The sequence below is a fragment of the Chryseobacterium sp. 27AL genome, from assembly GCF_057815395.1.
Genome location: NZ_JBYRIW010000012.1, coordinates 57,672 through 101,719, shown reverse-complemented (window position 1 = coordinate 101,719; position 44,048 = coordinate 57,672). Strand labels below are relative to the sequence as shown.

The following is a 44,048-nucleotide window of genomic DNA, read 5'->3' as shown; positions in this document are numbered from 1 at the left end:
CCTAGCCCGGATAGAAGCGGTTACCCCACAGCGGGGCTGGAGTGTTGGAGCGTACAGGATTGGGTGTTGGAGAGCATCGGTGAAGGTCGGCGCGAGGAGTATGAGCGGAGAGCCGGAAAAAGCTCCCATAAAAAATAGGTGAGTTGGAGAGTACGAGGGTAAAAGGGGTGGAGAGTTTGAGAGTGGATGAATGTGGGAGTGGGTGAGTTTTAGAAAGAGAATTCAAGTGTGCATTATATGAAAAAAGCAAAGTTTTCACTCTGCTTTTTGTTTGTTATAGATGGCACTAAGAAATTCGGCGTAGGATTTTTCGAGGCCGATGATATCGCCGCTTTTTAAATTTAGTCCGCCCACTCCTGTTTCATCGGGCTTTATTTTTGTTGCTGAAATCTGAAAATACTGATTGGAGCTGTTTTCTTTCGGTTGAACTTTAATGGCAGAACCTAAAAGTTTTTTTGTAGAGATCGTGTAAATTTCGCCGGGCGTTGTTTTTATCACCAAATAAGATCTTGGAGAAATAACATAATCTCTTTTATTAATGCCTATTTTCTGATCTTTGTCTGAGGATGCGAATAAATACATATTTCCTGATTGGTTAACCAATTTTTCTTTTGGCAGGTAATATAAAGCAAGTCTGTAGTTTGAGGGATTGAAGTTTTGTAGAGAGCCATCCACCGTTTCGAAAGGTTTCAGAGTGAAAGTATTGGCTCCAATTTCTTTTGCTTTCTTGTATACAGCCGAAAAAACTTCAGCATCATTTTTTGAAAAGCCCTGTACTTCGACCTCGCCAAGGTATTCAGCATTTTTTATTTCCTGATCTATTTTATATAAAAAACGATCTGTATTGTCGTGTGTTTTCTCAACTTTTGTTAAAAGTACATTTTGTGCACAGAACAAGTGTGCGAGAAAAATAAAGATGATTATTATTGAGTTTTTCATTCTATACTTTATTGTTGTGTGAGAATACTGATGCATTCTTCCAGACTATTTTCCCAATATTTGGGTTCTATCTTATAGGTTTCTTCAATTTTATCGAGACACATTGTGCTGCGTCCGGGTCTTCTGGCCGGAGTCGGATATTGCTCAGTTGTTAATTGGTTTAATTTAATTTTTGATTTTGAAAATTCAGCTATTTTTTCTGCAAATTCAAACCAGGTTGTTTCAGGATAATTTGAAAAATGAAAAATACCGTATGTTTTTTGAGGAGCTTCGATGATTTTCATGATTGCTTCTGCCAAGTCGTTTGCATTGGTAGGCTGACCAAATTGATCGGCTACGATTCCCAGCTCTTCTTTTTGGGAAAATAGATTAAGCATGGTTTTCACAAAATTTTTGTTGAATTCGGAATACAACCATGATGTCCTGAGAATGATTGTTTGGGGATTTATATCCAAAGCAAGCTCTTCTCCTTTTAATTTTGATTCACCGTAAACTCCTATCGGATTGGTGAAATCATCTTCTGAATAACAGAGATTGGTTTCACCATCAAAAACATAGTCTGTGGAAACATGAATTAATACCGTATTATATTCTTTGCTGGCTTCTGCAAGGTGAGCAACCCCCTGTGCATTTACGGCAAAAGCTTTTTCTTTTTCGCTTTCTGCAAGGTCTACCGCTGTAAAAGCTGATGCATTAATACAAAAGTCAGGTTTATTGTCATAAAAAAAAGATTGTACCTGATCTTCATTTGTAACATCAAGCGTTTGTGAATCTGTAAAAATAAACTCATAATCTAATTCAAAATCGGGGGCAATTTTTCTGATACAATTTCCCAGTTGTCCGTTTCCTCCTATTACCAATACTTTTCTCATTATGAATTTTTTGCGTTCTGTGATCTTAAAAATTTAACTCTTGACTGAAAATCTTTCTGTTCTAAATCTACATAAAATTTATTGAACGTTTCTTTAATATCTTCAGGATGTACTTCTGAACGTCTCGTTTTAACATTAAAGTAAATAACCGTTACCCACAAAACTGCATGAATGGTTTTTTCGTCTAAACTTTTCATAAGAATTTCAACCTTTGCTGTTCTATCTTGAACTTCTATGGTTTTGCTGCTGATCACCACCGAAGTATTATATCTCACTTCTTTTAGATAGGCAATTTCGTTCTGAATGGCAATCCATGTGCATCCGGTCTGTTTTGTATATTCTTCGTAGGTAAAACCGTAAAATGTTTCCACATGATCTTCTCTGGCATTGAACATATAATCCAGATATTTCACATTATTTAAATGACCAATCGGATCACAATCACTAAACCGCACCTTTACCGTGGTTGATACTTCTTTCTTCATGGTGCAAAAATAAAAAAACCACCCCGATGAGAGATGGTTATTTTATAAATGTTTATTAATTTCTAAAAATTATTGCACACCTAGTTCTTTTTTCACAGCCGGAGTAGCATCCGGACCTCCTTTGAACACGAAAGCGGAAGAGTTTGCATCCATGATGTAATCATAACCGTTTGCTTTCGCCACTTTTGAAACAGCATCGTTCAGCTTTTTCTCGATTGGTTCGTAAGCAGCATCTTGTCTTGCTACGAAATCTTTCTGAGCTTTATCGTTCATGTCCTGAATTTCCTGCTGCATTTTTGACAATTCAGCTTCTCTTGCTTTGTTTTCTTCAGCTGTTTTCTTAGGAGCCTCTTCGGTATATTGCTTTAATTTAGCCTGTCCCGCATCTGCTTTTTTCTTGATTTCAGCTTGTTTAGTATCTAAGAAAGCTTTAAGATCAGTATCTGCTTTTTTCTTTTCAGGCATTGCATTAAGAACACCTATAACGTCTAAAGTTGCAATTTTTTGAGCTTTTGCCATACCTACCGATACAACCATCATTACCGCTGCAAATAATACACTTAATTTTTTCATAATTGGTAAATAAATAATTTAATTTTGTTTTTAGATCTGTAAATTTAATAAAAGTTAAACTTTTATTTCTTGGTTTTAGTTTTTTCTTTCTTATCGGTATCTTTCAATAAAATATCCAATACTTTATCTGAATAATCGAATCGTTTCTGAAGGAAGAGTACGTTATTGCTTGTTTTATCAAGCACAATGCCTATCCCGTTTTTCTCAGCCATCGTCTTGATTGCTTCCCAGATCTGGTCTTGGAAAGGCTGTACAAGGTTTGTTCTCAGTTTTTTTATCTCACCGGTAGCTCCAAAACGTAGACTTGTCGTGGTTTTGATATTTTTCTCCAAATCCATTACCTCTTTTTCCCGGAGTTTTAGCTGATCGCCTATTAAAAGTACTTTTTCACTTTCAAAGGCAGATCTTTTGCGCTCGTACTCCGACTGCAGATTCTGAAGTTCCGACTGCCAGGTATCAATCTGTGCATTCAGCCTGGCTTCGGCTTCTTTATACTGTGGCATTTTATTTAAGATATACTCTGTATCAACAACGCCTACTTTCTGTGCATTGCTTAAACCGAAAAGCAAAAATAAAATGAACGAGAAAACGATTCTAAATTTTTTCATATGATGAATTATAAAGATTGGTTCATCAAGAAGTGTGTCTTCCATCCTGAAGGTTCTGAAGAGCCAATAGGTTTATCAAATCCATAAGCAAAGTCAAATCCGATCAATCCAAAGGCACCCATGTAAACTCTAACCCCAACACCTACTGATCTTTTCAGCTGGAATGGATTATAATTTCCCCATGAATTCCAAACGTTACCTCCTTCCGCGAACGTCAATGCATAAATCTTTGCAGTTTGGTTCAGTGAGATCGGATATCTTAATTCTAACGTAAATCTGTTGTAAATAGTACCTCCACCTGTCGGGGTAATATCTTCAGAAGTTCCTCCATACGTGGATGCATTTTCATAACCTCTCAATGGGATTAATTCTCTACCGTCATATCGTCCTCCGAAAAGACCTGTACCTCCTACATAAAATCTTTCAAACGGCGGAGCACCAAGGTTTTTGTTATATCCGTCCATGAATCCCATTTCAGCAGAAGATCTCAAGACCAGCTTTCCAACAATTTCGTTATAAACGTCAGCTTTGAACTTCACTTTATAAAATTCCATCCATTTATATTTTTCCGTTGGGCTCATTGTTGAGTAATCTTTGTTGCCAAACAGTGAATAAGGCGGAGTAAATTTTACAGAAAGATCAATATTCGAACCTACCGTTGGGAAAATAGGGTCAATACCGGCAGAGTTTCTGCTTAATCCTAAGTTGATGCTGAAGTTGTTTGCCGTACCATAATTTTCTGTAACCCCTCCAAAGTCAAACGGATAATTTTTAAAGTCGTATTTCTGGAACTGAAGCCCGGTATACAATGAGAAATAATCATCCGGCCATCTCAGTAATCTGTTTAATCCTGCTGAAGCAGAGAAAATATTCAATTTCTGAGAAGCACCATAAATATCAGAATATTTTACCCTTGAATTATTTAAACTTACCGAAAGCGAGGTTTGTCTGGTTCCGAATAACCATGGCTCCGTAAATGAAATCCCGTAATTCTGGAAGTACTGTCCTGCCTGAGCCTGAAGGGATAATGTTTGTCCATCTCCCTGAGGAACAGGTTTAAAGTCTTTAAATCTAAGGAAGTTCTTTAACGAGAAGTTATTGAATGTCAACCCTAATGTTCCGATAAAGCTGTTACCTCCGTAACCTGCCTGCAACTGTACCTGAGACGAACCTTTCTCTACCAATTTCCAGTTGATATCCACTGTATTATCCTGTTGGTTCGGCTGAATATCCTGACCAACCTGTTGTGGATCAAAAAACTGCATCCCGGCTAAATCGAAATACGTTCTCTTAATATCACTTTTAGCGAAGAGATTTCCCGGTTTTGTTCTTAAGGCTCGTAGGATTACATGATCGTGGGTTGTGGTATTTCCTTCCCATGTCACCCGGTTCCAGGTTGCTTTTTCACCTTCGTTGATACGGATTTCAAGATTAATCTTATCTCCGTTTACCGATTTTTCTACAGGAGTTACATTTGAGAAAAGGTAACCATTGTTCATGTAAACAGATTTGATGTCGGAATCATCTTCTTTTCCTCCGTCTTCACCTACTTTTTTGTTGAAACCAACGGCATCGTAAATATCTCCTTTTTTGTATCCTAAAAGTCTCTGTAAATAATCTGTAGAATAGACTGTATTGCCGGTAAATGTAATATCTCCGATATAATACTGCTTACCTTCATTAAGTTTTACATTGATCTCGTAGTTATTTCTTTTATTTCTCCAGACAGAATCTGAGACAATCTTTGCATCTCTGTACCCTAATGAGTTGTAGTAGTTTACAAGATTCTGTTTGTCTTCCTGATATTTTTCTTCGATGAATTTTGAAGATTTTAGGATTCCCCCGATACCAAATCTTTTCTGCTTGGTTTCTTTGAATCCCTTTTTTCTTAGCTTTCTGTCTGAAACTGCAGTATTTCCTTCAAATTCGATATGATCGATTTTGATTCTTTTTCCTTTATCTACATTGATCGTCCAGTCTATCAGATTTGGATCTCCCGCGTTTACTTTATCCTGGATGGTAATTTTGGCATCAGCAAATCCTTTTTTAACAAAATCTTTGGGAATATTAGTTTTAAGACTTGAAACCAAATTTTGAGTAATTTTAGTTCCCGGCTTCAGATTGTTGTCTTTTGCCATTTTCTCGTTCTTGGATTTCCCGATTCCTTTTCCTGTGAATTTTACTTCACCAAGATCTTTAAGATCCTGCAAATAGAATCTTAAAACAATCGTTTCGCCTTCAATGCTTTGCACATATACTTCCACCTCAGAAAAAGATTGGGTATCCCAAAGTTTCTTTACAGCGTTACTGATTTTCTGTCCGGGAATATCTACAGTTTCACCTTTAGATAAACCTGTAAATCTCAGAATCTGATCCGGCGTATATTTTTTAACCCCATCTACAACGATGTCTTTCAGTGTGTATGTTCCAGCCTGGTTTTCTGCTTGTACAGATTTGCTCACCTGTGTGCTGTCCTGTGGAGTTACCTGTCCATAAAAATGTGCAGAAGCAACAAACATAATGATGGGTAATAGTCTAAACTTCATTTTTTATCGTAGTCTTTCTTTTCTTAAATTTTACTGGATTTTTATTTGTTCTCCGGTCTTTCCGAATCTTCTTTCTTTGTTTTGATAATCAACAATACACTGAAAGAAAATATCTTTTGTAAAGTCCGGCCACAGAACATCTAAAAACTGCAGTTCTGCATAGGCGATCTGCCAAAGGAGGAAATTACTGATTCTGATCTCACCGCTGGTTCTTATCAGAAGATCAACAGGGGGGAAATCTTTAGTATAAAGATAGTTTTCGAATAATTTTTCATCAATCTCTTCTGCATCTATCTTGCCTTCCTTTACATCTTTACTTATGTTTTTTACGGCATTCAGTATCTCATTTTGAGAGCCATAGCTTATGGCCAATACCAAATTCCCCTTTGTGTTTTCTTTGGTAAGTTCCACCACCCGGTTAAGCTGATCTTTAACGAGCGGGGGAAGTTTATCCAGATTGCCTATAACATGCATCCTTAGCCCTTTACTGAAAATCTCCTCTGCTTCAAGCAATAATGTTTCTACAAGTAAATTCATTAAAGTATTTACTTCTTCAGCAGGGCGGTTCCAGTTTTCCGAAGAAAAGGTATAAAGTGTTAAATACGGAATATGTATTTCATTACATGCATTTATGGCATTTCTTACCGCATTTATGGCATTTCGGTGACCGAAAGTTCTTTCTTCGCCACGCGATTTTGCCCATCTTCCATTACCATCCATGATAACAGCAACATGCTTTGGTAAATTATCAGGATCTATTTTATCTTTTATCAACGACATATTAATCACAATAACACGGAGGTCTTCCGAACGAATAAGTCAAACCGAGACTTACCGTATTCATCCAGTCTTTAGACTTTGAATCTCCAATATTTCTTTCTCCTATCAAGGCAGCTTCTCTTTCTTTAGACACCACATAGTAGGCGTCAGTCTGAAGGAGAGACCCTCCGGTAACAGGGCTTAAGATATCTCCGTTGTACGTAGAGATAACATCTTTACTAAGAATTCTGCTATAATCCAGCTGGTCTGTAAGCGTATATCTGAATGTAGCTTCTGCAAAGATTGCCCAGTTATAATTAAATTTATATTTCAACCCTACTCCAAAAGGAATATGCATGGTAGTCTTTGATCCTGTAGAGTACACCGGCGTTGTTGTAAAATCCAGCTCATTGATAGGAGCCTGCGCAACACCGTCTGCATCTCTTCTGAAATCATTGATAAGAGTAGCTTTCGGGGCATCAAACATCAAAGCACCAACCCCACCGAAAATATATGGGCTTACCATACTTCTCTGTTCGTTGTTTACCGGAAAAAAGTTATATTCAAAAACCAAACTTGCTTCGTAAACATTGTTTTTTCCGAATGAGTTTCTATTTTTTCTGTATTCTTCTTTCGCAACTTTATCATTAAATTGAATCTGATTATATCCAAGATCCAATCTTACAGTCTGATGAGGATTAAAATTAAATCTATATAAAATACCACCATAAAACGGAACTCCCCAATTCGATACCTTATGTAAATCCAATGGCTTTTGTAAAATATAATTCGTTCTCCCTATATCCCCTACTAGGTTACTCATACCTAGACGAACCCCCAGTTCGTTTCTTTGAGCTTTAACACTTACCACAGTTCCTAGTGCGGCAAGGAAGCTAAACAATAATTTTCTATTCATAAAAGAATATGGATTTATGGTTATTTTAAAATTTAATTTTTGCAAATATAAAACATTTTTATATTAATGATAATCTTAATGTTTAGTTAAAAATAAACAAAAAAACATAATTTGTTATAAAGTAAACGATAAAGTCGCTAAATTATTCTTTTTTTAATAGATTCACAATGATCATCATATTATAAAGTGCCATTAAATGAGGGCTTAAAAGTATTATTTTTTATTGAATATATCGCGTACTTTATTTCTAATTCTTATTAACAATGGTTCTTTATAATTTTTGTCCTCATCAAAATAACCGTAGCCGTAGCCATATCCGTAGCCATAACCATAGCCATAACCCTGTGTAGAAGTATAATCATTATATACCAATCCCAAATTTTCCACTTCTTTATTATGATATTTTTCAGTAATCAACTTCAGCATGTACTTCTCGGTATATTCATGACGAACTACATATATGTTGGCATCAGAATATTTCATCAGTTCATAAGAATCTGCCACCAGGCCTACCGGAGGAGAGTCTATGATAATAAAATCGTACATTGATTTTAAATCCTGAATAAATTTTATATTTCTCTCGCTCATAAGAAGTTCAGAAGGATTGGGAGGAATTGGTCCTGAAGTAGCCACATCAAGATTAGGAATTTTTGTTTTATTGATGATCTGGTTCATTTCTACCTCTCCGGTAAGATAGTTTGAAATTCCGTATTTATTATCGATTTTAAAATCACCAAAAATTTTTGGCTTCCGAAGATCCATCCCAAGAAGAATTGTTTTCTTATCGCTTAAGCCCAAGACAGAGGCGAGATTTATGGAAACATACGTCTTCCCTTCTCCCCCGATTGAGGAGGTTACCAAAACTACTTTGCTTTTCTCATTTTCACCTGATAAAAACCTTACATTGGCCCTTATTCCTCGGAATGCCTCTGAAACAAAAGATTTCGGCTGCTCCAAAACAGTAAGCATGGTTTCATTATTATTTTTCCCGATCACACCCAGAAGAGGTATTCTGGTAGCATTCAACAACTCCTTAATATTTCTGATTTTGGTATCAAGCACTTCACCAATTAAAATAAATAATATTGGAAGAATTAGCAATCCGCCTATAATTCCTGCTTTTACAGCTCTTACATTTGGACCGATTGCAGATTGTCCTACATTTTTGGCAGGATCGATCACAGTGATATCGGATTGATTTCCTGCTATTTTCAACTGGGTTTCGTTTTGTCTGCTGAGCAAACTATTGTAAGTAGCCTCAATCATATTATATCCCCTCTCTGCATCCAGATATTTTCTTTCTTTCTCCGGATAAGCATGAAGATCTAAATCCGCAGTAGAAACTTTCTTATTAATTTTTTCTATTTCCTTAAGATATTCAGAGTAGTAGTTTCTTAAAACATTATTGGAATTCATTCGGGCATCATTGATGAGCTTATTGATCTCAATCATTGGTTCTGAATTGGGCTTATAAATAAAAGCCATTTCCCTTCTTTTCAGATACAAATCTTTGAGTTCTGTAATGGATGCCGTGAACATTCCGTCCTGAAAGCCGGCCGCCGTGGTGCTGATCATCTTATCAAAGTTCTGAGAAGCAAGCATTCGCTTTATCTGATTCAATGAAGTAATTTTACTTTCAAAATCTGCTTTTTTAGTCTCGAGTTCTTTGATTTCATTCAGAGACTTTTCATCTCTGTCTTTAATGTCATAGAGCTTCTCGGTGGTTTTCATATAATTCAGCACATTGGCACTTGAGTCCAGTTTTTTCCTTATTTTATCAAGATTTTCTTGTAAATAAGCATCTGTATTCTTATCAACTATCAGTTTGTCTGCCTGTCTTTTTTTCTGCAGCTCGCTTACAGATTTATTGAGAAAATTAACAGTCCCATTTAGATTATATCCTTTTTTAGTAATAATCATGATGGTATTAATTTCTTTATCAAAATCCACTGAAATGGTCGAAGTAATATCATTTACCGCTTTGTTTATCGTATTAAGCCTGAAAATAATATTATCCAGTTCGATTTTGGGTATGATAGGATTTTTCATCAGTCTGAACCGAAGATTAGGAGCAGTGTACCACTCTCCTATTTCAATGATCTTGTCGGCAGATTTATTATAAGGATCAATTGTAAAAAATCCCTCGTTTTCATAGCTGTACAACGTTGAAGACTGTCCATCTTCCGGCAAAACCACTTCGTATTTACTATTTCCTTTAGGAATTAATGTTACCGGATAATCCGTCTGTTGGAGATGATTTTTATCTACTTCTACCAGTACAGGGATATCATCTTTATCCAAATAAGTTGATTTGATAGCTCCTTTCGTAGAATAGTTTACATAGAGTCCCAGCTCTTTAACCAAAAACTCATTATGAGTTCTGGATAAAAGCATTTTCTTGAGATAAATTCCATCCTGATTTCCTCCGCTATTCCAAATGAGATTCACAGATTGGTTCGGTGTAAAATAGCTCGCTGTATTACTGGAGACACTTAAAGATAAACTTGAGGCATAAATACTTTGCGCATAATACTTGGTGTACACCCAAGAAATGGAATAGCCGATGATCAGCATTATAACGAACCAGTACCAGTTTTTTAAAATCCTTCTTAAAAAATGTTCAATATCAAATAGCGAGAAAGAACCATGTTTTTCTTTCTGAGAATTAACCTTCTCCGCCTGAGTTTCTTTTCCAGGGATCATAAATTAAAGATTTTTAAGAAGTAAATAAATGGACAGAGCAGTAGTAAAGACCGACACTCCCGTTGTTAAAGTCTGGATAGGATCTTTTCCTAAACCATTAAGACTTTTTGCTCGTGTATTAAGATAAATTTCATCGCCGTTCTGTACATAATAGTAGGGCGAATTCATGATATCCTCTCTGGTAAGATCGATCTTCGCCACTTTTATTCCTTCCGGGAGTTTTCTGTGGATCACAATATTCTTTTTGTCAACGGTTCTGTTGAGCCCCCCGTTAATTGCCAGTGCTTCGGTAATATTAAGTGTATTCTTGTGGGCTACTTTTTCTCCTGTAAGTCCGGTTGTTTCGATATCTCCTAATATATAATAGGTAATTCCGTCGGTATTCAGTCTTACTTCCGATTTCCCTTCCTGAAAGTTTTCATTTACTTTGGCCTGTATTTCCTGAGAAACATCCTCAATTGTTCTTCCTTCCGCCTTAATATACCCTATTCCAAACACATTAATATCTCCTTTAGAATCCACTTTTAATCCGTTGAAGTAGAATACCGCATTGCCTCCCGTCGTCGTTCCTCCAATACTTCCTGTGCCATTTCCACGGACAGCCGCAGAAGCTGCCGTTGAGGCACCCGGCGCTACGGCTGATCCCGATGTATTCAGTGAAGAGTAAAACTGAGCGGCATCCCCTTTCGGAGTGGTGACAATATTCAGATTCAGGATGTCATTTCTGGTGATTCTGTATACCGGAATATTGTACGGAATAAGACCTTCTTCATTGATTACAAGACTTTCACTGGGCTGCATATAGCGGACATCTTTGGTAGTGATACACGACATCATCAAAAAGGGCAGCATTAAAAAAAATAAATAATTATAATGTTTCATCATATTTGAAATTATTACAAATAGTAAATTAATTGTTAGTGTTTTTAAGATGCTTTAAGGCATAAAAGATGTGAGGTATATATGCCCCCAGAAAACCAAAAAGAACGATAATAAGAAGTAAGAGGTTTACGTTGATATGCCTTAGATAATATGCCAGACTTACCACAAAAAGATAATATAAAATAATGTAGAATGCTGATCTCCTGTGAGAAAGATTAAGCTTTAAAAGCTTGTGATGAATATGATTTTTATCGGCGTCGAAAGGCGATTTTCCATTGATCAGTCTGATAATAATAACATTCAGTGTATCTACTATTGGCAAAATGAGTATGGCAACCGCCACAACCGGTGCCGACTGGAGATAATATCTTGGCACATAAGGAAGCTTCTTATCAATAAAAATATCAATGAAAGATATCGAAGTAAAGGCTAATAAAAAACCCAGCAGCATTGATCCTGTATCTCCCATGAAAATTTTACTGGTCCTGTAGTTTGACAGATTATAATACAGAAAAGCTAAGACTGAACCAATAATGATCACTGATAAAATTACTAACGGATAATTGTATTCTCCCAACCGGTAGTAGCTTATTCCAAAAAGCCCGCTACAGATCAAAGAATATCCTCCTGCAAGGCCATCAATTCCGTCAATAAGGTTAAAGGCATTAATAAGAATAATAAAAGTAATAATGCTGAAAATCACACTAACGAAGTAATTGATCTCATAAATCCCGAAAATCCCGAAAAGATTCCTGATTCTGATATCCGATCCAATTACGACCAGTGATGAAACAACAATCTGTGCCACAAGCTTTTTATATGCTCTCATGACGACAATATCATCCATCACGCCTACATAAAGAAGGATAACCAGTGAAGCGAAGAGAAATTTATAAAGATCAAAAAGTTCATACGCAAAAATAGGAGCACAAATACCTATGGAGTAAAAAATAGCGATCCCGCCAAGGTTGGCAACTTTCCGGAGATGAGAACTCCTTACCCCAGGCTCATCCATAAGATTTTTCTTTCTCGAAATCTTGAGAATGGTAGGAATTGAAAAAAAAGTGATTAAAAAAGAAAATAAAAAACCAAGTCCAACTTTGATATAAAATATGGGCAGACCCGATTGAGCTAAGAACAATTCAAAATTTTTCATCTTTTTTTCATTTAAAAGCACTGCCGATTCCTGTTGAAGAAATGCACCGGAAAAAAGTTGTGTTGCCTTGTCTCCGAACAGCACTTACATTTGTGTTACATTAATTTTCTTATCAGTTTTTTTTGCTCAGCAAAAAACAAAAGATAAAATATGCGTTTTTTCAGTGACAAAGATAATAGATAATTCTTACCAAAACGACTATAATTCAATAAATTTTTAAGTTTTATATCTCTTTTCTTTATGAATTGTTCTAATATTTCACACATTTTGTAAAAAACATCATCATCTTTTACAAAAGCGAGGTAAGCAATAAAAGAATACACCCCTTCAAAAATCTGGAAATTTTTAAGTTCAAGCAGTCTGTCAGAATATGCTGTTTTTTCAAAAAAAACTTCTACATCTTCTACCGCTTTCAGAATATCAAGGCCTTTTTCCGTGTGGGTTTTGGTGATCGAATCTGCTCTTTCGAGATAGTTATAGTGAAAACTTTGAGTCTGAGCAATTGTTTTACATTCCAGTAAAAGCTGCGGAATAAGCTGAATATCTTCAAAATGAACATGTCTTTTAAACCGTTTCTCTTTAAAAAGTTCTTTCTTAAACAATTTATTACAGGCAAAATAACTGATGTCAGAAAACACGGAAAAGTTCTTTTCAAGGTCGATCTTTTCGGGCATATCCGGAATCTGCGTAAGCTTCTGAATGACTTTTCCACGATCATTTACCTTCTGTATATTGCAGATCACCATTTCCGCATGGTATTTTTCCGCAAGCCCTACCATTTCTTCAAACATAAAAGGGCTTACATAATCATCGCTGTCTACAAAACCAATAAAATCTCCGGTTGCTTTGTCGATACCAAAATTCCTGGCATCACTCAGTCCGCCATTTTCTTTGGTGAAGGATTTTATCTTTTCAGGATATTTTCTGGTATATTCCCTGATAATCTGCTCAGAATTATCTTTACTTCCATCATTCACCACCAGGATCTCAATATTCTGATGGGTTTGATTCACTAATGATTCGAGACATTGAGTGAGATAATTTTCAACATTATAAACGGGAACAATAACAGAAACTTTTGAGGGAACATGTTTCATATATTAAATTTTCGTCAGTCGTGTGTTTAGCCAGCCTTTTTTAGCTTCATCAAAATCTTTCCTGGAACAGGGAACGCAGTTTTCTACATTTTCATCATCCCCGAAATACCAAAGATTACTAAAGGTATCCCGCCTAAAGGTGTACTGCCGGTCATCAATCAGGACATAAAATACTTCATAATGCCTTTCTTTCGGATGAGACCTCTGGATATTGATTCCTTCGATCAGATACCATATCATTTGTGCGAGAAGCTGGTGATTGAGCTGATTTTCAGAATAAATATTATAATTAAATATCCCTACAGATTTCAGGTTTTCGCTCAGTCCGATTTCCTTCATGTAAGCACAGATTTCTCTTCGGTTCAGTCCGTTGACCTGCGGATTCATTGAAAAAGGCTCACTGAAGCTTTCAATGGCATCACAATTAACTGTTACAAGATCTGTCTTTCTGAAAAACGGTTCTGTTTTTTCTGTAGAATTCATCATTTCTGCAAGACGGATGATATCAAATTCCACTTCCTTGATCAGCCTTACGGAATCAATCTCGTTCAAATGTTTCTGATATCCTAAATGATGGTAATTTTTAATGGAGAAATTCTTCGCTCCGAAAATTTTACTTAAAAAAGTATATTCATTGATCATCTCTCCCTGTTGAAGAGAAATAATATTGCTGATCTGCGTATAGCTGATATTTTTAGTATGAAAATTAAGCGCAGAAAAAAGAGAGAATGCAAAATCATTAGACCCTCCGACAATGACCGGAATGGCTCTTTTGTAATGACATGCCGACAGAACTTCCTGAAGGATATAATGAGAATCCTGAACCGACTTTCCGGAAACCAGATCCCCGAGATCGACCACCGGAATTTCAAAATCCAGCTGTGACAGCTTGTAAAATTCTCTTCTGATTCCGGTAAAATCCTGTACTTCGGCATCACCGTTTGCGCCTCTGTAATCGGAAACAAACAGCAAAACGATACTGTCTTCTTTGATATCTTTTGTTATTCTGTTTCCGATCTGCCAGCTTTCCGTTTTAAAATTTCTGGGTGATATGATAAAATCTTCAAAATCCATTTGTAGTCCGCATTATTTTCACAAACTTACAAAAAGTTAACGGCTTAATAACTTTGTCAAAGTTTAAAACTTTGACAAAGTTTTGCAGGATTTCCATGGGATAATTTCCGGGATAAATTATGCGCCCCTTCATTTAACATAATACTATTCAAAGGTTTAAAAATTATCCTTTCTGATATTAAGTTTATTTATGGTATTAAAAAAATTATTACTTTTGGCCGTTAACAATTTAAAATTCACAAACGATGAGTAAGCAAAATCAGATCAGTGTAGAAATCCCTCAAGCTGTAATCGAACAGGTTAATCAAAAATTACAAGAATGCAAAACACTTCTAGCGCCTTATTTGCAGGCCTTAACCTCAGCCGAAAAAGAGTCTATCTTTAAAATGGGAGACAAAACGGTAGCTACCGTACAAAAGGTAAAAAGCTATATGCAAACCAATCCCGAATTCGTTCCTAATTACATGGACAAAACAGAGTTTTTAAAAGATGAGGCTTTGGTGACAGCACTTGACCCGCTCGGGAATCTGGCAACACAGCTGGCATCAGACATCAGGGATACGGTAATCCTGGCGGGAAGTGAAGCGCTCACTGCTGCTATGTTTTATTATGGCTCTGCAAAAGAAGCTTGTGACAAAGGCATCCCCACTGCAAAACCGATCTACGAAGATCTGAGCCAGAGGTTTGTAAGGAAAAGATATAAGAAACTTCCTAATAAAGAATAATAATTAAGTCCGGGATTCAAAAACGACCCTTTTAGGCTCAACAACCAGCCAAAAAGGGTCATTTTTCATGCAAAAAGGGTGAAAATTCATCCTAAAAGGCTGGTTTTTCATGCTAAAAGGTTCAACGGTGAGGCAAAAAGGGTGGAAAATCAACCTTTTTGGTCGGATTTTGAAGGTAAAAGGCTGGTTGGTGAATGCAAGAGCTTGATTGATGAATTTTTTTGGGTCGATTTATTACCATTTTCAAAAACTTACAAAGTTAACGACTGATAACTTTGACAAGGTTTGCATGATTTTTCCACATTTTGGTTAAAACAAAAAGCACAGACCAAAATCTGTGCTCGTATTTAAAATTATTTTACTTTTTCGCAGCAGGCTTTTTTGCTGCCGGCTTTTTCGCTGTTGTTGTTTTCTTCGCTGCAGCTGTTTTCTTGGCGGCAGGCTTTTTCTTTTCTGCGAAAGCATTCTTATCCTGATCGGTGATCCATTTTTTAACTTCATCTAAAGAAACTTCTTTCAATTCTTCGGCATCGTATTTAGAATCATCCTTTTTCTTTGGAATCTTGAACATTGCTTTCCCGAATTTGATGAACGGTCCCCATCTTCCGTTTTCAATAGAGATCTTTTCTTTTTCCCATTGCTGGATGTACCGGTTGGCTTCTTTTTCAAGCTTGGCATCAATCAGTTCGTTAATATCACTTTGAGAAAGATTTTCAAAATCATATCTCTTCGGGACATTGACGAAAATATCTTTATACTTAATGAACGGCCCGAATCTTCCGGAACCTTTCGTTACAGGTTCACCTTTGTACGTTGCGATCGGTGCGTCGGCAATTTTCTTTTCATTAATAATTTCTTCTGCACGCTTCTGATCTACGGAAAGCGGATCTTCTCCTTTCGGAATGCTGATGTATGTTTCTCCCCATTTCACATATGGTCCGAATCTTCCGACCCCTACTGAAACCGGCTGTCCGTCAACTTCACTAAGATCAAACGGAAGCTTAAATAATTCCAATGCTTCTTCAAGGGTGATGGTTGCAATATTTTGACCGACCATTAGTGATGCAAAAACAGGTTTTTCCTCATCATCGGTTTCCCCGATCTGGATCATTGCTCCGAATCTTCCGATTCTTGCGTGAACATTTTTACCGGTTTTCGGATCAGTTCCAAGGAGTCTGTCGCCTGTCGCTCTGTCGGCATTTTCTTCTACATCTTCAATTCTCGGATGGAATTTTGAGTAGAAATCCGTCATCATCTGCTTCCATTTCTGGTCGCCGCTGGCAATTTCATCAAAGCTTTCTTCTACTCTGGCTGTGAATCCGTAGTCAAGGATTTCTTTGAAATTATCCGTCAGGAAGTCATTCACCACTTCACCGATGTCAGTAGGAACGAATTTATTTTTATCACCTCCGAATTTTTCTTCGAGGATTTCTTTTTTAATTTTATCTTTTGTCAGGGAGATCTTAACCACTTCGCGGGTTTGCGGCTCGATTTCTCGTTTATCCACATATTCACGATTCTGTATGGTCTGAATGGTCGGTGCATAGGTAGAAGGGCGACCGATTCCCAACTCTTCAAGCTTTCTTACCAAACCGGCTTCGGTATATCTTGCACTTGGCCTCGTGAACTTTTCTGTAGCGGTGATTCTTTTGTAATCTAATGTTTCCCCAACTTTTACTTTTGGAAGTAATTTCTCATTGTTTTCTTCATCATCTTCTTCCGTTTTTACAATTCCGTATGCTTTCAGGAAACCATCAAAAATGATGACTTCTCCCTGTGCTTCAAAGTTTTGAGGTAATTTTGCATCACCGATTTCGATTACCGTTTTCTCAATTTTGGCATTCGCCATCTGGGAAGCCAGTGTTCGTCTGTAAATTAACTGATAGAGCTTGTTCAGCTGAGCATCACCGATGCTTTTTACACCAAAATCAGTCGGACGGATAGCCTCGTGCGCTTCCTGAGCTGATGAAGATTTGGTGGTATAATTTCTTGGTGAAGAATATTCGGCTCCGTATTCTGAAGTGATCTGTTTTTTGGCGCCTTCGATGGCTTCCTGAGAAAGATTTACCGAGTCTGTTCTCATGTAGGTAATGTAACCTTCCTCGTATAATCTCTGCGCCAGACGCATCGTTGTGGTAACATTATATCCTAATCTTGAAGAAGCTTCCTGCTGTAGTGTAGACGTCGTAAAAGGTGCTGAAGCCGATCTTGTGCCTGGCTTTGTTTCAACATTTAAAACTTTAAACTCTACTGTTTTTGCAAGGTCGAGGAATTTTTCTGCATCCTGTTCTTTATCGAAATCTTTTTTAAGCTTTGCGGCAATTTCCTGATTTGTTGTATTAAGGAAAACACCATCCACCTTAAAACTCGCCCGTGGAACAAACTCACGGATTTCTTTTTCTCTTTCTACGATCAGTCTTACGGCCACCGACTGAACTCTCCCCGCGGATAGTCCCGGTTTTACTTTTTTCCAGAGAACCGGTGACATTTCAAAACCTACGATTCTGTCGAGAACCCTTCTTGCCTGCTGGGCATTCACAAGATTCTGATCAATATCACGCGGATTATCAATCGCTTTTAGAATAGCGTTTTTAGTAATTTCGTGGAAAACGATTCTTTTCCTGTTTTCAGGCTTCAGCTTCAGCTCGTCGGCAAGATGCCATGCAATCGCTTCTCCCTCACGGTCTTCATCGGAAGCCAGCCAAACCATGTCGGCTTTCTTAACAGCGGCTTTCAGCTCGGTCACCAATTTCTTTTTGTCGGCGGAAACTTCGTAATCAGGGCTGAAGGTAGCTAAATCGATTCCCATTCCTTTTTTAGGCAGGTCACGGATATGTCCGAAACTGGATTTCACTTCGAAATCCTTTCCTAAATACTTCTGAATCGTTTTTGCTTTTGCCGGTGATTCGACGATTACTAAATTTTTCGACATTCTAAAAATTTTTGCAAAAGTAAAGTTTTTTTATTAGATAGGTTTTTGGAATTACATTTTATTTAATAATTCCAGTGGTGCTATAAACACTCTATACAATATTCCTTCAAAAGTAAAGCCTTTCCCGGACATCTCAACTCTGTATAGTAATGAAGCTAAAATAATGAAGCTCGTTATATAGAATTTCCTATTGATTGTAATGCTTTCAAACGCATATGCAGAGTTTCCTTCTTTCAATAGGAGGGAGAAAAGTATAATGATCATCATCATGTGAATGTACATCCATCTTCCCCAGTCAATTGCGAGATAAAATAAAGGTAAAGTGAATATAAATGCTCCTGATAATGCTATAGACAAAAACTTTCGGTTGTTTAGAAACTTTAAATAATAACTTACGTGAAATACACTTAAAGTGAAGCTTATGAAATACAGCACATATTCCTTTTTGTGCTCAAGAATATACTGTCTTTCATCAATATTCCAGTAGAAGATTCCATAGACGGGATGAACTCCTCTTGAAGCTAAAATCTCCAACGATTTTCCTTCGTTCACATTTTTTCCAAATAAAAAGATGATGATGGCAGGAATTCCGACTGAAAGGAAATATTTGATGTATCGTTTATATTGAAATTTTCCGGTTTTTAAATATAAAGCTATTGCAAAATAAGGGATGTAAAATAAAACGACTTCATGTAAAAGAACTGTTACAAACAGCGCTGCACAAAAGAAATATTCTTTGCATTTTGAAAGTTTATTATTATCTAAAGCATATACAAACCATGTAAACAGGAAGAAAACAATAAATTCTTTTTTACCTACATAAGTTACCGTATTTAAAAGTCCCACAAAACCAATAGGTGATAATAATAGTGATAGATACAACAGATCCGTAATCTTATAGCGAATCAGTTTGGCGTACAGGAGAAAGAATCCTGAAATAAAGATAAACTGAAAAAAATATACTAAATAATTAAGCCTTATTCCCGTGACATCTTGTAGCAGAAAAAAGAAACTTCCTGACAATCCTCTTCTTTTAAAACCTCCATCCTCATAATTAATAAGCCAGTCAGCGAGAATGTAACCGTCGTCTTTAAAATTATAATAATAAGTAAATACAAGGGTGTAAACAGCGGTAACTGCGATGAGACAATAAATGAAAATCTTGATGTTGAAATGTTGTAGAATCCTGCTTATCATCATTATGTGTTTTGAAATTTAGAAGAAAAAGATCATATCTATGTTATTATATTCAGAAAAAACCTTAAAGGCAATCCTATCTGTATTCCTATCAATGCAGAGGGAACGCGGTAAGCAAAGTCAGCCAGCATAACCAAAAGAATAAAAATCAGCATTCCTCGGCGTTTAAAAATTTCAGGGGAAAAAAATTTCTTATCCGAAACAGGAATCAAAGAAATAAGAAGTATCTCAAAAAGTATAAAACTGTTGTAGAACCATCTTCCGATATCGATAGCAATCAGAAATAAAGGAATACTTACGAAAAAAGCAAGTGCAAAAGCCATTAACAGTTTTTTTCTGTTTTCCGGCGTGAACTTTTTCAGAGACATATAAAATATTACAAAACCTAGCTGAAGTATTACACTTATGGCATACAAACTCAGGTTTTTTATTTCTTTTGTATAATAATCTATTTTAATAAGCTGCGTTTCTTTCCAGTCAAAAATATTTTCTTTCTGAAGATTAATGTTGCATTCCCTGACAATCTGTATGGTCTTATGATAATCGGTATTGATTCCTGTCAACGAAATAATTCCTGCCGGAACACAGAATGAAAGCAAAATAAGTATAGACTTTTTGATATCAATTTTTCCATTATGAAAATAGAGTGCAATTAAAAAATATGAGGCATAAAAAACAAAACTTTCATGAATAAAAACCGAAACGGCAAACAATAATAGAAAGCTGTACTCTTTAGTTTTTGTAAGTTTATTTTGCGAAAGATAATAAGTAAAAGCAACGAAAAGAAGCCATAAGACACCATCTTTCCTTGCTCCTATAGCAGGATCTGAAAAAAATCCCCATAGACAAAATGGGGTAAAGAGAAATAGAGCATCAATTAGATTCGCCTTTTTAACCCTTAAAAGCTTATAGAGAAAATAAAAGAACAATACATACACAATGGTTTGCGTGAAGAATACAGCGTATTGAACCTTTATCGAAAATACGTTATATAAAAAAACAAAAACAGTTCCCGGCAATCCCCTTCTGCTGAAGCCTGCTTCCTGATAATTAATCAGCCAGTCGGCAAATGCATAGCCGTTGCAGGTGAGGTAGGCAAAATATACTTTAAAAATACATAAGAAAGTAACAACGATGAGGTAGAGAATGAATTGATAATCTAATGTGTTTTTTTTCATCTTTAAAATTTAATTCTGTTAGAATTAATCACTTTTTAAATGTGTTTGATTTGTGCTTTATCAGATTCGCTAAATTACGCATTTTCTTTTAAGCTTTATTTATTTTTAGTTATTACATATTAAATATTTCATTACTTTTGCATATACAAAACACAAATGTATGCATCTACTGCACCCTTATTATCTGGTTCCCTTCATCATTATTTTATGCCTAAGCTTTGCCGAAGCCTACCGGGACGAAAAACCCAGCACAAAATACCTGATTCCTATTGCTGCATGGTTTATTCTTGTTGTCGGTTTCAGAGATGCGGGGCCTGATTACGGGAGCTATAAGAATATTTATTTCTGGTACAGTTCTCATACAAATTATACCGATATTTTCAGGAAAGCCCTTAAGTTGGATAGTCCACTGGATATGGAATGGCTGTATATTCTGATCAATAAACTTATATTCGATGTATTCCTGGCACCTCCTTTCTACGTGGTGACTTTTTTTCTGGCGCTTATTTCCATTCCGTTAAATTATATAAACATTAAAGAAAACTCTCTTTATCCTTACACGACAATTCTTCTGTTCTTTTTTCCAAGTTTCTTTATTGGGGAAAACGGTCAGATGAGGCAGGCACTGGGAACGATTATCTGTTATTTTTCAATACGTTTTATTAAAGAAAGAAAAGTCTGGTATTATCTTATTTGTATTTATTTGGCAATGGGAATCCATAATGTGTGTATATTTTTCCTGCCTATGTACTGGCTCGCCCGAGTTCCTATCAATAAAACGATTATGGCAACCGCCATAATAGGGTCAATGATCCTTTCGCCTTTTGAGATATATAAATATTTTGGAAGTTTTCTTCCCGAAGAAAGCAGCTTAATGACCGGATTCAATAACTATATCAATCTGAGCACCACCACAGAAAGGCTCAATGGAGGAATTGGAGTTCCCGAAGGAAATGCCATACTTTCCACGATATTTCTATTTGCTTTTGACAATAATATGAAAGAAAAGTATCCTTACTATGAATACATGAGAAATTTTTGTGTATTGGGAATATGCTTCTTTTTTATATTCAGAGAGAGTACTATATTTTCTTCCCGGCTTACCGGCATATTCTTTACGGCAACAGGATATTTAATGCCATACGCTATGTATTCGGCAAATAGTGGCAACAGAAAAATAATACACGGAATCATTATTTTCTACTGTCTTTTAAACTTTATTATTTTTTCCAGCTTTAAAAATATCGAAAGAGGAAAATTTACGATTGATACGTATTCGAATTTTCTTCTTCCTTAATTCTTTCAGCCCCGTTTTGTGAAACAGCTACAATTCCCGTTAGAATTAAGGGCAGGAAAAGTCTTGCTTCCCAGAAAAGTCCCACTGAAGCAATCATCAGAATATATGGTGCAGAGAAAAAAAGATATTTCCGAATCAGCAATCTCCCTGCTTTTTGAGACATTTTGTAGCTGAAATACATACTTAGCACTCCAAACAAAAGCCCAATAAGATTGTAAGGACTCGTAAAATTTTTCATAAAATAAACTCCTTCCACAAACGATGCGTGTTGCCGGATCATCAACCGTAAGCCAATATATGGTAAAACGAAAGCGAGCATCAAAAAGAAAGTTTCTTTTACAAAGACAAAATTCCTTTTCCTAAGATCCTCACGATCTATAAAAACTGCTGCAAAAAAAGCTATAGTAAGACATGAAGTTTCCCTGGTAAAAGTTGATATAAAAGTGATTAAGCCTAAACTGATCAGGTATAAACGTTTTTTATTTTGTAGGTATTTAAGGGTATAAAAAATTCCCAATACGTAAAAAAAAATGGCTATACAATCACAGTTTGTCGGAACATACTGCACGATCACAATAAAAAATACAGCAATCAGATGAAGCATTTTTTTTGTATTTTCATCTGACAAAATCCTGACAGGCTTTAACGTTAAAATTTTATATAAAAAAACAGAGGTCAGAAGAAAGAAGAAGACATTGATAAGAAAAGTGCTGTGATAAAAAAAAGATCCCTGCTTCAAAAGGAAGTTTTTCGAAGAAGGTAAGTAATGATCAACTATAAATATAACCGCCTCCGTAACATGAACACTTAAGTAATTCGGTATGACACGATAGGCGTATACCGACGAAAACATGAAATCGGGTGCTTTTTGCCAGGATTTGATTCCTACGACATAAGAAGATTCAAATCCGTAATAGGACATGAAAAAAAGGAGAAACGGGAGAACGAGTACAAATAAAAATTTGTCTGTTTTTTCATCAAATGTTTTAAACATAATAACTCCAGGCAACTGCCTGGCTTTTTTTCGTCATTAATAGGGAACTTTTACAAAAGTAAATATTTTTTTTATTTTAACTAAAAAATTATTGATTTCAGATAAACTTATGTTAAAAATTTTCAAACTGTACTGAAAAAATTAAATTTGCAAACTTGATTCAATAACCTGATGCATCGTTTTTTCATTTTTTTATATTATCTGATTTCTAAAAACAAACTTCTGTCTGTATTGTTTGCAGCCGGAATTGCTTTCATATGTCTTTTTTTTGCATCAAAAATTAATTTTGAAGAAGACATCAATCAGATCATTCCAAAAAATGAAAAGTCTGATCTTACAGCAAAAGTTCTCAAACAACTTAACTTTTCTGATAAAATCATTGTAATTATTGAAAATAAATCCAAAGAAGATAATTTTCAGCTTTCAGAAACGGCGGATACTTTTCTGCAAAAGATCAAGCCGTTACAAAAGTACATTGGCTCAGTTCAGGGAAAGGTGAACGACAATGAAATTTCAGAAACATTTGATTTTGTCAATCAGAATCTTCCTTTATTTTTAGATAAAAACGATTATAAAGAAATCGCAAGAAAGCTTAATAAAGACAGTATCGCCAGACAGGTAGAAAACAATTATATATCACTTGCTTCTCCAACGAGTCTGGTAACCAAAGAATTCATCAAAAAAGATCCGCTCGGCATTACTTTTTTAGGGATAAAAAAACTGAACGCCTTAAATATCAGTAAGGATTTTAAACTCGAAAACAGTTACATCGTTACCAAAGACGGAAAAAATCTTCTTCTTTTTCTTGACCCGAAAAATAAAAGCAACGACACCAAACACAATGAAGATTTTATCAATAAGCTGAATGAGATAAAAGACAATCTCAACAGGCAATTCAAAGGAAAAACAGAGATCAGCTATTTTGGTTCTCCGGTTATTGCGGTTGCGAATGCCCAACAAATTAAAAAGGATATTCAAAATACGGTAATGATCTCGATGACTGTACTTTTGATTTTATTGATTTACTATTTCAGGAATTTTTTTACTCCGATTATTGTTTTTCTGCCAACGGTTTTTTCCGTTTTACTGGCATTATTGATTTTATACTTTATTAAAGATAAAATTTCAGCTATTTCGCTGAGCGTGGGAGCTATTCTGATTGGGATAACGATCGATTATGCGCTTCATATTCTTACGCATTACAAGCACAACAATAATATAGAAGAACTGTATAAAGAAATCACGCAGCCGGTCATATTAAGCAGCGCAACAACTGCTGTTTCATTTTTGTGTCTTGTATTCGTACGGTCTGAAGCATTAAAGGACCTGGGACTTTTTGCAGCAATTACTGTCATCCTGTCTTCCGTGACAGCCTTGATTATCGTTCCACAATTATATCATCCCAAGAAAGAGAAGAAAGCCAATACTAATTTTATTGATAAGATCGGATCTTATCCATATGAAAAGAACAAGCCGCTGATCGTTGTCTGTTCGGTGATCATTATTGCGTGCCTGTTTGGGTTCAGGCATGTGAGATTTAATGAAGATATCGGGGATTTAAACTATATTCCAAAAGATCTGAAAATCAGCGAGGCTAAATTACAGAAGATTTCTGATATCACTTCAAAATCCATTTATACCATTTCATATGGAAATTCTGCGGAAGAAGCCCTTTCAAAAAATTCAGCATTAAATGGTTTTCTGGAAAAAGAAAAGCAGGAAGGGAAAATATTGAGCTATAATTCTCTTGGGAAAGTCGTTTTATCAGAGAAAGACCAACAGGAAAAAATAAAAGAATGGAATAAATTCTGGACCGATGGAAAAAAAGCCGGCACAATTTCCGAACTGATTAAAAATGGAAATAAATATGGTTTTAATAGTGCAGCATTTAACCAATTTAATGATAATTTAAATAAAAATTATGTTCCGTTAAGTCTTGACGATTACAAAAAAATTAAAGCACTCCAGGTTTCTGAGTTTCTGAGCCAGGAAAACGGATTCTTTACCGTTTCGAATGTGGTGAAAGTTGATGAGGGCAAAAGAGACGGCTTCATTAAAGATATTGAGAAAAAACATGTCCTGGCCATTGACCGTCAGCAAATGAATGAAAACTTCTTGGGATTACTGAAAAGGGATTTTAACACCCTGATTAATTATTCTCTTTTAGCTATTATTTTAACGATCATCGTTTTCTTTAGAAATTTTGAATTAACAGTTTTAACGATGTTTCCAATTGTTTTAACAGGAGTCGTTACAGCGGGAATTCTCTATTTCTTAGGACTGGAATTAAATATTTTCAGTACGGTTGTTTGTACGTTGGTATTTGGTGTAGGAGATGATTTTAGCATTTTCCTTACCCAGGCGATGCAGAAGGAACATACGACAGGAAAAAATGAACTTCCTACGTACAGAACTTCCATCATTCTGGCAGTTTTTACCACGATATTATCAATCGGTTCCTTGATATTTGCTAAACACCCTGCTCTTCATTCGCTCGCATTGGTCGCCTTGATCGGGATGTTTTCAGTGATTATTATTACTTCAACATTATATCCTTTCTGGTTTAGGCTGCTGATTACAAACAGGGCAAGAAAAGGACTGTCACCGATTACATTCAGGCTCTTTTTGCATTCCATACTGTCTTTTTTGTATTATGGATTGGGAGGGCTATTCTTTTCTTTATTTATCAGTCCCTTTACAAAAAATTCCAAGGGAGGGACGTTAAACTTTTTTAAATTAATTTCTGCAAAGTTTTTAACTTCTGTTCTATTTACGAATCCATGGGTAAGGAAAAAGATCATTAAAGCTACGAAAGAAGATTTCAGCAGACCGGCGGTCATTATTGCCAACCACACGTCGTTTCTGGATACTTTAGCTATAGCAATGACTACTCATAAGATTGTTTACCTGGTTAATGACTGGGTATATCAGTCTCCCGTTTTTGGGAAAATGGTAAAAGCACTGGGATGTTATCCGGTATCCCAGGGTATAGAAAACGGAGTTGAGAAATTGAAAGAAAAAATTAACCAGGGATATTCTCTTGTTGTTTTTCCTGAAGCGGAGCGTTCATACACCAACGACATCAAAAGGTTTCATAAAGGAGCTTTTTATCTGGCGGAACAGTTTGGCCTGGATATATTGCCGATTTATATTCATGGGAATTCCGAGGTTTTGCCAAAAGGAGACTTCATCATTTATGACGGCGCCATAACCGTAAAAATCGGCGAAAGAATTAAAAAAGAAGATATTAGTTTTGGGTTGAATTATTCGGAAAGAACTAAAAAAATCAATGCCTATTTCAGACAGGAATTTGCGGCTTTGAGGAATGAACTGGAAGACGAAAATTATTTTAAGAAAAAACTGTTTTTAAGTTTTCTGTATAAAGATGCTGAGGTTGTAAGTGAAGTTAAAGCAGATTTTCAGAACAACAAAAGTGTTTATTTTGAGCTCAATAAACATATTCCGAAAGATGCGAATATCCTTCATATTGCAGATGATTTTGGGCAGAAAGATGTTGTACTGACCCTTCAGCAGGCAGGAAGAAGAATTTTCAGTTATATCAAAGACGAGGAAAAAAGACAGATTGCAGAACAGAATTATCTGGTAAAAAGAAGGAAAATCAATTATATAAAAAACTATACTGAAATCACCAAAAACATTGATATACTGCTGGTTTCAGATGAAAGTTTTGATGTCAGCTCTCTGGACAAACTTCCTGAAACAATTATTTTCTTTACCAGAAAAAACAACATATTGAATAATGCTGATTATACATTAAAATTCAGTTCTGAATCATTAAAAGTATTTAGTTCTGAATAATAAATAGGAAAAGCATATTTTTGTAAACGGATAAAAAGAATTAATGAAAAAAAATATACTTGTTATATATTACACCCAGTCCGGACAGTTGGAAGATATTGTAAAAAATATCGCCCATCCGTTTGAAGAAAAAAGTGAGGAATATAACGTGACATACTACAACATCAGACTAAAAAAAGATTTTCCTTTTCCTTGGTCTGGTGATGTATTTTTTAACACCTTTCCCGAATCTTACCTTCAGATTCCTAGCGAAATACTCCCTCCTCCCGAAGAGGTTCTGAATAAAAAATTTGATCTGGTGATTTTCGGATATCAGGTCTGGTATCTTACCCCTTCGATTCCGATCATATCATTCCTAAAAAGTGGCTTTGCAGAAAATATCCTTAAAGACACTCCTGTCGTTACCGTTTCAGGAACCCGAAATATGTGGATGTTTTCCCAGGAAAAACTGAAAGTCTATTTAAAAGAGATGCAGGCTAAACTGGTGGGAAATATTGCACTTGTAGACAGACATGACAATTATACCAGCGTACTGACAATCCTTCGATGGATGACAACCGGGAAAAAGGAAAAATCCGGATTACTTCCTGCAGCCGGCGTGTCAGACGAAGAAATTAAAGGTTCCGTAAAATACGGCAGGATTATTGAAAAGCATTTTTCTGGAAATACGCTGGAAAGCCTTCAGCCTGATCTTGTAAAAAACGGAGCGGTGGAAATCAGGGCTTTTTTGGTTCGGGTAGAAAAGGTTGGGAACAAGATTTTCAAAGTATGGTCAAATCTTATTATCAGGAAAAAAGAAAAGCGACCTTTGCTGATCAAATTCTTTAAGGTATATTTGATGGCAGCCATCTGGATTATATCACCAATAGTTCTGGTATTACATTTGCTCACAACACCTATCTTTTGGTTTAAAAGAAAAAAACAAAGAGAATATTTACAAGGAATTAATATAAAATAGAATGTACGACGTATTTATAACAAAAGCATCAACATACTTACCGAATGAACCGGTTTCTAATGATGAAATGGAAACGTATCTTGGTTATATAAATGGCGCAAAATCTAAAGCTAAAGCTCTTATTTTAAGAAATAATAAAATTACAACACGATATTATGCTTTAGATAAAGAAGGAAATCCTACCCATACCAATGCCCAGATTGCAGCCAATGCAGTAAAGCAGCTTTTTGATGACAAATTCAAAAAAGAAGATATGGAATTGCTTTCTGTGGGAACTTCTTCCCCTGACCAGATCCAACCTTCACATGCTTCTATGATTCACGGCGAGCTTGACATCAATAAACCTCTAGCCATTAATACGGCAACAGGTCTTTGCAACTCCGGGATGAATGCCCTGAACTACGGATTTCTTTCTGTAAAAGCAGGTGCAAACAACAATGCCGTTTGCGTTGGTTCCGAAAGAATGTCTGCATGGATGACTGCGGATAAATTCAATCACGAAGCCGAAAATCTGGCATTATTAGAAGAAAGACCCATCATCGCTTTTAAAAGAGAATTCTTAAGATGGATGCTTTCTGACGGTGCCGGTGCTTTTCTTCTTGAAAATAAACCAAGAGAAAACGAAGTTTCTTTAAAAATAGAATTTATTGATTTCTATTCCTATGCTCACGAAATTGAAGCGTGTATGTATGCAGGATGTGAAAAGCAGGAAGACGGCAGTTTAAAATCATGGGCAGATTATCCGTCAGACGAATGGCTGAAACAATCTATTTTCGCACTGAAGCAGGATACAAAAATTTTAGATCAGTATATTTTGGTAAAAGGTGCCGAAAGTTTAAGAGCGTCTTTCGACAAGCACAATCTTGATCCCAATACAATAGACCATGTACTGGCGCATATTTCGTCAGGTTATTTTAAAGAAGGTTTAAAAAATGAATTTGCCAATGTAGGATTGGATTTCCCTTGGGAAAAATGGTTTTACAATCTTTCTGAAGTAGGAAACATCGGAGCCGGATCAATTTTCATCGCCCTGGAACAGTTAATGAATTCAGGAAGACTGAAAAAAGGTGAAAAAGTACTTCTTTGTGTTCCTGAAAGCGGAAGATTCGCATATTCTTGTGCTTTATTAACAGTTTGCTAATGGAAAACCGATTGCCTACATCCGATAAGAACTTTGTGGAAAGCTTAATTCCGCAACGGTTTCCTTTCGTAATGGTAAACAGCATTGCAGAATACTCTGAAACACAATTGGTTTCAGGATTTGAAGTGAAAGAGGAAAATCTTTTTGTTCAGGACGGGATTTTTCAGGCTTCAGGTTTGGTAGAACATCAGGCGCAAAGTGTTGCTTTGCACACTGGCTACAAATATTATTTATTGGGAAAAGAAGCCCCAACCGGTTACATTGGTGCCATCAAAACTTTTGAAGCCATACAATTACCGAAATTGGGCGATCAACTAACGTCAGAAGTTTCTATCATTAATGAAATGATGGGCGTAACTTTGGTAGATGTCATCACGAAAGTCAATGATGAGGTTATTGCTAAATCCCAGATGAAAACTGTAGTAATGTAATATTTGAATTAAAGAAATTTGCACTAAGATTCAACGAATGCTTTTGTCAACTTAAATACATTTAGCATTATAAAAAATCTTTGTAAACTTTGCGTTAAAATTTTAATTCAAAATAATATATAATTGAATGGAAATCAAGGAAGAGAACATCATCAATATCCATAATTTTCTGCCGCATCGTGATCCGATGCTGATGGCAGATTATATCCTGGAATTGACCAAGGAAAAAGTGATGACTTCCTTTGAAATAAAAGAAGACAATATTTTTGTCCACAATAATGAATTCGCTGAAGCAGGTTTGATTGAAAATTCAGCACAGACATGTTCATCAATTCTCGGGCAAAGCTTCTTCGAAAATCCTGAAACAGATACAAAAGTGATTGGCTTTATCACCAATATCAAGAAAATCGAAATTTTTGCATTGCCAAAGGTTGGAGACAAAATCATCTCCAAAGCTTCACTGATTTCTCAATTTGAGAATATCTGTAATATTTTTTGTGAGACTTTTCTTAATGATGAATTATTAATCAGAGCTGAAATAAATTTGTTTATTCAGGAAGTAAAACACTGATATCAATGAAAAAACAGGACCTTCCCCAAGACGAAAGCAATCTACAATCCGCCAACATGACAGAAGTTCTGTATGTTACGGATGAAAATGATAATTATACAACCGCCCACAGCATTGGATGGGATGCAAAAAAAGCCGCTTTGGACGAATCGATGGAACTGATTCACGAAAGAATTGAAGAAGCAAGACAAAATGTTGCCGATAATAAAGTCAGTCCTATCATTTATTTTATGGAACTGAATAAGATGGACTTTCAGGTACTGGCCGCTTACGTAGGAATGTGGCAGTGGCGGGTAAAAAGACACGGAAAACCAGGAATATTTAAAACACTAAGCGATTCTGTTCTGAAAAAATATGCCGATACTTTCGGAATTTCAGTGGAGGAACTAAAAAACTTTAACGGTAAATAGAAAACTTCAGGGTTTTAAAACCTGAAAGTATAGTAAATCAAGCTAAGAATGAAAATTAATTTTGAACACCATCAGACTGCGCATTGCGAAAACGGTGTTGCCTCCAATTTATTATTAAACAAAGGGTTGAAACTCAGCGAACCCATGATCTTCGGGATCGGTTCGGGATTATTCTTTGTCTATCTCCCTTTTTTAAAAGTAAATTTTGCACCCGGATTCAGCTATCGTCCGATGCCCGGAGCGATCTTCAGCAAAGCCGCAAAACGATTGGGAATTAAAATTAAAAGAGAAAAATTTTCAAATCCTGCTGATGCTCAAAAAGCATTGGAAAGAAATTTGAATCAAAATATACCTACAGGTTTACAGGTCGGCGTTTTTAATCTTACCTATTTCCCCGAAGAATACAAATTTCACTTTAATGCTCACAATCTGGTTGTTTATGGAAAAGAAGATGATAAATTTCTGATTAGCGACCCGGTAATGGACTATGTCACCACTCTTTCTGAAGCCGAATTGGAAAAAGTGAGATACGCCAAAGGTGCACTACCGCCAAAAGGTCATATGTACTACCCTACTTATATTCCCGAGCATGTAAATCTGGAAGAAGCAATTAAAAAAGGAATTAAAGACACCTGCAAAAATATGCTGGCACCAGTGCCGATTATTGGAGTAAAAGCCATCAGATGGGTAGCAAAAAGCATCCCGAAATGGGCTGCTAAAAAAGGGACAAAAACTACAAATCATTATTTAGGACAACTGATCCGTATGCAGGAAGAAATCGGCACTGGAGGTGGTGGTTTCAGATTTATTTACGGGGCATTCTTACAGGAAGCAGCCGTAATTCTTAAAAATGATAAACTAAACGAACTTTCCAAAGAAATTACCACGATCGGTGACCTTTGGAGAGATTTGGCCGTAGATATTGCACGAGTGTACAAAAACAGGAATTCTAAAAGCGATATCTACAATCAGCTTTCAAAAAACATGCTTCACATTGCAGATCTGGAAGAAGCGTTCTATAAAAAACTGAGAAAAGCAATATAACGTGGAACATTTCATAGAAATAAAAAATCTATATAAAAAATACAAAAATGCAGAAGATTTTTCTGTAAATGATATTTCTTTAAACATCAATAAAAATGAAATCTACGGAATTCTGGGACCAAACGGAGCCGGAAAAACAACGTTGATTTCCATGCTTTCCGGCTTAATAAAACCAACGTCGGGGCAATTTAAAATTGATGGACTGACACCCCAGAAAAACGGTTTTAAATTAAGGCAGATCATCGGAATCGTTCCGCAGGAATATGCTTTATACCCAACTTTGACCGCTAAAGAAAATTTAATGTTTTTCGGAAGTCTGTATGGTTTAAGCCATAAAAAATTAAAGAACGCGATTGATGAATCTTTAGAAATAATGGGGTTATCAAAATTTGCTGACAAAAAAGTAGAACAGTTTTCAGGAGGGATGAAACGCCGCTGCAATCTGATTGCCGGAACACTTCACAACCCAAAAGTTCTTTTTCTGGATGAGCCTACGGTTGGCGTCGATGTTCAGTCTAAAAAAACCATTATTGATCATCTTTTAGATTTAAACAAAAAAGGGACCTGCATTATTTACACCTCCCATCATCTTTCGGAAGCAGAGGAATTCTGTACAAAAATTGCGATCATTGATCACGGAAAAATTCATGCCGTAGGAACGCCGGAAGAGCTGGTGAACAGAGTTTCCAATGCGGAAAATCTTGAAGATGTTTTTATTTCATTAACCGGAAAAGAATTAAGAGATGTTGTTGTATAAATTGTGGCGAAGCTTTGTTAAGGAAATCCTTTTGCTGAAAAGAGATATCGGAGGGATCGTCATCATTTTCGTGATGCCTTTATTGTTAATTATCACGATTACTTTAATTCAGGATTCTACTTTCAAAAATCTGGAAGGCTCAAAAATTCCGATTATTTTTATTGATAATGATAAATCCGAGGTTTCAAAAAATATAAAACAGGAACTCGAGCGCAGTAAAAGCTTTGAACTTTTAACCAATTTCACCGAGAAATCAGCTCAGGACGCCGTTTTTGGAGGAGATTATCAGATGGCCATTGTTATCCCGAAAAATTTAACGAAGGACATCAATTCAAACATAGATTCAAAAGTACAGACCATTGTCAGTTCATTTGGTTTGGAAACGGATTCTTCAGCCGTTAAGAAAAACGTTATAAAAGCTCAGGATATTCACCTTTATTTTGATCCGGCCACTAACATTGGATTCAAAAACAATGTGATGAATGCGGTGAATAAAATGGTTTTTGAAATTGAGAATAAAAAGATTTACAAAGCATTTCAGGATCAGCTGGGAACAACAGAAAATCTTGAAGAAAATAAAAATTTAATCAGCTTTAAAGAAATCACGCCAAAGAAAGGAGCTATGGAAGTTATTCCGAATTCCGTTCAGCATAATGTTCCGGCTTGGGCTTTGTTTGCGATTTTCTTTATTGTCGTGCCTTTATCGATTAATTTAGTGAAAGAAAAAAGTCAGGGAACAAGCGTAAGAGCGAGAATCAGCCCTACTCCTTATTTCATTCATATTTTAGGAAAAACATTTACGTACCTTATCATCTGCGTTATTCAGTTTTTACTGATGGTCGCCGTAGGAATTTATCTTTTCCCATATATGGATTTACCACAGTTTGACGTGACCGGAAAGATGTTCCAAATGATCATTGTGACTATTTTTGCAGGATTGGCAGCAATAGGTTTTGGTGTTTTGTTGGGAACAGTAGCCGACACACAGGAACAATCTGCACCATTCGGAGCAACTTCCGTAGTGGTTTTGGCAGCCGTCGGCGGAATCTGGGTTCCGGTATTTTTAATGCCTGAATTTATGCAGACCATTGCCAAATTCTCTCCTATGAACTGGGGCTTAAATGCGTATTACGATATTATTTTAAGGAACAGCGGAATTGGCGGAATTGCAAAAGAAATTACTTTCTTATTTTTATTTTATGTAGCCATGGTCGCCATTGCTTTATTTTACGAAAGAAAACAAAATGCGGTTTAAATTTAACCACAAAGGTCACTAAGATTTTTCACAAAAAGCACAAATAAATAAACTATTTGAAACCTTAGAGAAACTTTTGTGTTCTTCGTGAAATACTTTGTGTCCCTTGTGGTTAAATAAAAATCTAAAAAACACAAAATGATATGAATGAAAATGAGATTTCAAAAGTTATCTTTGATGCAGGATTAAAAGTTCATCGCCAACTTGGAGCTGGACTTTTAGAAAGCGCATACGAAGAATGTCTGTACTATGAGTTACAGAAATCCGGATTACTAATAGAAAAACAGAAACCAATGCCATTAATTTATGATGATATAAAACTTGACATTGGCTATAGGATTGACTTATTGGTTGAAAGGAAAGTTGTTGTTGAAATAAAATCCGTAGAATCATTAAATGAAATTCATATTGCTCAAGTTTTAACGTATTTAAAATTAAGCAATTGCAAATTGGGTTTATTGATTAATTTTAATTCAGTTTTATTTAAAAATGGTGTTAAAAGATTAATCAATGGGACGATATAAAATTTAGAATAACCATTGTGAACATTGTGTATAACTTTGTGAACTTAGAGATTTATTAACCGCAAAGAACACAAGTGTTTAACACAAAAATACAAACAAAAAATGTGAAAATTTATTTTGTGAACCTTGTGAAAACCTTTGTGCCCTTTGTCGTAAAAAAAGAAACAAAATGCAGTCTAAAAAAAATTTAACTTGTACAGAAAAAGTTCGTGTAAGGTTCAACGAAACCGATCCGTTGGGAATTGTATGGCATGGACATTACATTGTGTATTTCGAGGACGGAAGGGAAGCCTTCGGAAGACAACATGGTTTGACGTATCTTGATATTCAGAAAGCAGGTTATGTTACACCGATTGTAAAAAGTACATGTGAACATTTTCTGCCTTTAAAATACGGGGAAACATTTAAAATTGTAACCACTTTTGTAAATTCAACTTCAGCGAAATTAATTTACAGATACGAGCTTTTTAACGAAGAAAATAAATTGGTCTGTTCAGGAGAAACGATTCAGGTTTTTTTAGATTCAGATAATAATTTATGCTTATATAATCCTGAATTTTTTCAGGCCTGGAAAGATAAAATGGGGTTGTAATGAAAAAGGAAGTTTACATCACAGATTACAACTGCATCACACCTTTAGGTTTTGATGTTTCTTCAAACTGGAATGCTCTTTTGGAAGGAAAATCCGGTGTTGCTTTACATAAAATCATAGAAAATCAGGAGTCTTTTTATGCTTCGATGATTGATTCTGAGAAATTAGAAGTTGAATTCAATAAATTCTTCGACTCCGCTCAAAATGACAATGTTGAATTCACAAGGCTGGAAAAAATGCTTTTATTAAGCTTAAAACCTTTGGTTGAGAAACATCAGATTTCAGATAAAACTGCTTTTATTTTATCAACCACAAAAGGAAATATCGGCTTATTAAAAAATCAGGAAACTTTACCGGAAGGCGTTTTTCTTTCGGGTTTAGCTCAAAAAATTGATGATTTTTTCGGATTCAAAACAAAACCGGTTGTTGTTTCCAATGCCTGTGTTTCGGGAGTAATGGCCATTGCTGTGGCAAAGAATATGATTCAGACAGGAAAATATAAAGATGCTTTTGTCATTGCCGGAGACGAAATTTCGGAATTTGTGATTTCAGGTTTTAATTCTTTTCAAGCCATCGGAACAGAGATTTGCAAACCTTACGACAAAAACCGTGACGGGATCAATATTGGTGAAGCTGCCGCTGCCGTTTATATAACAGACTGTCATTCTGACGAAGGAAGAACCTCACAAAACGAAAAATTTAGTTTTAAAGTTTTAGGAGATTCTGCCATTAACGATGCCAATCATATTTCCGGACCTTCCAGAACGGGTGACGGACTGTTTGCAAGTATTAAAAATGCAATGACAGAAGCCCAAATTCCGACAGAAAAAATTGATTTTATTTCTGCGCACGGAACAGCAACGATATACAACGACGAAATGGAAGCCATCGCTTTCAACCGAATGGATTTGCAAAACGTTCCTTTGAACAGCCTGAAAGCGTATTACGGACATTGTTTAGGTGCTTCAGGACTACTGGAAAGCATTATTTCAATGGAATCTGCTTTAAACAATACATTAATTTCATCTAAAAACTTTGAAGAAACGGGCACTTCCCAACCTTTGAATATCATTAAAGCAAACCAACCTGCAGAAATCAAATATATTTTGAAAACAGCTTCAGGTTTTGGTGGATGTAATGCGGCAATCGTTTTGGAAAGATGCTGAAAATAATTTTGTAATTTTATAAAATTAAAGTTTAGGAAATGGAATCTACAGTAGACATTAGAAAAAGAATTCATGAATTCATTGATATTGCGGATGAAAGAATTTTAAGAATCATCAATAGCATTATTGATGCGGAAGAAGAGGATGATAATTATTCTGTTCCAAGTTCGCATTATGATGTAGTAAATGAAAGAAGAGAAAAATATATAAATGGTGAAAGCAAATCTTATACTTGGGAAGAAGTCAAAGAAAAAGCTAAATCTGCCTTGAAATGATTTATGAATTAATTGTACAAGAAGAAGCCAGTTTAGAAATTCTGGAAGCTTATATTTATTATGAAAATGCGCAAACAGGCTTGGGCGAAAAATTCATGAAACAATTAGACAAATACTTTCTTAGAATTAAAAGCAACCCTAAACATTTCGAAATTAAAAGAAATTATAGAGAAGTATTTGTACAAAAATTTCCTTACCTCATAATTTTTGATATTATTGATAACAAAATCGTTGTACTATCTGTTTTCAACACGCATCAAAACCCGACAAAAAAGCCTTAAACTTTATTCATGAAGAAAACAGACATTTGCACGATAGAACATTCAAAAATCATTCTCAATAACGAAACTATTTTTGAATCCTCAAGTAAAAATTTTTCAGATTTTGCGAAAGAAGCTTACAAAAGCTTAGAATTAAATTATCCTAAATTTCATAAAATGGATAACTTAAGCAAACTCGCTTTTCTTGCTTCTGAAATGATTTTAAAAGGTGAAGATCACAGCAGCACAGCTTTGGTTTTTGCCAACAGATCATCAAGTTTAGACACTGATTTTAAATATCAGGAAAGCATCAATTCTCAGGAAAACTATTTTCCGAGTCCTGCCGTTTTTGTCTACACACTTCCGAATATCTGCGTAGGAGAAATCAGCATCAGACACAGGATGCAAACCGAAAATGCCTTTTTTGTACTGGATGAATTTGACGAAGAATTTTTAAATAACTACTCGGAACAGATTTTGCAGTCAGGAAAGGCTGATAAAGTATTATGTGGCTGGGTGGAACTCTATCAGGAAAGTTATAAAGCTTTTGTATATTTGCTGACTGCATAATTTAACAATATAACAGTATAACAATGTAACAATGATATTCAGTAGTAATTAATTGGTAAACTGGCACATTGATACATTGGTAAATTTTAAAAATATGGAAAACTTAAGAGAAGAATTAAAACACAAAATCATTGAAGTTCTTAATTTAGAAGACGTTGCAGTAGAAGAAATCAAAGATACCGATCCGTTATTCGGAGGAGGTCTTGGACTTGATTCTATCGACGCTTTGGAATTAATTGTTCTTCTGGATAAAGAATATGGCATCAAATTATCCGATCCGAAAAAAGGAAAGGAAATTTTCACTTCCATTGATACCATGGCGAAATTTATCGAAGAAAACAGAACAAAATAAACCAATTTAACAATGTATCAATATTGCTACACTGTTAAATTGATACATTGATACATTATAAAAGATGGGTCAAAAAATTGCCATAACAGGAATGGGAATCATTTCCGCCATTGGAAACAATGTGGAGGAAAATTTAAGCTCGCTAAAATCCGGCAAGCACGGAATTTCAGACATCACACTGTTTGAAACACGCCATGCCGGAAACATCAAAACCGGCGAGATAAAATTGTCTAATCAGGAACTTGTTGAAAAACTTCAGCTAAATGAAGACAATCATGCGACAAGAACTTCTCTGCTGGGAATGGTTGCCGCAAAAGAAGCCGTAGAAAGTGCCGGAATTTCGGACATTAATGAATATAAAACAGGTCTCATTTCCTCAACGAGCGTTGGCGGAATGGACGTTACCGAAAAATATTTCTACAGCTATGAAGATTTTCCTGAAAAGCAAAAATATATTGATGCCCACGATGCTGGAAATTCATCATTACTGATTGCTGATTATTTGGGGCTAAAAGGAATGGTTTCAACGATCAGTACGGCTTGTTCTTCTGCAGCCAATGCAATTATGATGGGCGCCAAACTGATTAAAAACGGCGTTCTGGATCGTGTAATCGTTGGAGGAACAGATTCTCTTTCAAAGTTTACTTTGAATGGTTTCAATACGTTGATGATTCTGACCGATTCTTACAACACCCCTTTCGACAATGACAGAAAAGGTTTAAATCTGGGTGAAGCAGCCGCTTTCATCGTTTTGGAATCTGATGAGGTCGTGAAAAAAGAAAACAAAAAAGTCTTAGGTTACCTTTCAGGATACGGAAATGCGAATGATGCCCATCACCAAACGGCTTCCTCGGAAAACGGACAAGGTGCTTATTTAGCGATGGAAAAAGCATTGAAAATTTCAGGTTTGGATAAAGAAGACATCGATTACATTAATGTTCATGGGACTGCAACACCAAATAATGATTTGTCTGAAGGCATTGCGATGATCCGAATTTTTGGGGAAAATAAAGTTCCTGAATTCAGTTCTACGAAAGCTTTTACAGGACATACTTTGGCGGCGGCGGCAGGAATTGAAGCGGTATATTCATTATTGGCCATTCAAAACAATCTTATTTTCCCAAATCTGAATTTTAAAACAAAAATGGAAGAATTTGATTTAACACCTGTAACTGAACTCAAAGAGAAAAATATTAACCATGTTCTTTCAAATTCGTTTGGTTTTGGAGGAAATTGTTCAACCTTAATTTTCTCGAAATCATGAGTGCAGTTTACATCAACAGTGCAGCCTGTATCTCGGTTCAGGACACTTTAAACGAAAATTTTTTCCAAAATCTTAAGCCTGAAAATTCATCTCAGGTTTTAAAAGCAATCGAACCCAATTACAAAGAATTCATTCCACCTGCAGCCAGCAGAAGAATGTCTAAAACCGTAAAAATGAGTTCTGTAGCTTCACAATACGCTTTGAAAGAAGCCGGAATTGAAAATCCTGACGCAATCATTGTAGGAACTGGAATGGGATGTTCCCAGGATTCTGAAAAGTTTTTAAAAAATGTATTGGATAACAATGAAGAGTTTCTGACTCCCACGTTTTTTATTCAGTCTACACATAATACGGTTGCGGGACAAATTGCTTTAGGTCTGCAATGTCACGCGTACAATTTCACCTATGTGAACACTTCTTCATCACTGGAATTTTCATTTTTAGATGCAAAATTGCAGATCAATGATGGTGAAGCCGAAAATGTTTTGGTAGGCTCAACAGACGAACAGACCGACCGAACAATGGAATTGTACAAATTAAACAAAACCATTAAAAAAGAAGAAAATCTTCCCGTTGATTATCTGAATTCTACAACTGACGGCGTCATTTGGGGAGAAGGTGCCAGTTTTTTTGTTTTGGGAAAAGATAAAACAGAAAATTCTTACGCTCAATTAAAAGATATTCAGATTAATAGCCAATTAGATTTAGAAGAAACGGAACAATTTATTGAAGATTTTTTAGCTAAAAATAATTTGTATGCTCAAGATATTGATGTTGTGATTTTAGGTTTCAGCGGAGATGCAACATCAGATATTTATTATACAAAAGCAATGGGTTTGTTTGAAAGTTCGGCTTTGTTGTACTACAAGCATTTGAGCGGAGAATTCAATACGGCGAGTGGTTTTTCGACGTTTATGGCTTGTCATATTCTTAAAAATCAGGAGATTCCGGAAGTGATGATGATTAATGATTTGAAGAAAAAGGAAATTAAAAATATTTTGCTTTATAATCATCTTGGAGTGAACGACCATAGTTTGGTTTTGTTGGGAAAAGCTTAGTCTATCAGAGTCTTTGTCATTCAGAGCGAAACGAAGTGAAGCGTGGAATCTAAGCAACGTTAAAGTTTGTGTCGAGATTCCTACGGAATGACAAACACACTGCTGACACATCAAGTAAAGAAAACTGGATATTTTAAACCAAATTCAAAAACAATAAAGATGAAACATTATCCATTTATCATATTTTATCTTTTCTGTAACGTTTTTATTTATGCGTTTCAGGGATCATTTTGGGTATATCTGTTTTGTTTTCTGATGTTTTCAGCAGTCGTTATCTGGGGATCTTTTGATATTGGATTAGGATATTTTGTCAACAGCATTACCCATAAGAGAACAAAAATTAAGGAAGTGGCTTTGACTTTTGATGATGGCCCGACTGAGCTTACTCCGAAATTTTTAGATTTATTAAAAGAAAATAATGTAAAAGCTACCTTTTTCTGCATCGGAAAACAGATTGAAAAATATCCTGAAACTTTCCAGAGAATTATTGCAGAAGGACATACGATTGGTAATCATACACTTTCGCATTCCAATAATACCGGATTTTTATCGACTTCAAAAATGGTTGAAGAGATTGAAAAATGTGATGAAGTGATGTTGAAAATCGGGAATTTAACTAACTTATATCGACCGCCTTTTGGAATTACCAATCCGAATATTGCAAAAGCCATCAAAAAAACTCATAAGAAAAGCATAGGCTGGAATGTTCGTTCATTAGATACGGTTATAGAAGATGAAAAAAAAATCTATAGAAGAGTGACAAAAGGATTAAAAAAAGGAAGTATTGTTCTATTTCATGACACTTCGGAAAAAACGTACAATGTTTTGGTAGATTTATTGGTATTTTTGAAGGATAAAAATTACTCAACTTTTACAATTGATAATTTGAAAACCACTAAGTACACAAGGATTTTTCACCAAGAACACAAGGATTATTAGTAATATTCTTTACATAGTGTCCTTTGTGAACCTTTGTCATCCTTGTGGTTAAATTAAAAACGTTAAACAATGATTAAAAATATAGCTTTAAGCACTCTTTTATTAATTTCGACTTTTGTCCTTGCTCAAAACACGGCAATGTCGGGAGCTGAAGCAAAAGCATTTGTGTCCAAAGTTTCTTCGGAAACCAAAGAAATAAAAACCTTGCAGAGTGATTTTACCCAAACCAAGAAAATGGATTTTCTGGACAAAAGTATTGTGACACAGGGAAAAATGTCTTTAAAAACGCCTAATATGTTGAGCTGGAAGTATACAAAACCGTATCAGTACAGCATTGTTTTCAAGGATAATAAAATTTTTATTAATGATCAGGGGAAAAAGTCTTCGGTAGATGCAAAAAGTAAAACTTTTGAGAAAATCAACAAGCTGATTGTCGGAAGTTCAAACGGGCAGATGTTTAATGATCCGGAATTCTCTGTGTCTTATTTTAAAAATGGCAGTTTTAACATTGCAAAATTTACTCCCAAATCTGCCCAGCTGCTGAAATACATTAAGCAGATTGAGCTGTATTTCCCTAAAAGTCAATCAACGGTTTCTCAGGTCAATATGACGGAAGCTTCAGGAGACACGACAAATATTGTTTTCAGAAACACCAAGACAAATGCGCCGATTGCTGCTTCAGAATTTAGCTTATAGCCTGATTTTCATATCGCTTATTTCATGCAAATCTTATAAGCTTGAAGGTGTAAAGCCTGTTTTAAATTCAAAAAAGACCGTTGAAAATCTTTATTTTTCATCTAATGAAGATTATGTGTATAAATGTCAGATGGATATTTATAAAAATCATGTCAGCGGAATTTTGATATTAAAAAAAATTAATGAATCGGCTCACCGCGTTGTATTAACATCGGATTTTGGGAACAAATTGATTGATTTTGAAATTTCAGAGAATGATTTTAAGTTAAATTATGTCTTGCCGGATTTAGACAAAAAAATTGTCATTAATTTTTTAAAGAATGATTTTCAGGAACTTTTAAGACAGAAGTATCCTGTTACAGAAAGTTTTGAAAACGAAAATCAAAAAATTTATCTATCAAAAATTGATAAAAAGGCGTATTATCTGTTTTTCAACAAAGAGAATGGTTTGATGAAACAAATCATTTACACGAAAAACAATAAGGAAAAAATCGATTTTACTTTTGATGCAAAAAAACATATCTTCGCAGACAGTTTGGATCTTCAGCATAAAGACTTTAAAATAAATATAAAACTATTTCAAATAACCGAAAACGAATAAATTTAATATGAAAAAAGCATTATTTTTACTGGCGTTCATTATTTCAGGATTTTCTTTTGCTCAGGTAACTTTTAATCCCGGAATCAGGGCCGGCGCCAATTTCTCACATTTTACAAATAAAGCGCAGTGGTATTCTTACATCGATTTTGATTATTCAAATAGCGAGGAAGCCAACATGGATTTTAAAAATAAAACAGATTTTTACATTGGGTTGTTCGGAAATATCCGCTTTGCTAAATTTTATGCTTTGCAGCCGGAAATCAACTATTCAAGACAGGGCTCAAAAATTAATACTAATATCAATAACTGGAATGGGCAGACTATTACCGCCTCTTATATTGGATTTCAAGTTGTGAACAAATTTTATTTTAATAAATTTAATATCCATGTAGGCCCAACAATGGATTTCCTTGTTGAGCAGAAAAATTTTGAAGCGTCTAATGAAGTTGACCTTGGCATTACGGCGGGTATAGGAGTTGACATTACTAATAATTTTGGAGTTGAGGCAAGAGTAAAAAAAGGCTTTATCCCGGTTTACACTTTCTATAATGACCATTCAAATGTGACTTTTCAGGCCGGAGTATATTATACATTTAACATGAAAAAATAATTTTATGCAGACTATTCTTACAGATTTTTATACTTTGCAATCTTACGAACAGACGGAAAACGGCAGCTTTACGGCACATATTTCACTGAACAAAGATCATGACATTTTCAAAGGACATTTCCCTGGCAATCCGGTAACTCCGGGAGTTTGCATGATGCAGATCGTAAAGGAACTTTCTGAAGAATTTACCGGCTTAAATTTATTTTTAAAATCTGCTTCCAATGTAAAATTCATGGCGATTATCAATCCTTTTGAAACACCGGATCTTACACTTCAGCTGGATATTACTGAGAATGAAGATGATGTGAAGGTAAAAAACACGACTTCTTTTGGCGAGACTATTGCATTAAAAATGTCAGTTAACTATAAAAAACTGACGTTATGAAGTTTATCTTTTCATTGATAGCTGCTATCCTGCTTTTTTTTCAATCGGGTCTCGAATCTTTGAGAGAAAGCTATGCCAAAGCCAATTTGTCGAATGCCAATACGGAAGCATTTATAAATACTGCTGACAAAGCATCAGGCTCAGATGCTGTAATACAAGGTTATAAAGCAGCTGCCAAAATTATGGAAGCTAAAATCACCAAACAAAACAGAAAAGCGCTGGTAAAATCAGGCGCTACGAATCTTGAAAGTCTTGTTAAAAGCAATCCGAATAATATAGAACTTCGTGTCATCAGAATGAGTGTTCAGGAAAATATTCCGAAAATCGTGGGATATCGCGGAAGTCTGAAAGATGACAAAAATTTCATTCTTAATAATTATAATAAACAGAGCGGGTCGCTAAAAAATTATGTAAAACGATTTGCGGCACAATCTAAAACAATGACAGCAGCTGAAAAAGCCAGTTTAAAATAAAATAATGACATTCGCTGAAGTACAGAATGTAATTTCCGAAAAAAAGATCTGCGTTTTAATTCCTACTTACAACAATGAAAAAACGCTGCGAAGAGTAATTGACGGTGTTCTGGAATACACTGAAAATATTGTTGTTGTGAATGATGGTTCTACAGATTCTACACCTGTTATTTTAAAAGATTATGTTCAGATACAGGTAATTCATCTACCCGAAAACAGAGGGAAAGGAAATGCTTTGAAAACAGGTTTCAGAGAAGCTGAAAAGTTAGGATACAGCTACGCCATCACAATTGATTCGGACGGGCAGCATTATCCTGATGATATTCCTGTTTTTGCAGAAGCTTTATCTCATGAAAAGGAAGATGTACTTCTCATAGGAAACCGAAATATGTCTCAAGACGGAATTCCTAAGAAAAGTAGTTTCGGAAATCGTTTTTCCAACTTTTGGTTTTGGTTTGAAACCGGAATTAAATTGCATGATACCCAATCAGGATACCGACTTTATCCTTTACATAAAATACCCAGAAAATATTTTACCCCAAAATTTGAGTTTGAGATTGAAATCATTGTAAGGACAGCATGGAGGCATATTCCGGTAAAAAATGTTCCGGTAAAAGTACTGTATGATCCTGCAGAAAGAGTATCTCATTTCAGGCCATTTAAGGATTTTACCAGAATCAGTATTCTTAATACGATCTTGGTAACGATCACCTTACTGTACATTATTCCGCGTAACTTCGTGAATAATTTCAAAAAAAAAAGCTTTAAAAAATTCATACAGGAAGATATTCTGGAAAGTGATGGGAGTAACCGCACAAAAGCTTTTTCCGTTGCATTGGGTGTATTCATAGGGTTTTCTCCATTTTGGGGATTTCATACGCTTTTAACTATTTCTTTAGCTGTACTTTTTAAGCTGAATAAAGTGCTTGCTTTTGTAGCTTCGAATGTGAGCTTGCCACCATTT

The 44,048-nt window shown here is 35.5% G+C and carries 44 protein-coding genes (1 of these 44 only partly in view); 27 read left to right on the top strand and 17 right to left on the bottom strand.

Annotation, left to right across the window (positions count from 1 at the left end; all coding sequences use genetic code 11):
• Positions 1 to 255: 255 nt before the first annotated feature.
• The 13 genes from AC3WV0_RS14980 to AC3WV0_RS14920 all read right to left on the bottom strand — a co-directional run bounded on the left by AC3WV0_RS14980 (position 256) and on the right by AC3WV0_RS14920 (position 14,610).
• Positions 256 to 939 carry a hypothetical protein gene (locus AC3WV0_RS14980; RefSeq protein WP_488846907.1) on the bottom strand — a complete coding sequence of 228 codons (684 nt, stop codon included), beginning with the start codon at positions 937 to 939 and terminating at the stop codon, positions 256 to 258.
• A gap of 8 nt (positions 940 to 947) precedes the next feature.
• Positions 948 to 1,811 (bottom strand): dTDP-4-dehydrorhamnose reductase, encoded by an 864-nt coding sequence (gene rfbD / locus AC3WV0_RS14975; protein WP_488846906.1) that lies wholly within the window; start codon positions 1,809 to 1,811, stop codon positions 948 to 950.
• Positions 1,811 to 2,296: an acyl-CoA thioesterase gene (locus tag AC3WV0_RS14970; protein ID WP_488846905.1), complete on the bottom strand. Its 486-nt coding sequence runs from the start codon at positions 2,294 to 2,296 to the stop codon at positions 1,811 to 1,813. The genes rfbD and AC3WV0_RS14970 overlap by 1 nt, the downstream gene beginning before the upstream one ends.
• Positions 2,297 to 2,365: 69 nt before the next feature.
• Complete coding sequence (locus AC3WV0_RS14965; RefSeq protein WP_488846904.1) at positions 2,366 to 2,869, bottom strand: OmpH/Skp family outer membrane protein; 504 nt, start codon at positions 2,867 to 2,869, stop codon at positions 2,366 to 2,368.
• A 62-nt stretch (positions 2,870 to 2,931) separates the two neighbouring features.
• Positions 2,932 to 3,477: an OmpH/Skp family outer membrane protein gene (locus tag AC3WV0_RS14960; protein ID WP_488846903.1), complete on the bottom strand. Its 546-nt coding sequence runs from the start codon at positions 3,475 to 3,477 to the stop codon at positions 2,932 to 2,934.
• Between the two features lie 8 nt (positions 3,478 to 3,485).
• A complete protein-coding gene (bamA, locus tag AC3WV0_RS14955) occupies positions 3,486 to 6,023 on the bottom strand; it encodes an outer membrane protein assembly factor BamA (protein ID WP_488846902.1) in 2,538 nt (845 codons plus the stop codon).
• A 30-nt stretch (positions 6,024 to 6,053) separates the two neighbouring features.
• Positions 6,054 to 6,803: an undecaprenyl pyrophosphate synthase gene (uppS, locus tag AC3WV0_RS14950; RefSeq protein ID WP_488846901.1), complete on the bottom strand. Its 750-nt coding sequence runs from the start codon at positions 6,801 to 6,803 to the stop codon at positions 6,054 to 6,056.
• A 1-nt stretch (position 6,804) separates the two neighbouring features.
• Positions 6,805 to 7,698, bottom strand: coding sequence for a type IX secretion system protein PorG (porG, locus tag AC3WV0_RS14945; protein WP_488846900.1), 894 nt, complete (start codon positions 7,696 to 7,698; stop codon positions 6,805 to 6,807).
• A gap of 213 nt (positions 7,699 to 7,911) precedes the next feature.
• Positions 7,912 to 10,401 carry an exopolysaccharide transport family protein gene (locus AC3WV0_RS14940; RefSeq protein ID WP_488846899.1) on the bottom strand — a complete coding sequence of 830 codons (2,490 nt, stop codon included), beginning with the start codon at positions 10,399 to 10,401 and terminating at the stop codon, positions 7,912 to 7,914.
• Between the two features lie 3 nt (positions 10,402 to 10,404).
• On the bottom strand, positions 10,405 to 11,286 hold the full coding sequence (locus tag AC3WV0_RS14935) for a polysaccharide biosynthesis/export family protein (RefSeq protein ID WP_488846898.1): 882 nt from the start codon (positions 11,284 to 11,286) through the stop codon (positions 10,405 to 10,407).
• Between the two features lie 25 nt (positions 11,287 to 11,311).
• Entirely contained in the window at positions 11,312 to 12,439 is a 1,128-nt protein-coding gene (locus AC3WV0_RS14930; protein WP_488846897.1) for a glycosyltransferase family 4 protein, read from the bottom strand.
• Positions 12,440 to 12,534: 95 nt separating this feature from the next.
• On the bottom strand, positions 12,535 to 13,536 hold the full coding sequence (locus AC3WV0_RS14925) for a glycosyltransferase family 2 protein (protein WP_488846896.1): 1,002 nt from the start codon (positions 13,534 to 13,536) through the stop codon (positions 12,535 to 12,537).
• 3 nt (positions 13,537 to 13,539) lie between these two features.
• Positions 13,540 to 14,610 (bottom strand): formimidoylglutamase, encoded by a 1,071-nt coding sequence (locus AC3WV0_RS14920; RefSeq protein ID WP_488846895.1) that lies wholly within the window; start codon positions 14,608 to 14,610, stop codon positions 13,540 to 13,542.
• Positions 14,611 to 14,855: 245 nt separating this feature from the next.
• Here AC3WV0_RS14920 and AC3WV0_RS14915 point away from each other — a divergent pair, with 245 nt between their 5' ends.
• Entirely contained in the window at positions 14,856 to 15,335 is a 480-nt protein-coding gene (locus AC3WV0_RS14915) for a hypothetical protein (RefSeq protein WP_488846893.1), read from the top strand.
• Positions 15,336 to 15,693: 358 nt separating this feature from the next.
• Here AC3WV0_RS14915 and topA read toward each other — a convergent pair whose 3' ends face one another.
• Genes topA through AC3WV0_RS14900 form a run of 3 tightly spaced genes read right to left on the bottom strand, consistent with a single transcriptional unit; the run spans position 15,694 to position 20,642 of the window.
• The gene (topA, locus tag AC3WV0_RS14910) at positions 15,694 to 18,267 is read right to left on the bottom strand and encodes a type I DNA topoisomerase (RefSeq protein ID WP_488846891.1); all 2,574 of its coding nucleotides are present in this window, start codon (positions 18,265 to 18,267) and stop codon (positions 15,694 to 15,696) included.
• Positions 18,268 to 18,318: 51 nt separating this feature from the next.
• Positions 18,319 to 19,467 carry a hypothetical protein gene (locus AC3WV0_RS14905; protein WP_488846890.1) on the bottom strand — a complete coding sequence of 383 codons (1,149 nt, stop codon included), beginning with the start codon at positions 19,465 to 19,467 and terminating at the stop codon, positions 18,319 to 18,321.
• A 35-nt stretch (positions 19,468 to 19,502) separates the two neighbouring features.
• A complete protein-coding gene (locus AC3WV0_RS14900) occupies positions 19,503 to 20,642 on the bottom strand; it encodes a hypothetical protein (RefSeq protein ID WP_488846888.1) in 1,140 nt (379 codons plus the stop codon).
• A 160-nt stretch (positions 20,643 to 20,802) separates the two neighbouring features.
• Here AC3WV0_RS14900 and AC3WV0_RS14895 point away from each other — a divergent pair, with 160 nt between their 5' ends.
• On the top strand, positions 20,803 to 21,939 hold the full coding sequence (locus AC3WV0_RS14895; RefSeq protein ID WP_488846887.1) for an EpsG family protein: 1,137 nt from the start codon (positions 20,803 to 20,805) through the stop codon (positions 21,937 to 21,939).
• On the opposite strand, the gene AC3WV0_RS14890 is transcribed toward AC3WV0_RS14895, so the two are convergent.
• Entirely contained in the window at positions 21,902 to 22,933 is a 1,032-nt protein-coding gene (locus AC3WV0_RS14890) for a hypothetical protein (protein WP_488846886.1), read from the bottom strand. The genes AC3WV0_RS14895 and AC3WV0_RS14890 overlap by 38 nt on opposite strands.
• Positions 22,934 to 23,104: 171 nt before the next feature.
• Between AC3WV0_RS14890 and AC3WV0_RS14885 the strand changes: the two genes are divergently transcribed.
• The 25 genes from AC3WV0_RS14885 to AC3WV0_RS14765 all read left to right on the top strand — a co-directional run.
• On the top strand, positions 23,105 to 26,752 hold the full coding sequence (locus AC3WV0_RS14885) for an MMPL family transporter (protein ID WP_488846884.1): 3,648 nt from the start codon (positions 23,105 to 23,107) through the stop codon (positions 26,750 to 26,752).
• Positions 26,753 to 26,795: 43 nt separating this feature from the next.
• On the top strand, positions 26,796 to 27,710 hold the full coding sequence (locus AC3WV0_RS14880; protein WP_488846883.1) for a dialkylresorcinol condensing enzyme DarA: 915 nt from the start codon (positions 26,796 to 26,798) through the stop codon (positions 27,708 to 27,710).
• 1 nt (position 27,711) lies between these two features.
• Positions 27,712 to 28,851, top strand: coding sequence for a dialkylresorcinol biosynthesis protein DarB (darB, locus tag AC3WV0_RS14875; RefSeq protein ID WP_488846881.1), 1,140 nt, complete (start codon positions 27,712 to 27,714; stop codon positions 28,849 to 28,851).
• Positions 28,851 to 29,282, top strand: coding sequence for a hotdog family protein (locus AC3WV0_RS14870; protein ID WP_488846879.1), 432 nt, complete (start codon positions 28,851 to 28,853; stop codon positions 29,280 to 29,282). Before darB ends, AC3WV0_RS14870 begins: the two co-directional genes overlap by 1 nt.
• A gap of 127 nt (positions 29,283 to 29,409) precedes the next feature.
• Positions 29,410 to 29,853, top strand: coding sequence for a hotdog family protein (locus tag AC3WV0_RS14865; RefSeq protein ID WP_488846878.1), 444 nt, complete (start codon positions 29,410 to 29,412; stop codon positions 29,851 to 29,853).
• Between the two features lie 5 nt (positions 29,854 to 29,858).
• Positions 29,859 to 30,263: a flexirubin biosynthesis protein DarG gene (gene DarG / locus AC3WV0_RS14860; protein ID WP_488846877.1), complete on the top strand. Its 405-nt coding sequence runs from the start codon at positions 29,859 to 29,861 to the stop codon at positions 30,261 to 30,263.
• Positions 30,264 to 30,311: 48 nt separating this feature from the next.
• Complete coding sequence (darH, locus tag AC3WV0_RS14855; protein WP_488846876.1) at positions 30,312 to 31,307, top strand: BtrH-related acyltransferase DarH; 996 nt, start codon at positions 30,312 to 30,314, stop codon at positions 31,305 to 31,307.
• A 1-nt stretch (position 31,308) separates the two neighbouring features.
• A complete protein-coding gene (locus AC3WV0_RS14850) occupies positions 31,309 to 32,064 on the top strand; it encodes an ABC transporter ATP-binding protein (RefSeq protein ID WP_488846875.1) in 756 nt (251 codons plus the stop codon).
• The gene (locus AC3WV0_RS14845) at positions 32,051 to 33,319 is read left to right on the top strand and encodes an ABC transporter permease (protein ID WP_488846874.1); all 1,269 of its coding nucleotides are present in this window, start codon (positions 32,051 to 32,053) and stop codon (positions 33,317 to 33,319) included. Before AC3WV0_RS14850 ends, AC3WV0_RS14845 begins: the two co-directional genes overlap by 14 nt.
• Before the next feature lie 143 nt (positions 33,320 to 33,462).
• Positions 33,463 to 33,843 carry a GxxExxY protein gene (locus tag AC3WV0_RS14840; protein ID WP_488846872.1) on the top strand — a complete coding sequence of 127 codons (381 nt, stop codon included), beginning with the start codon at positions 33,463 to 33,465 and terminating at the stop codon, positions 33,841 to 33,843.
• A 169-nt stretch (positions 33,844 to 34,012) separates the two neighbouring features.
• The gene (locus AC3WV0_RS14835) at positions 34,013 to 34,435 is read left to right on the top strand and encodes an acyl-CoA thioesterase (protein ID WP_488846871.1); all 423 of its coding nucleotides are present in this window, start codon (positions 34,013 to 34,015) and stop codon (positions 34,433 to 34,435) included.
• A complete protein-coding gene (locus AC3WV0_RS14830; protein ID WP_488846870.1) occupies positions 34,435 to 35,601 on the top strand; it encodes a beta-ketoacyl synthase N-terminal-like domain-containing protein in 1,167 nt (388 codons plus the stop codon). Before AC3WV0_RS14835 ends, AC3WV0_RS14830 begins: the two co-directional genes overlap by 1 nt.
• A 38-nt stretch (positions 35,602 to 35,639) precedes the next feature.
• Positions 35,640 to 35,876, top strand: a complete 237-nt coding sequence (locus AC3WV0_RS14825; protein WP_312902126.1) for an addiction module protein — start codon at positions 35,640 to 35,642, stop codon at positions 35,874 to 35,876.
• The gene (locus tag AC3WV0_RS14820; protein ID WP_488846869.1) at positions 35,873 to 36,157 is read left to right on the top strand and encodes a type II toxin-antitoxin system RelE/ParE family toxin; all 285 of its coding nucleotides are present in this window, start codon (positions 35,873 to 35,875) and stop codon (positions 36,155 to 36,157) included. Before AC3WV0_RS14825 ends, AC3WV0_RS14820 begins: the two co-directional genes overlap by 4 nt.
• Positions 36,158 to 36,166: 9 nt before the next feature.
• A complete protein-coding gene (locus tag AC3WV0_RS14815) occupies positions 36,167 to 36,706 on the top strand; it encodes a 3-oxoacyl-ACP synthase (RefSeq protein WP_488846868.1) in 540 nt (179 codons plus the stop codon).
• A gap of 94 nt (positions 36,707 to 36,800) precedes the next feature.
• Positions 36,801 to 37,058 carry a phosphopantetheine-binding protein gene (locus tag AC3WV0_RS14810; protein WP_089858199.1) on the top strand — a complete coding sequence of 86 codons (258 nt, stop codon included), beginning with the start codon at positions 36,801 to 36,803 and terminating at the stop codon, positions 37,056 to 37,058.
• A gap of 64 nt (positions 37,059 to 37,122) precedes the next feature.
• On the top strand, positions 37,123 to 38,322 hold the full coding sequence (locus AC3WV0_RS14805; protein WP_488846867.1) for a beta-ketoacyl-[acyl-carrier-protein] synthase family protein: 1,200 nt from the start codon (positions 37,123 to 37,125) through the stop codon (positions 38,320 to 38,322).
• Complete coding sequence (locus AC3WV0_RS14800; RefSeq protein WP_488846866.1) at positions 38,319 to 39,380, top strand: beta-ketoacyl synthase N-terminal-like domain-containing protein; 1,062 nt, start codon at positions 38,319 to 38,321, stop codon at positions 39,378 to 39,380. The genes AC3WV0_RS14805 and AC3WV0_RS14800 overlap by 4 nt, the downstream gene beginning before the upstream one ends.
• Before the next feature lie 159 nt (positions 39,381 to 39,539).
• Entirely contained in the window at positions 39,540 to 40,319 is a 780-nt protein-coding gene (locus AC3WV0_RS14795; RefSeq protein WP_488846865.1) for a polysaccharide deacetylase family protein, read from the top strand.
• 69 nt (positions 40,320 to 40,388) lie between these two features.
• Positions 40,389 to 41,015: a flexirubin biosynthesis/transport protein LolA2 gene (gene lolA2, locus AC3WV0_RS14790; RefSeq protein WP_488846864.1), complete on the top strand. Its 627-nt coding sequence runs from the start codon at positions 40,389 to 40,391 to the stop codon at positions 41,013 to 41,015.
• Complete coding sequence (gene lolB2, locus AC3WV0_RS14785; protein WP_488846863.1) at positions 40,981 to 41,616, top strand: flexirubin biosynthesis protein LolB2; 636 nt, start codon at positions 40,981 to 40,983, stop codon at positions 41,614 to 41,616. Before lolA2 ends, lolB2 begins: the two co-directional genes overlap by 35 nt.
• Before the next feature lie 7 nt (positions 41,617 to 41,623).
• Positions 41,624 to 42,226: a porin family protein gene (locus AC3WV0_RS14780; RefSeq protein ID WP_488846862.1), complete on the top strand. Its 603-nt coding sequence runs from the start codon at positions 41,624 to 41,626 to the stop codon at positions 42,224 to 42,226.
• Positions 42,227 to 42,230: 4 nt separating this feature from the next.
• Positions 42,231 to 42,611 (top strand): ApeI family dehydratase, encoded by a 381-nt coding sequence (locus AC3WV0_RS14775; protein WP_488846861.1) that lies wholly within the window; start codon positions 42,231 to 42,233, stop codon positions 42,609 to 42,611.
• Positions 42,608 to 43,084 (top strand): hypothetical protein, encoded by a 477-nt coding sequence (locus AC3WV0_RS14770; RefSeq protein WP_488846860.1) that lies wholly within the window; start codon positions 42,608 to 42,610, stop codon positions 43,082 to 43,084. The genes AC3WV0_RS14775 and AC3WV0_RS14770 overlap by 4 nt, the downstream gene beginning before the upstream one ends.
• Positions 43,085 to 43,088: 4 nt before the next feature.
• Positions 43,089 to 44,048 carry the 5' portion of a DUF2062 domain-containing protein gene (locus AC3WV0_RS14765; RefSeq protein ID WP_488846859.1) on the top strand. 213 nt of this gene lie beyond the right edge of the window, so the window shows 960 of its 1,173 coding nt (coding positions 1–960); the start codon lies at positions 43,089 to 43,091; its stop codon lies beyond the right edge, outside the window.

Coding starts and splice junctions, on each gene's coding strand:
- AC3WV0_RS14890 (WP_488846886.1), bottom strand. CDS start 22,933: ATGTTTAAAACATTTGATGAAAAAACAGACAAATTTTTATTTGTACTC.
- AC3WV0_RS14845 (WP_488846874.1), top strand. CDS start 32,051: ATGTTGTTGTATAAATTGTGGCGAAGCTTTGTTAAGGAAATCCTTTTG.
- AC3WV0_RS14880 (WP_488846883.1), top strand. CDS start 26,796: ATGAAAAAAAATATACTTGTTATATATTACACCCAGTCCGGACAGTTG.
- AC3WV0_RS14770 (WP_488846860.1), top strand. CDS start 42,608: ATGAAGTTTATCTTTTCATTGATAGCTGCTATCCTGCTTTTTTTTCAA.
- AC3WV0_RS14775 (WP_488846861.1), top strand. CDS start 42,231: ATGCAGACTATTCTTACAGATTTTTATACTTTGCAATCTTACGAACAG.
- AC3WV0_RS14780 (WP_488846862.1), top strand. CDS start 41,624: ATGAAAAAAGCATTATTTTTACTGGCGTTCATTATTTCAGGATTTTCT.
- bamA (WP_488846902.1), bottom strand. CDS start 6,023: ATGAAGTTTAGACTATTACCCATCATTATGTTTGTTGCTTCTGCACAT.
- AC3WV0_RS14885 (WP_488846884.1), top strand. CDS start 23,105: ATGCATCGTTTTTTCATTTTTTTATATTATCTGATTTCTAAAAACAAA.
- AC3WV0_RS14820 (WP_488846869.1), top strand. CDS start 35,873: ATGATTTATGAATTAATTGTACAAGAAGAAGCCAGTTTAGAAATTCTG.
- AC3WV0_RS14815 (WP_488846868.1), top strand. CDS start 36,167: ATGAAGAAAACAGACATTTGCACGATAGAACATTCAAAAATCATTCTC.
- darH (WP_488846876.1), top strand. CDS start 30,312: ATGAAAATTAATTTTGAACACCATCAGACTGCGCATTGCGAAAACGGT.
- darB (WP_488846881.1), top strand. CDS start 27,712: ATGTACGACGTATTTATAACAAAAGCATCAACATACTTACCGAATGAA.
- AC3WV0_RS14920 (WP_488846895.1), bottom strand. CDS start 14,610: ATGGATTTTGAAGATTTTATCATATCACCCAGAAATTTTAAAACGGAA.
- lolA2 (WP_488846864.1), top strand. CDS start 40,389: ATGATTAAAAATATAGCTTTAAGCACTCTTTTATTAATTTCGACTTTT.
- AC3WV0_RS14870 (WP_488846879.1), top strand. CDS start 28,851: ATGGAAAACCGATTGCCTACATCCGATAAGAACTTTGTGGAAAGCTTA.
- AC3WV0_RS14840 (WP_488846872.1), top strand. CDS start 33,463: ATGAATGAAAATGAGATTTCAAAAGTTATCTTTGATGCAGGATTAAAA.
- AC3WV0_RS14960 (WP_488846903.1), bottom strand. CDS start 3,477: ATGAAAAAATTTAGAATCGTTTTCTCGTTCATTTTATTTTTGCTTTTC.
- AC3WV0_RS14980 (WP_488846907.1), bottom strand. CDS start 939: ATGAAAAACTCAATAATAATCATCTTTATTTTTCTCGCACACTTGTTC.
- AC3WV0_RS14940 (WP_488846899.1), bottom strand. CDS start 10,401: ATGATCCCTGGAAAAGAAACTCAGGCGGAGAAGGTTAATTCTCAGAAA.
- AC3WV0_RS14835 (WP_488846871.1), top strand. CDS start 34,013: ATGCAGTCTAAAAAAAATTTAACTTGTACAGAAAAAGTTCGTGTAAGG.
- topA (WP_488846891.1), bottom strand. CDS start 18,267: ATGTCGAAAAATTTAGTAATCGTCGAATCACCGGCAAAAGCAAAAACG.
- AC3WV0_RS14930 (WP_488846897.1), bottom strand. CDS start 12,439: ATGAAAAATTTTGAATTGTTCTTAGCTCAATCGGGTCTGCCCATATTT.
- AC3WV0_RS14865 (WP_488846878.1), top strand. CDS start 29,410: ATGGAAATCAAGGAAGAGAACATCATCAATATCCATAATTTTCTGCCG.
- AC3WV0_RS14970 (WP_488846905.1), bottom strand. CDS start 2,296: ATGAAGAAAGAAGTATCAACCACGGTAAAGGTGCGGTTTAGTGATTGT.
- AC3WV0_RS14795 (WP_488846865.1), top strand. CDS start 39,540: ATGAAACATTATCCATTTATCATATTTTATCTTTTCTGTAACGTTTTT.
- AC3WV0_RS14830 (WP_488846870.1), top strand. CDS start 34,435: ATGAAAAAGGAAGTTTACATCACAGATTACAACTGCATCACACCTTTA.
- AC3WV0_RS14900 (WP_488846888.1), bottom strand. CDS start 20,642: ATGAAAAAAAACACATTAGATTATCAATTCATTCTCTACCTCATCGTT.
- rfbD (WP_488846906.1), bottom strand. CDS start 1,811: ATGAGAAAAGTATTGGTAATAGGAGGAAACGGACAACTGGGAAATTGT.
- AC3WV0_RS14800 (WP_488846866.1), top strand. CDS start 38,319: ATGAGTGCAGTTTACATCAACAGTGCAGCCTGTATCTCGGTTCAGGAC.
- AC3WV0_RS14825 (WP_312902126.1), top strand. CDS start 35,640: ATGGAATCTACAGTAGACATTAGAAAAAGAATTCATGAATTCATTGAT.
- porG (WP_488846900.1), bottom strand. CDS start 7,698: ATGAATAGAAAATTATTGTTTAGCTTCCTTGCCGCACTAGGAACTGTG.
- AC3WV0_RS14965 (WP_488846904.1), bottom strand. CDS start 2,869: ATGAAAAAATTAAGTGTATTATTTGCAGCGGTAATGATGGTTGTATCG.
- AC3WV0_RS14935 (WP_488846898.1), bottom strand. CDS start 11,286: ATGATGAAACATTATAATTATTTATTTTTTTTAATGCTGCCCTTTTTG.
- AC3WV0_RS14895 (WP_488846887.1), top strand. CDS start 20,803: ATGCATCTACTGCACCCTTATTATCTGGTTCCCTTCATCATTATTTTA.
- AC3WV0_RS14915 (WP_488846893.1), top strand. CDS start 14,856: ATGAGTAAGCAAAATCAGATCAGTGTAGAAATCCCTCAAGCTGTAATC.
- DarG (WP_488846877.1), top strand. CDS start 29,859: ATGAAAAAACAGGACCTTCCCCAAGACGAAAGCAATCTACAATCCGCC.
- AC3WV0_RS14810 (WP_089858199.1), top strand. CDS start 36,801: ATGGAAAACTTAAGAGAAGAATTAAAACACAAAATCATTGAAGTTCTT.
- lolB2 (WP_488846863.1), top strand. CDS start 40,981: ATGCGCCGATTGCTGCTTCAGAATTTAGCTTATAGCCTGATTTTCATA.
- AC3WV0_RS14905 (WP_488846890.1), bottom strand. CDS start 19,467: ATGATGATAAGCAGGATTCTACAACATTTCAACATCAAGATTTTCATT.
- AC3WV0_RS14925 (WP_488846896.1), bottom strand. CDS start 13,536: ATGAAACATGTTCCCTCAAAAGTTTCTGTTATTGTTCCCGTTTATAAT.
- AC3WV0_RS14805 (WP_488846867.1), top strand. CDS start 37,123: ATGGGTCAAAAAATTGCCATAACAGGAATGGGAATCATTTCCGCCATT.
- uppS (WP_488846901.1), bottom strand. CDS start 6,803: ATGTCGTTGATAAAAGATAAAATAGATCCTGATAATTTACCAAAGCAT.